Source organism: Agarivorans sp. 2_MG-2023, assembly GCF_030548085.1.
In the GTDB taxonomy this organism is placed as follows: Bacteria; Pseudomonadota; Gammaproteobacteria; order Enterobacterales; family Celerinatantimonadaceae; genus Agarivorans.
This window is the reverse complement of the sequence record NZ_JAUORQ010000007.1, coordinates 173015-230465: the sequence shown is the minus strand read 5'-3', so window position 1 is coordinate 230465 and position 57451 is coordinate 173015. Positions and strand designations below refer to the sequence as shown.

The 57451-nt window shown below is 45.3% G+C and carries 60 protein-coding genes and 1 pseudogene (2 of these 61 cut by a window edge); 40 read left to right on the top strand and 21 right to left on the bottom strand.

The window, feature by feature from the left end; genetic code table 11:
* The 5 genes from acnD to Q4549_RS12765 all read right to left on the bottom strand — a co-directional run.
* Positions 1-579, bottom strand: partial view of a Fe/S-dependent 2-methylisocitrate dehydratase AcnD gene (acnD, locus tag Q4549_RS12785; protein WP_303552326.1) — the 5' portion only. It extends 2031 nt beyond the left edge of the window; 579 of the gene's 2610 nt are visible here — the first part of the coding sequence; its start codon is at positions 577-579; the stop codon falls past the left edge of the window.
* 55 nt (positions 580-634) lie between these two features.
* The gene (gene prpC, locus Q4549_RS12780) at positions 635-1762 is read right to left on the bottom strand and encodes a 2-methylcitrate synthase (RefSeq protein ID WP_303552324.1); all 1128 of its coding nucleotides are present in this window, start codon (positions 1760-1762) and stop codon (positions 635-637) included.
* A gap of 131 nt (positions 1763-1893) precedes the next feature.
* Entirely contained in the window at positions 1894-2778 is an 885-nt protein-coding gene (prpB, locus tag Q4549_RS12775; RefSeq protein WP_303552323.1) for a methylisocitrate lyase, read from the bottom strand.
* On the bottom strand, positions 2775-3521 hold the full coding sequence (locus Q4549_RS12770; RefSeq protein WP_303552320.1) for a GntR family transcriptional regulator: 747 nt from the start codon (positions 3519-3521) through the stop codon (positions 2775-2777). The genes prpB and Q4549_RS12770 overlap by 4 nt, the downstream gene beginning before the upstream one ends.
* A 194-nt stretch (positions 3522-3715) precedes the next feature.
* Positions 3716-4150, bottom strand: coding sequence for a hypothetical protein (locus Q4549_RS12765; protein ID WP_303552318.1), 435 nt, complete (start codon positions 4148-4150; stop codon positions 3716-3718).
* 520 nt (positions 4151-4670) lie between these two features.
* Between Q4549_RS12765 and Q4549_RS12760 the strand changes: the two genes are divergently transcribed.
* The 16 genes from Q4549_RS12760 to Q4549_RS12685 all read left to right on the top strand — a co-directional run bounded on the left by Q4549_RS12760 (position 4671) and on the right by Q4549_RS12685 (position 18845).
* The gene (locus Q4549_RS12760) at positions 4671-4955 is read left to right on the top strand and encodes a hypothetical protein (protein WP_303516542.1); all 285 of its coding nucleotides are present in this window, start codon (positions 4671-4673) and stop codon (positions 4953-4955) included.
* Positions 4956-5185: 230 nt separating this feature from the next.
* Positions 5186-5938 carry a bifunctional demethylmenaquinone methyltransferase/2-methoxy-6-polyprenyl-1,4-benzoquinol methylase UbiE gene (ubiE, locus tag Q4549_RS12755; RefSeq protein ID WP_303552315.1) on the top strand — a complete coding sequence of 251 codons (753 nt, stop codon included), beginning with the start codon at positions 5186-5188 and terminating at the stop codon, positions 5936-5938.
* A 9-nt stretch (positions 5939-5947) separates the two neighbouring features.
* Entirely contained in the window at positions 5948-6547 is a 600-nt protein-coding gene (locus Q4549_RS12750) for an SCP2 domain-containing protein (protein ID WP_303516537.1), read from the top strand.
* Complete coding sequence (gene ubiB, locus Q4549_RS12745) at positions 6544-8172, top strand: ubiquinone biosynthesis regulatory protein kinase UbiB (protein ID WP_303552312.1); 1629 nt, start codon at positions 6544-6546, stop codon at positions 8170-8172. Before Q4549_RS12750 ends, ubiB begins: the two co-directional genes overlap by 4 nt.
* A 45-nt stretch (positions 8173-8217) precedes the next feature.
* The gene (gene tatE, locus Q4549_RS12740; RefSeq protein ID WP_303552310.1) at positions 8218-8454 is read left to right on the top strand and encodes a twin-arginine translocase subunit TatE; all 237 of its coding nucleotides are present in this window, start codon (positions 8218-8220) and stop codon (positions 8452-8454) included.
* A 2-nt stretch (positions 8455-8456) separates the two neighbouring features.
* Positions 8457-8870 (top strand): Sec-independent protein translocase protein TatB, encoded by a 414-nt coding sequence (gene tatB, locus Q4549_RS12735; RefSeq protein WP_303516533.1) that lies wholly within the window; start codon positions 8457-8459, stop codon positions 8868-8870.
* A 3-nt stretch (positions 8871-8873) separates the two neighbouring features.
* Positions 8874-9617 (top strand): twin-arginine translocase subunit TatC, encoded by a 744-nt coding sequence (gene tatC, locus Q4549_RS12730; protein ID WP_303552307.1) that lies wholly within the window; start codon positions 8874-8876, stop codon positions 9615-9617.
* Positions 9618-9622: 5 nt separating this feature from the next.
* On the top strand, positions 9623-10402 hold the full coding sequence (locus Q4549_RS12725) for a TatD family hydrolase (RefSeq protein WP_303552305.1): 780 nt from the start codon (positions 9623-9625) through the stop codon (positions 10400-10402).
* 178 nt (positions 10403-10580) lie between these two features.
* A complete protein-coding gene (locus tag Q4549_RS12720) occupies positions 10581-11498 on the top strand; it encodes a hypothetical protein (protein ID WP_303552302.1) in 918 nt (305 codons plus the stop codon).
* Complete coding sequence (locus tag Q4549_RS12715; protein WP_303552299.1) at positions 11495-13438, top strand: methyl-accepting chemotaxis protein; 1944 nt, start codon at positions 11495-11497, stop codon at positions 13436-13438. The genes Q4549_RS12720 and Q4549_RS12715 overlap by 4 nt, the downstream gene beginning before the upstream one ends.
* Positions 13439-13903: 465 nt before the next feature.
* Entirely contained in the window at positions 13904-16138 is a 2235-nt protein-coding gene (locus Q4549_RS12710) for an alkaline phosphatase (protein ID WP_303552296.1), read from the top strand.
* Between the two features lie 57 nt (positions 16139-16195).
* Positions 16196-16675: a DUF3299 domain-containing protein gene (locus tag Q4549_RS12705; protein ID WP_303552293.1), complete on the top strand. Its 480-nt coding sequence runs from the start codon at positions 16196-16198 to the stop codon at positions 16673-16675.
* Between the two features lie 98 nt (positions 16676-16773).
* Entirely contained in the window at positions 16774-17424 is a 651-nt protein-coding gene (locus tag Q4549_RS12700; RefSeq protein WP_303552291.1) for an FMN-binding negative transcriptional regulator, read from the top strand.
* On the top strand, positions 17421-18059 hold the full coding sequence (locus tag Q4549_RS12695; RefSeq protein ID WP_303552290.1) for a DUF1294 domain-containing protein: 639 nt from the start codon (positions 17421-17423) through the stop codon (positions 18057-18059). Before Q4549_RS12700 ends, Q4549_RS12695 begins: the two co-directional genes overlap by 4 nt.
* On the top strand, positions 18060-18524 hold the full coding sequence (locus Q4549_RS12690; protein WP_303552287.1) for a GNAT family N-acetyltransferase: 465 nt from the start codon (positions 18060-18062) through the stop codon (positions 18522-18524).
* 114 nt (positions 18525-18638) lie between these two features.
* Positions 18639-18845 (top strand): hypothetical protein, encoded by a 207-nt coding sequence (locus Q4549_RS12685; RefSeq protein ID WP_303552284.1) that lies wholly within the window; start codon positions 18639-18641, stop codon positions 18843-18845.
* Between the two features lie 41 nt (positions 18846-18886).
* Here Q4549_RS12685 and Q4549_RS12680 read toward each other — a convergent pair whose 3' ends face one another.
* Positions 18887-19309, bottom strand: a complete 423-nt coding sequence (locus tag Q4549_RS12680; protein WP_303514796.1) for an organic hydroperoxide resistance protein — start codon at positions 19307-19309, stop codon at positions 18887-18889.
* Between the two features lie 111 nt (positions 19310-19420).
* On the opposite strand from Q4549_RS12680, the gene Q4549_RS12675 reads away from it, so the two are divergent.
* The 3 genes from Q4549_RS12675 to Q4549_RS12665 all read left to right on the top strand — a co-directional run bounded on the left by Q4549_RS12675 (position 19421) and on the right by Q4549_RS12665 (position 22821).
* On the top strand, positions 19421-19876 hold the full coding sequence (locus Q4549_RS12675; protein WP_303552281.1) for a MarR family winged helix-turn-helix transcriptional regulator: 456 nt from the start codon (positions 19421-19423) through the stop codon (positions 19874-19876).
* A gap of 133 nt (positions 19877-20009) precedes the next feature.
* Positions 20010-21347 (top strand): MATE family efflux transporter, encoded by a 1338-nt coding sequence (locus Q4549_RS12670; protein ID WP_161985104.1) that lies wholly within the window; start codon positions 20010-20012, stop codon positions 21345-21347.
* 202 nt (positions 21348-21549) lie between these two features.
* Positions 21550-22821 (top strand): O-acetylhomoserine aminocarboxypropyltransferase/cysteine synthase family protein, encoded by a 1272-nt coding sequence (locus Q4549_RS12665; RefSeq protein WP_303552278.1) that lies wholly within the window; start codon positions 21550-21552, stop codon positions 22819-22821.
* 63 nt (positions 22822-22884) lie between these two features.
* Here the strand turns inward: Q4549_RS12665 and Q4549_RS12660 are convergent, their stop codons facing one another.
* The 5 genes from Q4549_RS12660 to Q4549_RS12640 form a co-directional block, all read right to left on the bottom strand.
* The gene (locus tag Q4549_RS12660) at positions 22885-23232 is read right to left on the bottom strand and encodes a hypothetical protein (RefSeq protein ID WP_303552275.1); all 348 of its coding nucleotides are present in this window, start codon (positions 23230-23232) and stop codon (positions 22885-22887) included.
* 471 nt (positions 23233-23703) lie between these two features.
* A complete protein-coding gene (locus Q4549_RS12655; protein WP_303552272.1) occupies positions 23704-25089 on the bottom strand; it encodes an ABC transporter ATP-binding protein in 1386 nt (461 codons plus the stop codon).
* A complete protein-coding gene (locus tag Q4549_RS12650; protein ID WP_303514783.1) occupies positions 25064-25873 on the bottom strand; it encodes an ABC transporter permease in 810 nt (269 codons plus the stop codon). Before Q4549_RS12650 ends, Q4549_RS12655 begins: the two co-directional genes overlap by 26 nt.
* On the bottom strand, positions 25870-26808 hold the full coding sequence (locus tag Q4549_RS12645; RefSeq protein WP_303552269.1) for an ABC transporter permease: 939 nt from the start codon (positions 26806-26808) through the stop codon (positions 25870-25872). Before Q4549_RS12645 ends, Q4549_RS12650 begins: the two co-directional genes overlap by 4 nt.
* A complete protein-coding gene (locus tag Q4549_RS12640) occupies positions 26808-28400 on the bottom strand; it encodes an ABC transporter substrate-binding protein (protein WP_303552267.1) in 1593 nt (530 codons plus the stop codon). The genes Q4549_RS12645 and Q4549_RS12640 overlap by 1 nt, the downstream gene beginning before the upstream one ends.
* Positions 28401-29166: 766 nt before the next feature.
* Between Q4549_RS12640 and Q4549_RS12635 the strand changes: the two genes are divergently transcribed.
* The 5 genes from Q4549_RS12635 to Q4549_RS12615 all read left to right on the top strand — a co-directional run bounded on the left by Q4549_RS12635 (position 29167) and on the right by Q4549_RS12615 (position 34481).
* Positions 29167-30834 carry a cellulase family glycosylhydrolase gene (locus Q4549_RS12635; RefSeq protein ID WP_303552263.1) on the top strand — a complete coding sequence of 556 codons (1668 nt, stop codon included), beginning with the start codon at positions 29167-29169 and terminating at the stop codon, positions 30832-30834.
* A 137-nt stretch (positions 30835-30971) separates the two neighbouring features.
* Positions 30972-31643, top strand: coding sequence for an ABC transporter substrate-binding protein (locus Q4549_RS12630; protein WP_303552260.1), 672 nt, complete (start codon positions 30972-30974; stop codon positions 31641-31643).
* Between the two features lie 212 nt (positions 31644-31855).
* Positions 31856-32419: a PepSY domain-containing protein gene (locus tag Q4549_RS12625; RefSeq protein ID WP_137672532.1), complete on the top strand. Its 564-nt coding sequence runs from the start codon at positions 31856-31858 to the stop codon at positions 32417-32419.
* Between the two features lie 63 nt (positions 32420-32482).
* Entirely contained in the window at positions 32483-33163 is a 681-nt protein-coding gene (locus tag Q4549_RS12620; protein WP_137672531.1) for a response regulator transcription factor, read from the top strand.
* Positions 33102-34481, top strand: a complete 1380-nt coding sequence (locus Q4549_RS12615) for a HAMP domain-containing sensor histidine kinase (RefSeq protein ID WP_303552258.1) — start codon at positions 33102-33104, stop codon at positions 34479-34481. Before Q4549_RS12620 ends, Q4549_RS12615 begins: the two co-directional genes overlap by 62 nt.
* A gap of 461 nt (positions 34482-34942) precedes the next feature.
* On the opposite strand, the gene Q4549_RS12610 is transcribed toward Q4549_RS12615, so the two are convergent.
* From Q4549_RS12610 to Q4549_RS12595, 4 genes are read right to left on the bottom strand one after another with little or no spacing between them, the layout of a single operon-like run.
* Entirely contained in the window at positions 34943-36130 is a 1188-nt protein-coding gene (locus tag Q4549_RS12610; RefSeq protein WP_303552256.1) for an ABC transporter permease, read from the bottom strand.
* On the bottom strand, positions 36127-37308 hold the full coding sequence (locus tag Q4549_RS12605) for an ABC transporter permease (RefSeq protein WP_303552253.1): 1182 nt from the start codon (positions 37306-37308) through the stop codon (positions 36127-36129). Before Q4549_RS12605 ends, Q4549_RS12610 begins: the two co-directional genes overlap by 4 nt.
* A 3-nt stretch (positions 37309-37311) precedes the next feature.
* A complete protein-coding gene (locus Q4549_RS12600; RefSeq protein ID WP_137672527.1) occupies positions 37312-38295 on the bottom strand; it encodes an HlyD family secretion protein in 984 nt (327 codons plus the stop codon).
* Between the two features lie 12 nt (positions 38296-38307).
* A complete protein-coding gene (locus Q4549_RS12595) occupies positions 38308-39711 on the bottom strand; it encodes a TolC family protein (RefSeq protein ID WP_303552250.1) in 1404 nt (467 codons plus the stop codon).
* A gap of 508 nt (positions 39712-40219) precedes the next feature.
* Here Q4549_RS12595 and Q4549_RS12590 point away from each other — a divergent pair.
* Positions 40220-40573, top strand: a pseudogene (locus Q4549_RS12590) (DUF805 domain-containing protein).
* A gap of 17 nt (positions 40574-40590) precedes the next feature.
* Here Q4549_RS12590 and Q4549_RS12585 read toward each other — a convergent pair.
* The 4 genes from Q4549_RS12585 to Q4549_RS12570 all read right to left on the bottom strand — a co-directional run bounded on the left by Q4549_RS12585 (position 40591) and on the right by Q4549_RS12570 (position 44637).
* Positions 40591-41094: a M48 family metallopeptidase gene (locus Q4549_RS12585; RefSeq protein WP_303552247.1), complete on the bottom strand. Its 504-nt coding sequence runs from the start codon at positions 41092-41094 to the stop codon at positions 40591-40593.
* A 76-nt stretch (positions 41095-41170) separates the two neighbouring features.
* Positions 41171-42106 carry a DMT family transporter gene (locus tag Q4549_RS12580; RefSeq protein ID WP_303552244.1) on the bottom strand — a complete coding sequence of 312 codons (936 nt, stop codon included), beginning with the start codon at positions 42104-42106 and terminating at the stop codon, positions 41171-41173.
* Positions 42107-42450: 344 nt separating this feature from the next.
* On the bottom strand, positions 42451-43722 hold the full coding sequence (yjeH, locus tag Q4549_RS12575; protein WP_303552241.1) for an L-methionine/branched-chain amino acid transporter: 1272 nt from the start codon (positions 43720-43722) through the stop codon (positions 42451-42453).
* A gap of 105 nt (positions 43723-43827) precedes the next feature.
* Positions 43828-44637: an ABC transporter substrate-binding protein gene (locus Q4549_RS12570; protein WP_303552238.1), complete on the bottom strand. Its 810-nt coding sequence runs from the start codon at positions 44635-44637 to the stop codon at positions 43828-43830.
* A 321-nt stretch (positions 44638-44958) separates the two neighbouring features.
* Here Q4549_RS12570 and nirB point away from each other — a divergent pair, with 321 nt between their 5' ends.
* The 10 genes from nirB (at position 44959) to folE (ending at position 52996) form a co-directional block, all read left to right on the top strand.
* Entirely contained in the window at positions 44959-47517 is a 2559-nt protein-coding gene (gene nirB, locus Q4549_RS12565) for a nitrite reductase large subunit NirB (RefSeq protein ID WP_303552235.1), read from the top strand.
* Between the two features lie 2 nt (positions 47518-47519).
* On the top strand, positions 47520-47843 hold the full coding sequence (gene nirD, locus Q4549_RS12560) for a nitrite reductase small subunit NirD (protein WP_368411618.1): 324 nt from the start codon (positions 47520-47522) through the stop codon (positions 47841-47843).
* Between the two features lie 35 nt (positions 47844-47878).
* On the top strand, positions 47879-48691 hold the full coding sequence (locus Q4549_RS12555; protein WP_137672519.1) for a formate/nitrite transporter family protein: 813 nt from the start codon (positions 47879-47881) through the stop codon (positions 48689-48691).
* A 198-nt stretch (positions 48692-48889) separates the two neighbouring features.
* Positions 48890-49663, top strand: coding sequence for a uroporphyrinogen-III C-methyltransferase (gene cobA / locus Q4549_RS12550; protein ID WP_303552232.1), 774 nt, complete (start codon positions 48890-48892; stop codon positions 49661-49663).
* A gap of 57 nt (positions 49664-49720) precedes the next feature.
* On the top strand, positions 49721-50146 hold the full coding sequence (locus tag Q4549_RS12545; protein ID WP_137672517.1) for an Lrp/AsnC family transcriptional regulator: 426 nt from the start codon (positions 49721-49723) through the stop codon (positions 50144-50146).
* An 8-nt stretch (positions 50147-50154) separates the two neighbouring features.
* Positions 50155-50361, top strand: a complete 207-nt coding sequence (locus Q4549_RS12540) for a DUF3565 domain-containing protein (RefSeq protein WP_303552229.1) — start codon at positions 50155-50157, stop codon at positions 50359-50361.
* A gap of 77 nt (positions 50362-50438) precedes the next feature.
* Positions 50439-50996: a DUF3833 domain-containing protein gene (locus Q4549_RS12535; protein ID WP_303552226.1), complete on the top strand. Its 558-nt coding sequence runs from the start codon at positions 50439-50441 to the stop codon at positions 50994-50996.
* A gap of 106 nt (positions 50997-51102) precedes the next feature.
* Positions 51103-51513: a dihydroneopterin triphosphate 2'-epimerase gene (folX, locus tag Q4549_RS12530; RefSeq protein WP_303514738.1), complete on the top strand. Its 411-nt coding sequence runs from the start codon at positions 51103-51105 to the stop codon at positions 51511-51513.
* Complete coding sequence (folM, locus tag Q4549_RS12525; RefSeq protein WP_303552223.1) at positions 51506-52249, top strand: dihydromonapterin reductase; 744 nt, start codon at positions 51506-51508, stop codon at positions 52247-52249. The genes folX and folM overlap by 8 nt, the downstream gene beginning before the upstream one ends.
* 66 nt (positions 52250-52315) lie before the next feature.
* Positions 52316-52996: a GTP cyclohydrolase I FolE gene (gene folE / locus Q4549_RS12520; RefSeq protein ID WP_303514735.1), complete on the top strand. Its 681-nt coding sequence runs from the start codon at positions 52316-52318 to the stop codon at positions 52994-52996.
* A 138-nt stretch (positions 52997-53134) separates the two neighbouring features.
* Here the strand turns inward: folE and Q4549_RS12515 are convergent, their stop codons facing one another.
* Positions 53135-54487: a DEAD/DEAH box helicase gene (locus Q4549_RS12515; RefSeq protein ID WP_303514732.1), complete on the bottom strand. Its 1353-nt coding sequence runs from the start codon at positions 54485-54487 to the stop codon at positions 53135-53137.
* Between the two features lie 240 nt (positions 54488-54727).
* Between Q4549_RS12515 and Q4549_RS12510 the strand changes: the two genes are divergently transcribed.
* From Q4549_RS12510 to Q4549_RS12490, 5 genes are all read left to right on the top strand, one after another.
* Positions 54728-55189, top strand: coding sequence for a RidA family protein (locus tag Q4549_RS12510; protein WP_303514730.1), 462 nt, complete (start codon positions 54728-54730; stop codon positions 55187-55189).
* Positions 55189-55518 (top strand): TfoX/Sxy family protein, encoded by a 330-nt coding sequence (locus Q4549_RS12505; protein ID WP_303552221.1) that lies wholly within the window; start codon positions 55189-55191, stop codon positions 55516-55518. The genes Q4549_RS12510 and Q4549_RS12505 overlap by 1 nt, the downstream gene beginning before the upstream one ends.
* A 13-nt stretch (positions 55519-55531) precedes the next feature.
* The gene (locus Q4549_RS12500; protein ID WP_303552218.1) at positions 55532-56074 is read left to right on the top strand and encodes a GNAT family N-acetyltransferase; all 543 of its coding nucleotides are present in this window, start codon (positions 55532-55534) and stop codon (positions 56072-56074) included.
* Positions 56075-56126: 52 nt separating this feature from the next.
* Positions 56127-56573 (top strand): YaiI/YqxD family protein, encoded by a 447-nt coding sequence (locus Q4549_RS12495; protein ID WP_303552216.1) that lies wholly within the window; start codon positions 56127-56129, stop codon positions 56571-56573.
* A 144-nt stretch (positions 56574-56717) separates the two neighbouring features.
* Positions 56718-57278: a pyridoxamine 5'-phosphate oxidase family protein gene (locus Q4549_RS12490; protein WP_303552213.1), complete on the top strand. Its 561-nt coding sequence runs from the start codon at positions 56718-56720 to the stop codon at positions 57276-57278.
* A 33-nt stretch (positions 57279-57311) separates the two neighbouring features.
* On the opposite strand, the gene Q4549_RS12485 is transcribed toward Q4549_RS12490, so the two are convergent.
* Positions 57312-57451 carry the final stretch of a MarR family winged helix-turn-helix transcriptional regulator gene (locus Q4549_RS12485; protein WP_137672506.1) on the bottom strand. Its footprint extends 352 nt past the window's final position, so only the last 140 of its 492 coding nucleotides appear in the window; its start codon lies beyond the right edge, outside the window; its stop codon occupies positions 57312-57314.

The following is a 57451-nucleotide window of genomic DNA, read 5'->3' as shown; positions in this document are numbered from 1 at the left end:
GGGAAAGGCTACACCATCGCGAGCTTGAATCACTGGCGACATTTTCTCTAAGTTGATTTGATGCATGATGCCGTTACCCGGTGGGATAACATCAACGTTCTCAAAGGCGGTTTTACACCAATTGATAAAGTGAAAGCGATCTTCGTTGCGGCGATCTTCAATGGCGCGGTTTTTCTCAAAGGCATCACTTTCAAAACCAGCGTGTTCAACCGCTAAAGAGTGGTCAACAATCAGCTGAGTTGGCACCACAGGGTTCACTTTGGCGGGGTCACCGCCTTTGTCGGCAATTGCGTCACGTAAACCGGCTAAATCTACCAAGGCGGTTTGGCCCAAAATGTCGTGGCATACCACACGGGCAGGGTACCAAGGAAAATCTAGGTCTCGCTTGCGCTGAATAATTTGGCTAAGCGCAGCGTTTAGCTGGTCGGCGGGGCAGCGGCGCACCAGGTTTTCAGCCAGCACTCGCGAGGTATAAGGCAAACCGGCATAAGCACCGGGTTGAATCGCTTCAACCGCGGCGCGAGTATCAAAGTAATCTAGGTTGCTGCCTGCTAGGGGTAAGCGGTAATTGGTATTCATAAACGTTTCCACAGCAAAAGGAGAAGGCAGTGGAGCATTCGCCCCACTGAAAAAGCTAGCCGCGTTGCTCAATAGGCAGGTAGCTGCGCGGTTCGCTGCCGGTATAGTCGGCGCTCGGTCGAATAATGCGGTTATTGGCGCGTTGCTCCATGATGTGAGCGGCCCAGCCACTCACCCGCGAACAAACAAAAATGGGGGTGAACAGTGGAGTAGGGATGTTCATGAAATGATAGGCGCTGGCATGGAAGAAGTCGGCGTTACAGAACAACTCTTTTTCGCGCCACATTACTGCTTCTACGCGCTCTGATACTGCGTAAAGGTGCTTATCACCATTGGCTTCACTGAGCTTTTTAGACCATGCCTTAATTAAGGCATTACGTGGGTCACTAGTGCGATAAATGGCGTGGCCAAAACCCATGATTTTGTCTTTACGCGCTAACATGCCCATTATTTCAGTTTCGGCTTGCTCGGGGCTGGTCCAGTCTTCAATCATCGCCATAGCGGCTTCGTTAGCCCCGCCGTGCAAGGGGCCACGCAATGCGCCAATCGCACCAGAAACAGCAGAATGAATATCCGACAAGGTGGACGCAATCACTCGACCGGTAAAGGTTGAGGCGTTAAATTCATGTTCGGCATATAAAATTAACGAACATTGCATGACTTGCTCGTGCAGTGGGTCGGCAGCTTTGCCATGTAATAGCTCTAAAAAGTGACCGGCAATAGACTTTGCCGAGCTTTGAGTGGAGATCCTTACGCCATCATGACTAAAGCGATACCAATAACAGATAATGCCAGGCAATGTGGCTAGTAGGCGATCGGTATGCTGTTGCTGCTCGGCAAAGCTGGCTTCGGTTTCTAGGTTGCCTAGCATCGAAACACCGGTGCGCATTACGTCCATCGGATGAGCATCAGCAGGGATCAGCTCTAATACTGATTTTAAAGCATCTGGCAATTCACGCTGATTGTGCAGCGTATCGTGATAGGCCGCCAGTTGCTCGCGATTTGGCAGCTCACCATTGCATAATAGGTAGGCCACTTCTTCAAAGGTGGCTTGGTCGGCGAGTTCGCTAATATCGTAGCCGCAGTAGGTAAGGCCTGAGCCACTTTGGCCTACAGTGCATAATTTGGTTTCGCCTGCGCTTTGGCCTCGTAAGCCTGCGCCTCCTAAAGCTTTCTGTACCATGATGTTCTCCTTCATTCCTTGGTGTTAACAAGCGTGGCATCTGCTGTGCCGCATTGTTTGGCTTGTTAAATGGTGGGCTTAGCGGCTAAATCTTTGTTTGGCTGGCTAAGTCCGTTCACGTAGTATTTTGATTAATCTTGTTTAAACAGCTGGTCGAGTTTTTGTTCGTAGTCGTGGTAGCCCAAGTAGTCGTAGAGCTCGGCGCGAGTTTGCATGCTATCTACCACATCTCGCTGGTGGCCGTTACTGCGTAAGCTGCGATAAACATTTACAGCGGCTTGATTCATGGCGCGAAAGGCTGATAGCGGATACAGCACCATGTCTACACCAACGCCCGCTAGCTCTTCGCCGCTAAACAATGGGGTTTGGCCAAACTCAGTAATGTTGGCCAAAATTGGCACTTTTACCGCGTCGGCGAATTGTTGGTATTGCTCAAGCGTGAGCATGGCTTCAGGGAAAATCATGTCGGCGCCGGCTTCAACATATTGGCAAGCGCGCTCGATAGCGCCGCCCATCCCTTCTATTTGCAGGGCATCGGTGCGAGCCATAACGACAAAATCTGGATCTACCCGAGCATCAACAGCGGCTTTAATGCGGTCTACCATTTCTTGGCTAGAGACAATGGCTTTGTTGGGGCGGTGACCACAACGTTTTTGTGCCACTTGGTCTTCCATATGCACGGCGGCGGCATCGGAGCGGATCATTTCTTTTACGGTGCGGGCAATGTTAAATGCGCCACCAAAACCCACATCTATATCTACCAATAAAGGTAAGTCGCAAGCTGCAGTAATCCGGCGAACATCTTCTAGTACATCGTTCATGGTGGTGATGCCCAAGTCAGGCAAACCATAAGACGCATTGGCGATGCCTCCGCCAGAAAGGTAAATAGCTTGGTGGCCTTCGCGTTGGGCCATCATGGCGCAGTAGGGATTAATAGTGCCTACTATCTGTAGCGGGTTCTGTTCGGCTACCGCTTGGCGAAAACGTGCTCCTGGTGAGAGTTTTGAGCTGTTCATTCGTTCACTCCTAGAATGTGAGTTGCTGAAGCTTGAGCTTCTAAGCTTTGGTCGGTCAGATTAGTTTGGTGTTGTTGTTCTATGGCTTTGCGGGCGCGCGCTATATGGCGACGCATTAACATTTCGGCCAGTTCGCCATCGCGATCAGCCAGTGCCTGCCAAATGGCCCAATGTTCTTTTAAGGCTCGCTCTGGGCGAGAAACTTGTTTAGCGGCTTGGTAGCGATACATGCGCAACAAGTGGTAAAGCTCGTCACACAGCAGGTTCACTAGGCGTTGGTTAGCGCTGCCCTTAATAATGAGGTAGTGAAAATCGAAGTCACCTTGCTGTTCAAAGTAGGCTTTGCCTTGGTGTTGTTGCAGGTAGCTTTGGTGGTGTTCTAGTAGCTTTTTTAATTCATCAAGCTGAATTGTCGACAATTGCTCGGCGGCTAAGCGACAAGCCATGCCCTCTAAGGCTTCACGCACTGAGTAAATGTCTAACAGTTGTTGTTGGTTAAGCTGAACTACGCGAGCGCCAACGTGAGGCACTCTTTCAACTAAGCCCATGCCTTGCAGTTTAAGTATTGCTTCACGAAGAGGGCCGCGACTCACACCGTAATTACGTGCTAACTCTGGCTCGGAGATCTTTTCCCCCTGAGCAATTTGGCCGCTCACTATGGCTTCAATTAAGGTATCACTGAGGTTCTGTGATAACAGGTTTTGATTTTCGCTGAGCAATTTAGCGGGACTACGTTGTGACATATCAAGGTTACATTCAGGTTGTTTGAATGTTGCACAGTGTAGATCGATTGTTGCGGGTCGATCAAATAATTGTCGACAATATGTGCTTATACTTTAGTTTAAGTAGCGGAATTCGTATTTAAATAAGGGGTTTTGTCGACAATGAATGAGTGGTTTTAGTTATTGTCGACAATGTAGTTATAGCTGGGGATGATTCAGGTTTGTTGTAATAGTGCAGAGATTGGCTTGGGTACGTTCACCTGCCAGTTTTCTAAGGTTGTTAGGCATTCTTCTACCGTGGCCACTTGAACAAATTTGCAATTGTGTTCAGTTACTTGAGCATGAGCTTGCTGTTTTAAATACTCCAAAATTCCAGAATCTGGAGCTAAGTAAATACAGTGGCACAACTGGTTTTGTAAACACCAACCAATTTGCTTTTGCATCACAGGGATACTTTCTGGGGTGAGAAACTGCCAATCGCGGATATCAAAAATGGCCGCCCAAGGCTGTTGTTCAAGCTGACCCACCGTGTGTTTTATATCTTTGCGATATTCATTGGTGGTGGTGACGTTCCAACTATCGTAAAGCTGAGCCAACAGGAAATCTTGGTGAAAGTGTAATTCATAATAACCATGGCTGGCTGGATGCATTCAAACCTCAGATCTACTCATTGAAACGGGGTGTCAGGTTCACTTAGTGTGTATTGCCTAAACTGTCGTTTATTAAACGCGTAATTGAGGCTAACTGCAAATACTAGTGTGTAAGCGTTTGAAGTGAATAAGTCATTAGTATATTTGCCTAAAATAATCAGATATTTAGTGCTAATACACTAGGGTTACCAAGGCTTACAAAAAAGCTTCAATTTAGTTACCTTGCTTGCTTGTTATTTGAGCAGGCTCACGTTATGTTACGTATTCAATCAATTACTGCTTAAGTCGAGGGAACCATGAAACATTGTTTATGTTCAGCATACCGTTTAACCCGACTTGTGCCCGCAGCCTCGTTTGCCATGCGAAATAATAAACATGGCAGCCGAACCAAAGGGCCAGCAGCAAACTAAGATTGAGACCCATTCAATTTTATCCGAGCTGCGAAGTGTCGCAGTAAGGAAATAGCTAGACCATTCTTTCTATACTGCATCACTTCGCTCTCTATCAAGGAGAACGAGACATGATGTCACTTAAAATTCGCTTATTAACTTTTACCGTAGAATTATTGCTGCGCTATCAACAGCATCTTGAAACCCAGCAATGGCTTAAGCAGCAGCGCCAACAAAGCTGGCGAGTAGAGGGTATTAGTGCTCACATTGCCAAAGATATTGGGGCTGATCCGGATGGTCGATTTAGAGTTAAATTGCAGAAAGTTGAGCCAGAAGGCACCAGTAAGAATGTTAAACGTCAGAGCAGCGATAAAGCATGGCGTATTCGACAGCAAACGGTGAAAATCAAAACGTGAACCAAGCGCCCTACGGGGCGCTTTTTTGTTGAATTTGACGGCGATGTTTATACATAAAACACCTGTGTTGTAATGAAGCTAAAAGTGCTCGGTTAGCTTGTTCAAACTAGCATTGATTTTTTGCAGGCTTCGCGCTTTCCGTAAAAATGTTGAGTGGATGTAGCGCAAGAGTTGGAGCATGAGCTCAGCTACAGTACACTAGCCGCAGACCGCATTAGTAGGAAACAAATATGAGCGTTGAGCAAGACACTACCCACTTTGGTTATAAAACAGTAAACCGCGAGGAAAAGGTTGGCTTAGTGGCCGATGTTTTTCATTCGGTAGCGGCTAAATATGACGTAATGAACGATCTTATGTCGGGTGGGGTTCATCGCTTGTGGAAACGATTCACCATTGATTGTAGTGGCGTTCGCCCTGGCCAAAAGGTGCTAGATTTAGCTGGCGGTACCGGTGATTTAACCGCTAAGTTTTCTCGTATTGTGGGAAATACTGGTGAAGTGGTACTGGCCGACATTAACGACTCAATGCTTAAAATGGGTCGCAGCAAACTGCGTGATAAAGGCATTGTAGGCAATGTGCGTTATGTTCAAGCCAATGCGGAAGCGCTGCCCTTTCCAGACAATACCTTCGATGTGATAACTATTAGTTTTGGCTTACGCAATGTAACCGATAAAGATGCGGCTTTGCGTTCTATGTATCGCGTGCTTAAGCCGGGTGGTCGTTTGTTGGTTTTAGAGTTTTCTAAGCCGGAAATTGAAGCGGTAAGCAAAGTGTACGATGCATACTCATTTCACCTATTGCCTAAAATGGGCCAACTGATCGCCAACGATGCTGAAAGCTATCAATATTTGGCTGAATCTATTCGTATGCACCCAGACCAAGAAACTTTAAAAGGCATGATGCAACAAGCCGATTTTGAAGGCGTTGAGTACTACAATCTAACTGGTGGTGTGGTCGCTCTGCATCGCGGTTACAAGTTTTAAGAGGCCGCTATGCCCTTTTCCTCATTAATCTCCGCTGGTGTAGAAGCGCTGAGTAATCAAGTATTAGCCCTAGATGACACCAGCCAAGCTCGCCGCAGCCAACTGGCTGGTAAAGTGTTAGCTATTAAAATCCAACCTCTGCCGTGTTTTTACTTTGTGATTAGCGAGCAACAGTTAGATGTGCTGAATCAGTTTGAAGGCCAAGCAGATTGCAGTTTGAATTTGTCTTTGTTCACCTTAGCTGAGCTTAAACAGGCGGATAAAATTCCTAGTTTAATTAAGCAAGACAAGTTGCAGCTAGAGGGCGATATTAAACTTGCTCAGCAGTTTGCCGATTTGTTCTTGCAGCTAGACCCAGATTTTGAAGAAAAGTTATCCCAACGAGTGGGTGATGTTGCGGCTTACCAAATAGTCTCTAAAGGCCGTATGGTCGCCGAAGCTTTAAAAAGTTTATTTAACAAAACTCCTGAAAAATTTACCGAATTGGCTAGCGAAGAGTGGAAGTTGCTAGTGGGGCAATTGGAATACCAAACGTGGCAGCAGCAAGTACAGACACTTGCCAAAGACCTAGACAGTTTGGCCGTGAGAATACAGGAATTGAGTGAATGACCCCCAAAGAGTTCGCTCGTTTTAGGCAAATCAATCGTACTTTATGTCGGTATGGTATCGACCAGTTATTACCCAAACGTTTTTGGCCGTGGCCGCTACGTTTTTTACGCAGCCTAGTATTTTGGTGGCGCAATCAGCATAAAAATAGCGCACCTGGTGCGCGTATTCGAATGGCGATGGAAGAACTCGGGCCGGTATTTATTAAATTTGGCCAAATGATGTCTACCCGCCGTGATTTGTTACCGCCAGACATTGCCGACGAACTCGCGTTACTGCAAGACCAAGTGTCGCCGTTTTCTGGTGAACTAGCGAAACAACAAATTGAGTTGGCCTTAGAACAGCCTATTGAAAACCTGTTTGATGATTTTGATATGCAGCCCTTGGCGTCTGCGTCTATCGCCCAGGTGCATACCGCTCGCTTAAAAGAAAATGGCCAAGAGGTGGTGCTTAAAGTTATTCGCCCTGGCATTGAGCGCACTATTTTGTCTGATATCGCGCTAATGCAGCGCGTAGCTGGGTTTTTTGCGCTGTTTTTCGCTGACGGTCGCCGTTTGCGTCCTAAAGAAGTGGTTGAAGAATATCGCAAAACTATTGTTGATGAATTAGACCTCGCTCGCGAAGCATCGAATGCAATTCAACTGCGCCGTAACTTTACTGAAGCAAAAGAGCTGTATGTTCCTGAAGTGTATAGTGAGCATTGTCGTAAAACCTTGTTGGTTATGGAGCGTATTTACGGTATTCCAGTGGCCAATATCGACGAGTTAGAAGCGCAAAATACCAACATGAAATTGTTGGCAGAGCGTGGCGTAGAAGTGTTTTTTACTCAGGTATTTCGCGACAGTTTCTTTCATGCAGATATGCACCCGGGTAATATTTTTGTCTCGCGTGAGCACCCAGAAGATCCGCAATACATAGGTATTGATTGCGGCATTGTAGGAACGCTAAACAAAGAAGACCAACGCTATTTAGCGGAAAACTTTTTGGCCTTTTTTAATCGTGACTACCACAAAGTGGCGCAACTGCATGTAGATAGCGGTTGGGTGCCTTCAGATACCAAGGTAGAAGAGTTTGAAGCAGCGATTCGCACGGTGTGCGAGCCAATATTTGCTAAGCCTTTATCAGAAATATCTTTTGGTCATGTATTGTTAAACCTGTTTAACACTGCGCGACGTTTTAACATGGAAGTGCAGCCGCAATTAGTATTGTTACAAAAAACCTTGCTGTATATAGAAGGTTTAGGACGACAGCTATACCCAGAGTTAGATTTGTGGGCCACAGCGAAACCATTTTTAGAGCGCTGGATGCGCAAACAAGTGGGGCCAGAAGCAGTGTTTACTGCGTTTAAGGAAAAGGCACCCTATTGGTTAGAAACGCTGCCGCATTTGCCAGAGTTGGTTTATGATAACCTGCAATTGGCCAAGCAACAGCAGCTTAAGTTTCAACAGTTTACTGCACAGTATTTGCAGCAACAAAAGCAACGTCAGCGTAGCTTAATTTTGGCTTTGGTGTCCGCTTCTAGCTTAATTTCGGCAGCGGTCATTTACTCAAGCCTACCCATGGTTGCTGCAGCCTTAGCGGTATGTAGTGGTTTAACTGGGTTAATTAGCTGGCGACAACTAAAATAGAACTATGGCCATTGTGGCCAAACAAGAATGTAAAAGGAAAAACAGATGGGTGGAATTAGTATTTGGCAACTGTTGATCGTAGCGGTCATTGTGGTGTTGTTATTTGGCACCAAAAAACTACGTAACATGGGTGGCGATTTAGGTTCAGCGGTGAAAGGTTTTAAAAATGCCATGAACGACGATGATGCCAAGTCTGCAGATAAATCTACGCCAGAACAGCTCGCTCAAAACAAAGAGCAAACTGAAGAAACCACTAAAAGCAAAGACCAGCAGCAAGGTTAAGCATGTTTGATATTGGCTTTTGGGAGTTAATTTTAATCTCGATTATGGGCTTGGTTATTCTTGGCCCAGAGCGTTTACCGGGTGCTATTCGCAGTGTATTGGCAGTGGTTAATAAAGTGAAGCAGTCGGTATCGTCTGTGACTACCGAGCTAAAGCAGGAGCTTGAGCTGGATGAGTTGCATCAAAACTTGAAAAAGGCCGAGCAACAAGGCTTAGAGTCACTGAATGGTGATTTGAGTGAGTCTTTTGAAACCTTAAAGGCACGCGCCGAGTCTGTCACTCGCCCATATCAAAAGACCACATCTGATAAGCCTGATGTTGAAAAGGCTGATCCGGCAAATACTCAGCATCAAGCCGACACGGTGGAAATGCCTGCAGATTCACAACCTGAAGCCAACCAAGAAGATAAAAAATAAGCTATGAGTGATGCCCCAGCGCAACCCCTAATTGAGCATTTAGTTGAGTTACGCAATCGCTTGCTGCGTGGCGTACTGGCCTGTTTAATTGTATTTCTTGGCCTGGTCTATTTTGCTAACGATATTTATTCGTTAGTGGCCGAACCCTTGTTAGCGGTGTTGCCCGATAACGCCAGTATGATTGCTACCGACGTAGCCGCGCCGTTTTTCACGCCTATCAAGCTCACTTTAGTGGCGTCGGCGTTTATAGCGATGCCTTATTTATTGGCGCAAGCTTGGGGCTTTATCGCGCCGGGTTTATATCAACACGAACGTAAGTTACTCATTCCTTTGGTATTTGGCTCTGGTTTATTGTTTTATGCCGGAGTGGCTTTCGCCTACTTTGTGGTATTCCCACTGGCTTTTGCATTTTTTACTGCGGTAGCGCCAGAAGGCGTAACCATTGCCACCGATATTTCTAATTACCTCGATTTTGTACTGAAGCTGTTTTTTGCCTTTGGTTTAGCCTTTGAAATCCCCATTGCCACTATGCTGCTGTGTTGGTCGGGTGCGACTACTCCTGAAAAGCTGCGTAGCAAGCGTCCTTATGTGATTGTAGGGGCCTTTGTGGTGGGTATGTTGTTAACCCCGCCAGATGTGATTTCTCAAACCTTATTAGCCTTGCCAATGTGGCTGCTATTTGAAGTCGGTTTATTCTTTGCGCGTTTTTATGTGCGCAAGAATGATGACGAAGAAGCGCAAGCCTAAGCCTCATGTTTGATATCGCGCTTAATCTTACCAGTTCGCAGTTTGACAAAGACCGCACCGAGGTGGTTGAGCGTGCCCAACAATCGGGCATTAATGGTATGTTATTGCTTGCTTCCGACATGCAAGAAAGCCAAGCAGTCAGTGAGTTGGCACTGCAATGGCCAAATCTGTGTTACGCCACTGCAGGAGTGCATCCGCACGATGCTAAATCGGTAAGTGTAGAACAGCTGGCTGAGTTAAAACCTTTATTGGTGCAATCGCAGGTGGTGGCTGTGGGGGAGTGTGGTCTCGACTTTAATCGTGATTTTTCACCCCGTCCTCAGCAAGAAGCGATATTTGAAGCCCAGCTCGCCTTAGCGGCAGAGTTACACATGCCGGTGGTAATGCATGAGCGAGACGCCCATCAGCGCTTTATCGATATTCTTACTCCTTGGCGCGATAAGCTGCCTGGTGCAGTGTTGCATTGCTTTACTAGCGACCAAGCGGCGCTTAAAGCCTGCTTAGATTTAGACATTTATATCGGCATCACCGGTTGGGTGTGCGACGAGCGCCGCGGCCAAGACTTACAGCAACGCGTCACCGAAATTCCCGATAATCGTTTACTGCTAGAAACCGACGCGCCTTACCTGCTGCCAAGAGATCTTACACCCAAACCTAAAAGCCGCCGTAACGAGCCTTGTTATTTAGGTCACATTTACCAGCGGGTAGCCGATTTACGCCAGCAAGATGTGTTTGAGCTACAACAACAAGTACAGCAAAACGCCAAACAATTATTCCAACTGTAATTCCCTTGTCACTTTTTTGATGTTTCCTTGAGTTTTGTCTTATTGTTCACACCTTGGGTGTAGTTCTTGCTTGGCTATATGCTTAAAAGGTTCCTATGCTTGAAAGATAAGTCTGGAAATAAACCCGAATAGGCTTCAAAACGGCTTTAAAAAGCCGCCTCAAGGACGAGATTATACTTTGATTAGATTAGTGTTATTTCTTCAACGATACGGTTTTGCCATTGGCTGTTTGCTGGTGTTTAGCCCTGTTAGCGTGGCGGCGATTGTAAACAACAACCACCTTTATCAGAAAACCCAAGTCATCACTCAACAGCTGGTGGCGATTCGTGAACAGCAAAAGCTTCCAGCACTTAGTACCGAACCGCAAATTTTTGCCGATAAGTTGGCTATCCATTTGGTATTTAAGAGCCAGCAGTTAAGTGAGTTTGCTGCCAAGCTGCAAAGCAAGCATGGCGTGCCTGTTAGTGCTAATAAAAACGTGGCTTATCGTGTCATTCGGCCACGTAGCGTTATGCCTTATCTGGAGTTGTTAGAGCAACAACTTGATGCTGTGGCGACTAAAATAGCAGCGACTAAGCCCGTAGACATAGAACGTCCCTTAGGGAAATCAGTGAATGATGTTTACCAACAATTGGTGATTATTGAGGCCTTATTTGTTGATTTAGTTGATCGAGAAGGGAACACCGCGTTAGCCAAGAACCTCGCGATCATTAAGGGCGATCTACAACAGATAAGCCAGTTAAAAGACTTACCACTGAACTTTGCATCGCTAGACAATTTTCAAAACCGCGAGTTAACAGACGCTAATATTGTGGCTTTTCAGTGTTTGTATTTATTAGAACGTTTATTCCGCCAACTGGCGATAGAACCCAGCAAGCCAGGGCGTTTACCTACCGGGGAATCCAGCCTCTATCAAGTGGTGGATAGCACCGTTAATTTACGTGCTGAGTTACATCGAGCTAAAACCATCTTACAAATTGAACAAGACAGCCCTGCAGAGCCAATGGCAGGCCTTAGCAATGCGAATTTGCTATACGCGCAGTTGGTGCAACTGCGTAGTGGTTTGTTACAGATGGTAGGAGCGCCAGCCTTATGATGGACAAATTGAGCCTAAGTCAGAAAATCGCCCTGATTCCTGTTGGTATTGTGGTGTTGCTCGGCATTATGCTGTGGAGCAGCATGTTAGCGCTAAAAAATGTTGAGCAACAAACCGTCGAATTTTCGCAAAAAGTTGAGCCACGAGCCCGCTTAGCGGGAGAGTTGTCGGTAAATGCTTTACAGCGTTTAGTGGTGCAATCACGCTTTAGTCAAAGCGAAGACCCTCAGTTATTACAGCGCTACCAACAGTTATCGCAACAGGCGGAGCAACTAGGAGGGAGCCCTCACCTTGCTGGTTTCGATAATGCCGAACAGATTACCAGTAACTCCCAGTTGCTAGACCAACATTTTGCCGCAGAATTGGTTCCTTTATTGGCAGAAGTGAGCCGTCTTGAAAATGCTGTGTTACGCCAGTTAGTACCACATGCGCTGGCCAATAGCGCTGATATTCATGCCACTTTAGATCCTCTTAACTCAGGCCGTTTACCGGGGTTAACCGTTAACTTAGCGAATCATATTCAAGCTGCTGCCATTGCATTAATGAGCCATTTAAACCGCCAAGATGATCGCAGTAAAGACCAATTCTATTTAGAGCTATTTGGTGCAGAAAATGCCTTGTTAGATTTACAAAAAGGGCTAAATCGAGAGCACCACAAAGCCTGGATTAAGCTGGTAGCAAAAGATGTTGCCGAGCTGGCTACCTCGGCCTCTCGGTTATTTGAGTTGCTGCAAGAGCGTCAATTGCTAATGGAAGACCTATTAAACCCTGCCGCTGAGCAAGTGGTGCAGGGGGCGAGTGACAGCCAGCAACATCAATGGCAAGTGCTCAGTAATTCTAGCCGAGCCATTAGCCAACAATTACAACAAACCGCCTGGACTAATATGGCCTTTGGTTTGTCTATTGTGGTGATATCGCTACTCATGGGCTGGATAATTACCCGTTTGATTCGCCAACCTATTGTGACCATGGTTGAAGCGATGCAAGCCATTGCTCAAGGAGATGGTGATTTAACTCAGCGGCTTAAAGTAAAAGGCAAGGATGAGTTAGCGCAGCTAGCCGAAGCCTTTAACCAGTTTATTGCATTACTGCAAACCACTGTAACCACTATTAATACTAACGTGGTGGAGCTTAATTTGGCAGCAGGGCAGCTAAATGATTTGGCTCAGCAATCTAAAGACCAAATGGGCCAACAGCAGCAAGTGGTTGGCGAAGTCAGCCACCATATTGGTCAGTTATCGCAAGGTTTTAGCGAAGTGGCTGATCATGTACGCAGTGCCGATACCTCTGCGATTGCTATTGATGAAGCCTCCGAACACGGCAATCAGCTGACTCAATCCGCCACCTCTGAAATAAAGCAGCTAGTGGGGCAGGTGGATAGCGCGTCTGAAGATATGCGAGAGCTGGCGCAAAATAGTAAAGATGCCAGTAAGATCTTAGAAGTGATTAATGGCATTGCAGAGCAAACTAATTTGCTGGCGTTAAATGCCGCCATTGAATCGGCTCGAGCGGGAGAGCATGGTCGCGGCTTTGCGGTAGTGGCTGATGAAGTAAGGAACTTAGCCAAGCAAACCCGTGGTTCTACCGATCAAATTGAGCAAATGATGGGAGAATTAGTCAAAGGTGCAGAAAAAACCGAAGGGCAAATGCGCCAAGGGCGCAGCCAAGCTAGCGCTAGTTTTGAACTGATGTCGGAAATGCAGCAATCAGTAGCAACGACTCACCAGTTAGTTAGCGATATTACTAACTTGTTGGATGATGTAACGGCTGCTTGTGATGCACAGTTAAATACCTCGGAAACAGTCGTCAACGAGATGCAAGATATTGAATCGGCTGCGCAACGCAGTTTAGAAGGTACCGAGCACACAGCTCAACAGGCTGAAAAGGTTGGTCAGCTAAGTGGTTTGATTCAAGCTAGTATTGCCAATTTTAAAGTATAGTCTTTAAGCGTTAAGCCAACTGTTCATCATTTTTATAGATGTTCTTGGTTTAGTGTTTATGTTTTTTCTTGATAATTATTTTAATTTAAACTCAGGCTCCCTCTCTATTTAAATATAATACAGCACTTGAAAGCGCTTTCATTCTTTTTGAATAAGGCTTTCATGAATTTATTATCTAAATAAACTCCCCATTTAAATAAATTATATAGAGTATGTACTTTGGGAATAATTGCATATTTCTAATGTAACAGATCTATCTGTTTACAATATTTAACATTAAGTTGTTGTTTTTTAGCTATTTAATTGTTTTTCGTTTTCTGCGAGTCTCTCCTTGTGTCGCTTCACACTTTAATATTTTAGTCATAATAAACGAGTAGTTTACCGTGCTATGTTTTTATCGTAATTAAATTCATAGATATATAAATAAGAATAAAACATAAAATAATTATTTATTAAGGAAGTAAAATGCAAGTTGGGAAAGTTATAAAAATTGTAGCCGGTCTCGCTATTACATCTGTTGTAGTAGGTTGTAATAGTGATACAGAATATGTGTATGTTGATCCGCCAATCGCAGACAGCATCGATTTAGGCCCATTTAAGTGTACCGATGAAGAGCTAGCAGAAGATGCAGCAAAAGACTGTCGCTTGTACATTAAAGGTTCTATGAACAGTTGGTCATCGCGCCCAGAAGCACAACTGCATTACCAGGGAGAAGGTGAATACATCGCTTTGTTTAGCATGCAGCCCGGCGAGTACTCATTCAAAATCTCTGATCCAAGCTGGAGTGCTGAGCGTGATTTAGCCATTGGTGAAGACGCTGATGCCGAAGTGGTGTTTGATATTCCGATGGAGCTGCAACGAAAGTATGACGACTTTGGTAACCAAAACATGGATATCACAGTTTCCAGCGATGAAGACCAAGTGTATCGCTTTACCTTAGATTCATCATCAGGGATCAACAACCCTAGTTTGTTGATTGAAAATATTACCGATACCGATGCCGATAAACTGTCTGAAGCTATGTATATAGTGGGCACATTTAACGATTGGACTGCATCAGATAACGCCGAGTTTACCTATAAAGGTGCCGGTAACTACGAAGCTGAAGTGACTTTTGCTGAGGCTGGTACTGTTAGCTTCAATGTTCATCAAGGCATGGATAAACCGAACGTATATGGCTCTTTAGATAATCAGCCTATTAGCTTAACTGAGGGAGCGTCGGCATTAACCACTTACCCTGGTGGTAAAATGTCTGCCCATGTTGAGGCCGGCAGCTACGTATTCTCGCTATCTATATTAGGGGATGGGCAGTTAGCTGTGCCGTTGTCTATCGCTAAAGTAAGGGCTGTGATTGGCCACGACACCATTACTGCCGTGAATGTTGCCACTAACATTACTTCCGACGGTAGTACTTTTGCCCAGAGTTATGCTTGGGATGCAGAAGGCGATATGAGTGTGAGTTTGAGCGATGATACAACGCAAGCTCAAGCTTCAGTTCGCCAAATGGCGACTGCTGATACCGAAGGTCGCTACACGGTAACGCTTACTACTAACAAAGATCTTAGCTCAGAAGCGAGCGCTAGCCACGATGTTGATGTGATCGAACTATTCAATGCCAATAACATTGTAATGATGATTGGTGATGGTATGGGCTATCCGCAACTGGATGTTACGCGTGCTTACCAAGGCGAAGCTTTATTCCTAGAATCGGGCAAGCATCGTGGCGATATTAAAACCGCTAGTGCTGATACCCTAGGCTACGAGAATCTTGCTGAGCTTGGCATGAATTACTATACCGATTCTGCAGCAGCGGCTACCGCAATGGCTACGGGTCGTAAAGTAGTTTCTGGCACCATTGCTCAGGCACGTCCAGGTGACGGTTCAAATTTAGAAACCATTTTGGAATACGCGCAAAGTTTGGGTAAATCAGTAGGTATTGTTGCTACGTCGCACTGTGTGCATGCTACACCTGCAGCCTTTGCTTCACACGGTCCAAACCGAAATGACTTTGTTACCTTGTCTAAAAGTATGTACGGCGATGTTCAACCTAACGTTACCCTGTGTGGCAGCAAGCAAGTCGACGGCGTTGATGTAATTAGTGCTGAAGCTACAGCGGCTGGCTATACCGTCGTCGATTCAAAAACGGCTCTTATTCCTGCGGTGGCTGCGTTACCAGCAACAGATCCGAATGCAGAGATTTTGTTTGCCGGCATTTTTGGTGAAGATGAAATTCCTTACGTATTACCGCTTGGCGATCAGAAAAGCTACGAAGAGCAAGACATTCCTCAGCTGAATGAAATGACCCAAATTGCGATTGAAATTTTATCTAAAAATCCGAACGGTTTTGTCTTAATGGTTGAAGGTTCGCAAATCGACTTTGCTGGTCACCTTAACGACGAAGAAAGAGTGATTCACGAGACCATCGCCTTTGATAAAACAGTACAAGAAGTAGCGAGCTGGGCTGAATTACGCAGTGACTCAATGGTAATTGTTACTGCCGACCATGAAACGGGTGGCTTAGCATTAGAAAAAACCAACGGTATTGGCCAAGTGCCAGAAGTCAGTTGGAAGTGGGGAAGCCACACTAATGTAGACGTTCCTATTGCATCTTGGGGTTTAAACTCACACGCTTTTGTTGGTCGCACTGTAGAAAATACCGCGATTTACAACGTAATGCGTGGCGCCTTAAACGCTGAGTAAATAAGCTATTACCTCTGAACTGTGCCTTGGCATAGTTCAGAGGATTTCAGGTGAACTATGTTACGAATATTATGTTTTGTTTTTGCTGGCTTAATTAGCCCATTAGTATTGGCGACTCCAAACCCTTGGTTATCGCTAGTGCCAGAGTTAGAAAGAGATCAGCCAAATCAAAATCCTATTAATCATCAAATACAGCTTGATGAGCGCGCGCCGCAAATAAAGTCTGGCGGTTTAGTGCAAGCCTTAAACGGCCAAGATATGCGTATGCCTGGTTTTGTCGTGCCATTAGAAAGCGATGGTGACAAAATTACTGAGTTCTTTTTAGTACCATTTTTTGGTGCATGTTTGCACTTACCCCCACCGCCTCCCAATCAAATCATCCACGTTCGCCATCCTGCTGGAATCGACATGGTTGAACCTTGGGAAGTGATTTGGATAAGTGGTGAAATGCAAGTAAAAGCCACCGATGTAGAAGGTATTGCCAGCGCTGGGTATGCAATGAGCCTAAATAAAGACATCGAGTTTTACGCGCCTTAACACGGGTTAAAAAGTGCCTGAACAATAAGTTAATCATCACTAGTGCTAGGTTCCCTAATTGTGAGAGTATTCAAGCAACTAACAGGGAGCGATAGCACGTGCATATACCCAAGCATTTTCAACAAGACGACTGGACAACTATTTCTCAGCTGATCACCTATAATCCACTTGCCACTATCACCACTCAAAGTGATGCCGGCCTAGTGGCCGATCATGTGCCCTTACTACTGGCTAAAAATGCTCAAAATGACTGGTGTTTACAAGGTCATATCGCGCGAGCTAATCCCTTAGCTAAGCGTTTGCAGTCATGCTTATCTGCATTGGTGGTGTTTCAGGGTGAAGATGCTTATGTATCGCCAAATTTTTATCCCTCTAAGCAGGCTAACCCAAAGGTAGTACCAACTTGGAATTATCAAGCTGTGCATATCAATGGCGTTATCGAGGCTAAAAATGATGCCGCTTGGACGCTGGATTTGCTACAGCGATTGACTCTAGAGAACGAGCAAAATCAAACTAAGCCTTGGCAAGTAAGTGACGCACCAGATAACTTTATTGCTCAGCTAAACAAGGCCATTATCGGCTTTGAAATAAGCATTGATAAGCTGCAAGCCCAATTTAAACTGAGTCAAAACCACAGTGTAGAAAACCAACTGGGTGTCGCTAAAGGCTTGGCTAAGATTAAGCCAAGCATGGCTAAGCAAATAAAAGAACATGCCGAGTTAGTAGCAAAGGGTGATGCAAGCGAATGACTAAAGCGAAGTTAGTCTCATGGAATGACGCCAAAGGTTTTGGTTTTTTAAAACTCAGTGATAAAAACGCTGAGAAAAACTTGTTTGTACACGCCAGCAGTTTTGATGATCGAAGCATTATCCCCGAGCGCTTAATCGGCCATTGGTTTACTTATCGCTTATCAGCCGATAAACAAGGTAGGCCCTGCGCCAAGCAACTTAAATTGGTGGGCGCAAAACCGGCATTTGTTAATAAGACCAACAAGGCTGGACTTGGCGCGAGTATAAAAGTCGCGGTATTTGCTGGTTTACTAACGGCCTTAGTGATGTTGGCAAACTTGCCATTGGCAATTGCGTTGGCCTATTTAGTGATGAGCTTAGTCTGTTTTGCTTTGTATGCTCTAGATAAAAGCGCTGCTCAAGCGGGTCGTTGGCGAGTGCAAGAAGCCAAGCTACATGTATTTGCCTTACTCGGTGGTTGGCCGGGCGCGATGCTGGCTCAGCAGTACTTACGACACAAGACCCAGAAACAGCAATTTCGCTGGGTGTATTACGCTACCGTTTTGCTTAATTGTGCGGCATTAGCATATTTGCTTACCCCGTCGGCCGCGCCAATGCGCCAAACGATAAGTGAGTTTGTGTCGAGTTTTGTTTAAATGAATATCACCATCGAGCCTTATTCCACCAAGTTTGCTAAACAAGTCGCCGATGTATTTACTCAAGCGGTGCATGCCATTGGTGATGAGCACTATAGCGCCGAACAAAAACAAGCATGGGCAGCAACACCCGTAGATTACTCATATTGGCAGCAACGCTTAAAAGCCGAACGCTGCTTTGTGGCCTTGCAAGCTGAAACTGTAGTGGGCTTTATTGAGCTAGAGGGCTGCAATATTGATTGCTGCTATGTTTCGCCAAAATACCAAACTAAGGGTATTGCGCTACAAATGCTTCAGTATATTGAAGCGATTGCTCGCCAACAGCAAAGGGAATACTTGTTTGTTGATGCGTCTAAAGTGGCTAGGGGGTTCTTTGTTAAACAAGGCTTTAGCGTGATTAAAATCAACAAGGTACAGCGAGCAGGGCAAACTTTGCTTAACTTTAGTATGCAAAAATCCCTGTAGCCATTCCCACTTACTGTAAAGTTAGCGAGATAGTGCTGACAATTATCATAATGAAAGATCCTCGTACTTGTTTTTAAATAGTTCATGCTAATGGCAACGATGCGAGGGGGAAGCATGAAAATTATTATGGGTATTTTGCTGGTAACGTTGAGCGGCTGTAGTCAGCAGCAGGCTTATAATGCCATGCAAGGAAACCAACGACAGCAGTGTGACAAACACACTAATCATCAAGATTATTTAAGCTGTATGGATAAAGCTGATGTGAGCTTTGAAGAGTACCAGCGTCAGCGCGATGAACTGCTGAGCGATGACGCAAAATAAAAAACCAAGCCTAGGCTTGGTTTTTGGTATTTCAAGGGAGTTTAAAGCGCTTCGCCGTTCACACTAAGCAGTACGTCTATATTACCGCGAGTAGCGTTTGAGTATGGGCAAACCTGATGAGCAACCTTAACCAACTCTACTGCCGATGCTTGCTCTAGTTCTAGCTCTACTGCCAGCGCGACTGTTAGTGCAAAACCGCCATTGTCATTTGGGCCAATGCCTACAGTAGCAGTGGTTGGGGCAGATTTAATCGCCACTTTACCTTCTTTGGCGACGTGTAAAATAGCATTAGAGAAACACGCGGCATAACCTGCTGCAAATAGTTGCTCTGGGTTAGTGGCTTCGCCGCTGCCGCCCATTTCTTTTGGGTAGCTAAGTGCTAGGTCTAATTTTTTATCGTCGGTGCTTACTTGGCCATTACGACCGGCTAGTGCTGTAGCTGAAGTAGTGTATAAGGTTGTCATATCGTGTCCCTTCAATTTAAGTTGCGCGCAATTTAATTGTTTGCAACTTTAGTTGAGGGTGAGATGAAATGCAAGTATATTGTGCACAATTTATTTTATGAAGGTTTTACCATGATCAAGTTAAGTGAGCAATCTGACCAGGTGGTGAACCTCAGCTTAGACAAGCAACTATGTTTTTCTTTATACAGCGCGTCAAATGCCATGGGCCGTGTCTATCGCCCGTTGTTAGATAAACTCGATCTTACCTACTTGCAGTATATTGTGATGATGGTGCTGTGGGAGCACGACAGTGTCAGTGTGAAAAGCTTGGGGGAAAAAGTGCATTTAGACTCTGGTACCTTGACTCCTTTGCTAAAAAGACTAGAAGCAAAAGGTTTGGTGATTCGCGCAAGAAGTGAACATGATGAGCGAGTAAGAGTGATTAGCTTAAGTGAGCAAGGTGTGAGCTTACAACAACAGGCTGAGAGCGTTCCTCAAGCCATGTTGTGCCAAGCCGATATGCCGTTAGAAGAACTGCAGGCATTAAAACAAGGCTGCGATCGCTTGTTTGCCAAGTTGATGAAATAACTGTCATTAGTCGCCCATTTTGCTTGCGAGTGACAACAAGTTTTATAAAAGGTCTGTAATAACTCGAAATAAGTAATCGGTATAACGATTAGGCTGGTTACACTAATGCCTTACTCAACCATGGACAATGCTCATGCCTCAAGGCGCGGTAAAAGAACTCAAATTATTTAATTTGGCGTGGCCGATTTTGGTTGAGCAGTTAACCAGTGGCTTTGTGGTAATGGTTGATATTTACTTCCTGAGTTTACTAGGGGAAGACGCCGCCGCGACTGCTGGTTTGCTAATGCCCTATCTATGGATTGGCTTCTTTGTTTTGCCGATGCTTTCTACCGGCGGCACTGCGGCAGCATCGCAGTATTATGGGGCTAAGCAGTTCGACAAAGTGATACCGGTATTTATGACCAACGTTTTGTTGCTGGGTTTGGCTGGTATCGCCTTTAGTATTTTTACCTATCTCAACTATAACAATATTGGCGTGTGGCTGAACTTCCCTGCGGCAATGCAGCTGTATGCTGAAGATTACTTGGCCATAATGGCGTTTACTTTTGGTTTCTTTGGTTTGCGCTGTGCTTATGGCTCTATTTTGGCCGCAAAAGCCATGACCAATTGGAATATGTTGGCGTCACTACTGACGAACGTGGTGAATGTTTTTCTAAATGCTACTTTCTTTTTTGGCTGGTTTGGTATCGAACCCATGGGTTTAAAAGGCATCGCCCTAGGCACAGTGTTGTCTTACCTGTTTGCCTGCTTAGTGGTGATGGTGATTGTGCATGTTAAGGCGCAAGTGAGCTTTGAATTTAACCGCGCAATTATTCCGCGAATGCGCGCCGTTTTTAAACCCTTGATGAAAATCTCTATTCCCTCTGCCGCAGAGCCTGCCAACTATACTCTGCAGCAAATTGTCGTCGCAGGTATTTTGGCCACTCTTGGGGTATTGGCGGTGTCGTCTTATACCTTTGTGCTGCGCTTTTTGTTTATTTCAATGGCAGTGAGTTGGTCGTTAGCAGCGGCAGGGCAAATTATGATGGCGCATCAAATGGGCGCACGAAAACTGCAACAAGTGGATGCTACATACAATCGTTGTGTAAGCTTGGCGATATTATTCGCCTTTGTGAACATGTGTGTATTTGCCTGGTTTTACCAACCTCTTATTGGTCTTTTTAGTGATGATCCTCAAGTGGCTTTTTATGCCAAATGGTTACTGATTATTTGTATTGTTATGGAGCCATTTAGAGCGATTAATATTGTGGCTGGCATGGGCCTAAAAGCGGTCGGCGATGGGCGCTTTGCGGCGACCGTAGGGGTTGCTTTTATTTGGGGTATTGTGCCGATTATTTACCTGTGTTCTATATCTTGGCAGTTGGGCATTATTGGCGCATGGGCATGTTTTGCCTTAGATGAAGTGGTACGCGGGCTGATCAATCACTGGCGGTGGAAAACTTACCGCTGGCATAACATGGGCATTGTTTAGTGGTGATTACACGCCAAGCTTAGCGATTGTTCACATTCTAGATTGCTTCGCTATTCTATTTGCTGCAAATTAGGCTAATACTTATCAACACTTTAGCGTGATCCTCGGGTTTATTGCGGTTCGCTGTAATAAATGGAATTGCCGTTGGCTTAGTTTGGCGGCAGACAGGGTTGTTTTATTCCTTTAAGTAGCGAGAACAGCAATGAAATTAGAGTCTTTAGCACTTCACCATGGCTATGAATCAGAAGCCACCACCAAAGCTGCGGCAGTGCCGATTTACCAAACCACGTCTTATACCTTTGACGATACTCAGCACGGCGCAGATCTCTTCGATTTGAAGGTACCTGGCAATATTTATACGCGAATTATGAACCCTACCACCGATGTGCTGGAGCAAAGAGTTGCAGCAATGGAAGGTGGTATTGCCGGCTTAGCCTTGGCCTCTGGCATGGCAGCAATTACGTATGCCATTCAATGTATCTGTGAAGTAGGTACGAATATCGTTAGCACCAGCCAAGTGTACGGCGGCACCTATAACCTATTTGCTCATACCTTCCCTAAACAGGGCATTGATGTTCGCATGGTGTCGGCTGATGATTATGCGGGTTTTGAAGCCGCGATTGATGACAATACTCGCGCCATTTTCTGTGAATCTATCGGTAATCCGGCAGGTAATGTTGTCGACTTGATTAAACTAGCGGAAATTGCCAAAAAGCATGGCGTTCCACTTATGGTAGACAACACTGTTGCTACGCCATTTTTGTGTCGACCTATCGAGCTAGGTGCCGATATTGTTATCCACTCGCTGACTAAATACATTGGTGGCCACGGCACTTCAATTGGCGGCATTATTGTGGACTCAGGTAAGTTTGATTGGGTTGCCAATAAAGAGCGCTTTAAGATTTTGAATGAGCCAGATCCGTCTTACCATGGAGTGGTGTACACCGAAGCGCTTGGCCCTGCCGCATATATTGGGCGTTGTCGGGTGGTACCGCTGCGTAATACGGGAGCGGCTATTTCCCCTATGAATGCTTTTCAAATTCTCCAAGGTTTAGAAACACTGGGTTTACGCATGGAGCGCCATTGTGAAAATGCCGAAAGCTTAGCGGCGTACTTAAAGCAACATCCAAAAGTGGAATGGGTAAACTACGCTGCTCTGCCTACTAGCCCTTATAATGAGGTTTGCCAAAAAATCGCTGGTGGTAAAGCCTCTGGCATTTTGAGCTTTGGTATTAAAGGCGGTAAAGAAGCCGGCGGTAGATTTATTGATGCTCTACAAATGATTTTACGTTTGGTGAACATAGGCGACGCCAAGTCATTAGCTTGCCACCCAGCTTCAACGACTCACCGTCAACTAAATGAAGAAGAGCTGGCGAAAGCAGGTGTTAGCTCAGATTTAGTGCGCATTTCGGTAGGTATCGAAAACATCGGCGATATCATTAACGATGTAAGCCAAGCCTTAGAAAAAGCCTAGTATTTACACTTTCGATTAAAAAAGCCGACTAATAAGTCGGCTTTTTAGTTATTTGGTTTTTTACTATTTATCGATTCTAAAGTCGTACACTTTACAGTTCGACCAAGACTCAACCCTAGCTGACACAGGTTTGTCGTTCATGTAAGACGACAAAAATAGGGTGATAAGATTCTGGTCTGCTTTATCTATGTAGCAGAAGCCACCGTTTGCATGACCTGAAATATCGGGACCGCAAGTCTCACAGCTATTGATCACATTACCGTTACTATCATTATGCTGAATTTTAAAATTAAGGTATTCATTACGGTAATGAATATTAGTAATCTCGCCTTCTTGTATGGCTTCAGAGGCCTCTACAAAAGGTGTAGCAAATACGCATAGGGTTAACGCTTTAAGTATTAACGATTTCATTTTCATCCTTGATGTGAGTTTAAAGGTACGCAAACTAACAATTTTTTTATTGTTGTCTGAATCGTCAATAATGCCTACGGAAGCACAATCAGCTTTGCTTCACCATTGAGCTTGCTTATTGTCTTATAGGATATTTATTCTTATTGAAAAAATACTTTAAAAATCAGTAAATTCAGTTGTTTGTAGTGTTTTTGTTTGAACCAATATTCATTTCTTTTTTGTATGGTCTGCCGCAATAAAGCGTTGGTTTAGTATGATTCTTCCGCAAGTTTAATTTGTAGCTCTTCCAGTGGTTTTTCTGACTAATTATTCCTGATATTTCATTGTATATAATTGAGCTGAATGCCTTGTAGCCGCAGGTTTTATATGAGGATAGGAACGGGTAGATAAACATAATTGGAGGTCAATACTTAGTACTGACCTCCAATTGTTCGCAATAAAAAAAAGCGCCTTAGAGGCTTCTATTGCGGTTTACTTCAATTGCACCACCGTATCGCAGCGCTTCTCTATCATGTGCGGGTCATGACTCACCAGAAGCAAGGCACAACCCTGTTCTTTAGCGAGGTCTACCAGCAAGTCTGTGACTTCTTTTGCGATGATAGGGTCGAGCCGTGATGTTGGCTCATCGGCAAACAAAAATATCGGGTCGAGTAGCAGAGCCCGTAATATAGCAAAGCGCTGTAATTCACCTCCAGAGACTTCGGTACTTCTTCGCGCAAGTAACTCAGGAGCTAACTTTAGCTTGATCATCAAAGGCGCTATTCGCGCTCTATCAATCTGATGCAAATTAATAACATCTTCTAACAATACGCCAAGGCTTACGCTTGAAGTAAAGGCCGCTGGTGGATCTTGAAATAGCTTTAGCCATTGATAGGGTTTGGTATTTGATACTTGCTTACTTACCTTGCCACTAATCGGTGGTAGCAAATTTAACAGGGTGTCACCCAGCGTACTTTTACCACTGCCACTGTCGCCTACAACGCCTACTACTTCGCCAGCGTGAATGGTAAAGTCAATGCCTGCAGACAGCGCCTGGCCGTTTCGACCAATCGCCAGGCTTGTCGCACTTAGCACCGGCTTTTTATCTATCAAGCCCTTAGTACGTTGAACCCAATGTCGAGGATCGGCACCGATAAGTGATTGTGTGTAAGAATGCTCGGGTTGATTCAGCACTTGTTCTGCACTGCCTTGCTCAACTACAACACCTTCTTTCATCACTATGATGTCGCCACCAATTTGCCTTGCCACCTCAATATCATGAGTAATGGTGAGCAAGCCGCCACCTTGAGCACTTTGCAACAGCAATTGAACAATGTCATCTCGGCGGCTTACGTCCAAACCTTTAGTTGGCTCATCAGCTAAAATCAGCTTAGCACCACCTGCAGTTGCGGCTGTTACCGCTAAGCGTTGCGCCATGCCTCCAGATAATTGGCCCGGTCTTTTTAAAGCACTGGATTTTAGATCGACTTTTTCTAAATCTTCCATCGCTTGGTTAAACGCCCGCTCATGACTTAAACCATGTAAACACTCATAGACCTCTAACACTTGTTGGTAAGCTGGCATTAAAGGGTCTAGCGCGCGCCATGGCTCTTGCGGCAACATAATCACCTCTTTACCCCATAAGCTAACTAAAGAGCCGCGATCGTGTAATTTACCAAATACTTCCACTTGACCCTGTTGGCTTAACTCGTTGGGGAGTAGGCCAATAATCGCCTGTGCCAACAAACTCTTGCCTGATCCCGTTTGGCCAAGAATAGTTAAAGATTTATCTTGGTAAAGACTCAGTGAAAGCGGCTGAAGGAGCTCAAGCTCTTTTGCATTGATCGATAGATCAGTGAGTTGAATTAAGAGATTCACGACTCGCTCCTGCTAACAAATGAAAACCAAGTACTAGCAATGCCACCACAATAAGCGGCTGCATTAATACCCAAGGCGCTTCAACATAAAATGGGAATAGCTCAACACTCATCAAACCTAACTCGGCCAATGGTGGTTGAATACCTACAGCAACAAAGCCTAACGAAGCCATCATTAAGATGGCATTGGCACCACCAAAGGCTGCCATGGTGAATACTGAGGAAGAGATGGCTGGCCATATATGGCGCTTAAATTGATACCATTTCCCAAAGCCCATCATTACTGATACTTGGCGCTCAGGGCTGTCCATCAAGGTGCGGGTAATCGCGCGAGTAACGCGGTAATATTCCACCCACTGTACCAACGAAATTGCAAAATACAGCACCACAAATGACCCTGGAGCAATCGCCGATAGCAATAACACCAATACCAAGCCAGGTAAGGCCAACAGTATGTTTACCAGTACATCTAAGCTTTGTTCTACGCGGCCGCCAGCCCATGCGGAGCATACGCCTAAGGTAACGCCAAGAATCGATGAGGTGAGTACGCAGAACACTCCTAAACTAAATGACAATACAATGGCGCTGGCTAGCCTTGTCATCATGTCGCGACCAAAATGGTCTGTGCCAAACCAGTGGTCGCTGTTAGGCGTTATAAGGCGAATAGAGAGGTTTTGCTCATCGATGGTATAGGGCGAGAAGCCACCCACCAACAAAGCAAAAGCAAATAACCCCAGTAAAAGCGTTAGCCCTAATTTTTGGTTCAAGCTTAATGACTTAATCATTGTTCTTGCTCCCCTCTAGGGTCAATCCAATAACACAGTAGATCGATAATGCCATTCAGCACCACAAACAGAACCCCCATGGTTAAAGCACAGCCTTGAATAACTGGAATATCACGAGCGAAGATTGCATGGGCTAAACCATGTCCTACACCAGGCCAAGAGAACAGTGACTCAATCATCACAATACCTTCGATAACACTGACCAGTTGAATCCCAATAAAGGCAACGATGGGCACCGCCATATTGCGCATGCCGTGGCGAAAGAAGGTTTGTCGCTCACTTAAACCTTTAACCCGAGAGAACTGGTAAAAGGGCGAGCGTAATACTCTTCGAACACTGCCATGCACCACCCGGTTAGACACCGCAGCTAAGCTAATGGCAAGGGTAATGCCTGGAAGCACCAAGTGTTGCCAAGTGCCAAAACCCGCCACCGGAAACAGTGGCCATTCCAAGGCAAAAAGCAGGATTAAAATTAAGCCAAGAACAAAAACAGGCATGGCTCGGGTGCAAGTGGAAAACCACACCATTATTGAATTTACCAGCCCTCCCTTTTTGGCTGACCAAGTACCAAGGGGCAGTGCAATACAAATTGATAATGCAATACCAAAGCCCGCTAACAGCAGCGAGTGACCGAGCTGATGTAGCACGGTTTCACTCACCGGCAAACCGCTCACCAGAGAGTTCCCCAAGTTAAACTGTAATAACTCTAACAACCAATTCACATAACTTGAGAGCCATCCTTGGTCTAAGTTGAGTTCTTGTCGGACTAATTCAGCGGCAGCCGAATCGACATTGTCTTGACCGTAGCGGCTTGCCGCAATGCGGTAAGCCATATCGCCCGGTAGGCTGCGCATTAACACAAAGGTTAGTGTGCCTACTCCCCACGCCACCAACACTAATTGGTAAAGGCGCTTCCGAAGAAGCTCCCATATCATTATTTAATCTCCATCTGGTTAATGAAGTAATCGCGCTCAAACGGGTCGAACTGGAAGTTTTTAACGCGCTTATTAACCGATGTGTGTTGGCTATAACTGGATATTGGCAATACCGGATACTCGTTATAAATTGTGGCGGCAACCTGTTGGCTGAGTTCTAAAGAACGCTCAGGATCTTGCGAGCTCACCAATTCTGTAATGGCACTATCCACCTCCGCATTGTTCCAATTCATGGTTCCCCAATCACCGCCACCATGGGCGAAATCAGTACTCATAATAGGAAGAGGGTCACCATTAAAACCAAAGTTACGGGCGATTAATGCCATTTCTAACGAGCCGTCTTTATGGCCTGCAGGAATCATACTTGAGTTAGTAATATCCACCTTAAGCTCTACCCCCAATTTAGCCCACTGGGCCTGAATTGCGGTAGCAACGGTGGTTAGCTCGGGGCGATCAGCGTAAGTAATCATGGTTAATTTAAATGGGTTGCCATCACGCTCAAGCATGCCAGAGTCACCCTGTTGCCAACCTAGGTCAGCCAAAATGTTGCGGGCTTGGTTTAAGTCATAGCTATTGCTTTCGATATCTTCAACAAACCACTGTGACATTGAACTGGGCATCAATTGCGAGGTTTCCGAGCCTTCAGACCCAAGCACGTTAGTCGCAATGGCTGCGCGGTTTAGTCCCATACTTAAGGCTTTACGTACTTGTATGTCATCCAAGAATGGATGCGCAGCATTCAATTTAATGAACATGGTACGCGGCACTAAGTGACTATAGAGCTGCACTTCATTTGAGCCATCCAATTGCCCCAGCATTGATGGTTCCAGGGTGAATACGATATCTGCCTCACCTGATTTAGCCTGGAGAATCCGGCTTTCAGCCCTATGTCCGGTCAAATAGGTCGCAAACTCAATGCTTGGTTTTTGTCCCCAGTAGTTGTCAAATTTCTTCACTGTTAGCTTATGTGGCGGTGCAAAGCTACTCATTTGGTAAGGCCCTGAGCCAAAGAGTGTCTCAACTGCACCATCTTGTTTGTAAGACGCGGGAGATAAAATTGCATTGGAATAGTTGGTTAGTAGTGAAGCAAACGCAGCATAAGGCTTAGCTAACTCAATGCTAATTTGTTCACTGTTTAGCGCTTTTATACTTACCACTTCGGCCTTATTTAAGGTGCCGTGTTTACTCTGTGCAAACTCTAGGCTTTGAACTACTGAGTCAGCATCCATGGGCAGACCATCATGAAAAGTTACACCTTTACGCAGGCTCAACTGCCATGTCAGGCCGTCTTCACTACTGCGCCATTCGGTCGCTAAACCAGCGGTGATAAGCCCTTTGCTATTTACATTTAGCAAGGTTTCAATCACTTGCATCCGCGTCAAAATGTAGCCTTGCTTAGACGGATCTAAGCTGGATATTTCCCAAGGTCCACTGATGGAGAGAGTATTGGCTTTAGATGGAACAATTTGGTCTGATGATTTTTGGGTAGCGGTAAATGCGATAACTGCACCCACTGCGATAACCGTGGCAACTAAGATGCCACGTTTAAGCTTCTTCTTTTTGTTGATAGAAGCGTACGATAATTCGGTCATAACAAGTCCTAACGATGTTAATTAGCGTTATAAAAATGGGATAAAAAAATTGTATTTGAAGCTTAAGCAACGCTAGGAGGTGACCGAGTACGAGGAAGTTCTTTTGAGATGAATGCTATAGCTTGTGGTTCAAACGTCTGATAACAATGGGCTTTATCTGAGCGACATTCCAGTGTTGCCGCTGCGTTCACGGCATTGTTAATTGCTTCATACATTTCACATTGATGATGCTCGTGAGCCTCATGTTCCATTTCCATTGAATGCATAAGCGACACGGTACTCAGCCCTAAAGGGAGTATGAGCATGGCCAGCAATAGCAGCTTATTTAATTGAAGAGAATGGAAATAGCGCAAAACATGAGCAATGTTAAAATAAAACAGTGTGATAATGTAACAATTAAAATTGAATCACACCACACAATAGAGATGCTTTCCCATTTTAAATCTTACTGAGGTTAGTGATTCTATATAGGCTTAGGAAGTGATTGTTAAACCTGAAGAATGTATTGTGCGGCTGGTTTTATCATTTGCTAACGAAAACACTCAGTGGGTAACGCCTTGCAATCCCTTAGCTTGGGGCTTAATGGTGATATAGCCTCAATCTGCATATATTCCCTCGTTATTACTGTGTTCACAGCTTTGCAAAAAAACGGTTTTTAATTACGAAATATCGCCAAGATTTTGTTCAGTGAACTGGCTTGGGTTTTTATCGTAGCGGGCTAGGTATATTTGATCACAGACTTAAACTTTCACACTAAGGACTCGTAATGCGTTGTTTTCACGGAGTGTTTATTCTCTCCTTACTGATTAGCCTTTGGGCGTGTAGTTCTAGTTCTGTTACTCAACAACAAGCGCTGCAAAATGTGAGCGTTTACCGCCCACTGGCCGACTACGATTCGCAATTACGCTTACAGGTTGAGGGACGCTTTATCGTTAACGGTAAAGGTGAAAAAGTGCGTTTAAAGGGCGTCGCTTTTGGCAACGAGGTATGGGCAAATACCCGTATTCCTAACAAACATCATAACGAACAAGACTTTGAACGCGTTAAGGCGATGGGTTTTAACAGCATTCGCTTTTACCTAAACTACCAAACCTTTGAAAGTGACTCTGCACCTTATCAATATCATCAAGCGGGTTGGGATTGGTTGGATCAAAACCTAGAGTGGGCTGAAAAACACGGCATCTATTTAGTGTTAAATATGCATGTACCGCAGGGTGGCTTTCAGTCTTTAGGTGGCGGTGATGCCTTATGGGAGCAAGCTGAAAACCAACAACGGCTGGTGAGTTTGTGGCAGGCCATTGCCAAACGCTATCGAGGCCATCCTAATATTGCTGGTCTCGATTTACTGAATGAACCCATTACTAGCCGCAGTAAACAACAATGGGTGGATTTGGCCACTACAGCGCTTGCGGCGATTCGCCAAGTAAATCCCGAGCATATTGTGTTTGTAGAACGCTTATTAGCGGTGCAAGGCAAATGGCAGATCGATCAGCAACAAAACTTCTTTAAGCTAGACGACCCCAATATTGTTTATCAGTATCACTTTTACGAGCCGATTGATTACACCCATCAGCAAGCCTCTTGGTTGAGCCAATTTCAAGCACCGGCGCAATATCCCGATCCTGAGCGCGTTAAAGTTATCGGTTCGCCGCACTGGTACGACGCCTATTTCAATAACCCTAGATTGAGTGAGCACAATGCAGATTGGCAGTATTTGCAGGGGCACAAGTTTGCCCTTACAGACCCCAAAGTAGAGTTAATGTATCCGGCTTTAGTCTCTGCTAATAACGCAGGAGATACTTGGTTTAAGCAGGTAACCATTACTGAATACACCGCTGATGGCGAGCAAATATTGCGGCACATTGAGGTGGATTTAAGCCAACATTCAAACTGGTACTTTTGGGCAGCCAACAACAAGGGCGTTTCGAGGTCGCGCATTCTAGAAGGCGAAGATGCCATTCAGATTAGCAATACCAGTGGTGATGCTAACAGCGGTAGTTCCCAGCAATTTATTGTGCCAACCCTAGGCCATTATTATCAAATCTCCGCCTGGGCCAAAACCAGTAATGCAGGGAGCGCGGCTCATGTGCAAGCGCGCTTAGACTTCCAAACCGGTGTTAACGCTATTTTACCTTGGGATAAAGCCCTGATAGCCGAAATAATACGACCTATCGAGCAATGGGGAATGGATCAACAAGTGCCTTTATATTTAGGTGAGTTTGGCTGTATCGCTGCGTGTTTTAAAGACCAAGCGGGCGGCTTACAGTGGGTGAGTGATGTATTAGACGTAGCTGACAGTTATCAAACCCATTTTAATTTGCATACCTATCATGAAGATCCTTTTGGTTTATATTTTGGCTTTGGCAGTCTTCCGCAAGCCGATAAATCGAATCAGCCATTAATTCAAATGCTTACCGAAAGGTTAAATGATTAAAGCGTAGATATTGAAGCTTAAGTGAGACCTGCAAACCTTCAAATGAGTTAATTTGAAGGTTTGAAACATCGCAACATCAACTACACTAAAAAGTATATTGTCAGTTATTGCTCTCCTTTAGGGACTAAGGAAATAGCATGAAAATGATTGTACTGGTAATGCTGATGTTAATAAGCGTTAAGCTTCATGCGGGGCCAAGCCTTCGTATTTCAACAGTAGAAACCATAGCGGCTCTTCCCAACGTGAGCGAGTTAGTGAGCAACGCTTACGCCGAACTGGGTTATCAGGTAGAGATAATTCCTATGCCAGCTAAGCGTTCTTTGTATCAAGCTAAGAACAATTTTGGCATTGATGCCGAGTTAGCTCGAACCGAGTATGTCGCCAGTTATTTACCTCATCACTTAATGATTCCCGTGCCATTGGCTTACATTAATATTGCGGCGTTTGTGAAACGCGAAGACATAGATATTTCACAATGGGAAGATTTGCAGGGTTATCAGGTCGCTGGGGTTCGTGGTCATCTGTTTTTAGAAGTTAAACTAGAAAATCACGCCAGCACAGTCTTCTTTAGTGATGCCCATCAGGCTCTCACCATGTTAGGCCGAGGGCGGGTTGACGTAGTTATTCTGCCGCAATCGATTGGCGAGTATGTGGTAAAAAAATATTGGCACAAACAAATAGAAATGCTGTCACCCGGCTTAGATGCTATTCCGGTTTATCATTATTTACACGATAAACATCAAGACATTGCCGATAGTTTAGCCGCTGTGCTACGTAAGCTAACAGCCGAACAGTTGGTTAAAAACTAATTGGCAACCTAGCACAAGTGTTTGCTTCCATTGATTATTTATCTTCTCATCAGCTTGTGGTTGAATAAGTGCATTAGGCGCTTACTCATCATTGTTCTAATATTTTTCGCTTGTGTTAATTAAGATGAACAAAATGTAATGTTGCAGCCACCTTGTGGTAAGGCGCGGTTTTATAAACTGCTTAGCGTCAATTAAGCAAATAGGATTACCGAATGAAACTGCCAATTAAATTCTCGAAAAAATTATGTGTTGCTGCTGCCGTAGCGTTAACCTCAACCGCAGCGATTGCCGACGATGATGCCTTATCCGCGCTAGCGCTTAAAAAAGCGGGCTTTAGCTTAGAGCAAGCCATTGAAAAGGTTAACACCACTTACCCAGGCCATATCACCGAGCTTGAGCTGGACGACTATAAAGGCCAAGCGGTTTACGAAGTGGACGTGATTAACTTAGCGCAAGAACAACAACACAAACTTAAGCTAAGCCTGAGTGATGGCGAAATGCTTAAAAATGAAAGCAGTAAACTGACCATATTAGGTGTGAGTAAAATAGACGATGATGAGCGTTTGGCCTTGGAGCAAGTAGCGGAGTCAGAACTTTCACTGCAGCAAACCATTGCCATGTTAAATGATAAATACCAAGCACAAGTATTGGAATTTGAACTAGAAAACGAAAAAGGCATTACCTTTTACAAGTTCAAATTATTAGGTCAACAGGGTAAACAACGCGTGATAGTAGATGTTGTTACTGGCGAGACCATTCCAGTGCTTAAGCACTAAGTTCTTGATGCTACGGTTGGCCAAGTGCCAACCTTATCTTTATCTAGCTATAGGCCAAATCGAGTGCGAATATTAGTTATAGAAGATGACTTAACGACTCAGCAGTTTTTGCAGCGAGCCTTAACTGAGCAAGGCTATCAGGTAGATGTGGCGAGTGATGGCCAAGATGGGCTGTTTCTCGCTTTAGAGCACAACTACCAGCTACTGGTACTAGACAGAATGCTACCTAAGCTTGATGGTTTAACGGTGTTGTCTACGCTACGCAATGCTAACAAAACCTTGCCAGTGCTGATCTTGAGTGCTTTAGACAGTGTAGATGAACGGGTCAAAGGTTTACGAGAAGGTGGAGACGACTACTTAGTTAAACCCTTTGCTTTGGCTGAGTTACTAGTAAGAATAGAAATTCTCTTACAGCGGCAGCGTGGCCAAGCAGAGCCGCAATCTAACAAATTGCAGGTGGCCGATCTCAGCATGGATTTATTGGCTAGACAGGTTTGGCGTGGCCAGCAAGAGATTGTACTGCAACCTAAAGAATTTAAGCTGTTGCGTTATTTAATGGAACACGCTGGCCAAGTGGTTACCCGCACCTTATTGTTTGAGGCAGTATGGGATTACGATTTTGATCCACAAACCAATGTTATTGATGTGCATGTTGCGCGCTTAAGAAAAAAGGTAGAACTTGATGGCCATAACCCACTACTTGAAACCGTACGTGGCGTGGGTTACCGGATGGTGGCGAAATAACCACCAGGCGAGCTCAGTTTGGCGCTTAACTCGGCTCTATACGGGGCTGCTCATGCTGGTGGTTGGCATATTGCTGTGGGTACTTTACCAACTCAGCGTTGGTCAGCTCGGCCGCAGCCAAACTCTGCAGCTCAATCAATTGCAACAACAGCAACAAGTATTGGCCGAAGAACTTAGCCAAGCTGATTTTATTCGTCAGTTTGAGCAACAAGCCGAACAATCGCGCCAGTTTATTATGGTCTACAACGATAACCACACCACCTATGGTCGCTTAGCTGCTATTCCTAAACGAGTGACTGCCTGCCCGCAAATAGCGCGCTTTCCTGTTTATAATTACAATGAAATCCGGCTATTTTCTGGTTGTGTACAAAGCCTCGACAATGGCCGCTTGCTGGTGGCTACCGATGACGAAGCCCTGTTTGATTTACGTGAGCAATTTATTCAAGCCAGCATTGCGGCCTTGGCACTTGCCCTAGCTTTGGGGCTGATTACCGGTTGGTTCTTTTCTGCTCAAGTATTGCGCCGAGTGAATAGCATTAACGAGATTGCGCTTAAGGTTGAAGCGGGCGAATTGAGTGCGCGAGTGCCATTAAGCAAACGCAATGACGAGTTTGATCACATGGCAACTCATATCAACAAAATGTTGCTGCAAGTCGAACACTCCTTTGATGCCATTACGGGAGTTACTGATGCCATTGCTCACGATCTACGTACTCCTTTAGGGCGGTTAAGATTACGTTTGGAACAAGCGCTATTAGATGCTGAAAAGCAGCGTGTCACTAGCGAGCAACTTAGCAGCATGTTAGCCGAATTAGACGGTATATTAGCTACTTTTACTGCCATGTTAGAGCTCACTCGCTTGGAACAACAGCAGCAAAAAGCTAATTTTAAGCCGTTAGACTTAGCCAATATTGCAGAAGACGCCATTGAGCTGATTCAACCACTAGCTCAACAGCGCAATCAAGTGCTTAATGTAGAGATTAAGCAAGCGTGTAAGTTGCAAGGTGATGCGACCTTGCTATTTCGTGCTATTTACAACTTGCTAGAAAATGCCAGTAAATATGCTGGAGAGCAAAGCCAAATTACACTAACAGTTAACGCTATGGGTTTTTCGCTTAGCGACAATGGCCCCGGCATTCCTGAGTCTGAAACCGATAAAGTATTTCAGCGTTTATACCGTTTAGAAAGCAGCAGAAACAGCCCCGGTTATGGCTTAGGTTTACCCTTAGTGCGGGCGATTATTCGTTTACACGACGGAGAGGTGAAGCTGCAAAGTAATCAGCCAGGTTTAACTGTGCTGGTGAATTTTGGTGAGTAATTAAAATTAAAGGCCTAAAAAAAGCCAGTACTCTAAAGAGACTGGCTTTTTACTTTAGACTGAGAGCAATCTAAGAATGTACCTTTCTCTTGTTAAGCTTATTCGCTTTTCTAGCAAAAAGGTTTACGTAATAAGTAAAATAAAACTGTTCCATAGTATTCCCACCATCCAATGTTAGTCACTGATGCGTTAGGCTGACAGCCTAATCGCACGCACAGCCGGCAAAATGCCAAACTGCAAGGTGCGAGCTAATTGCTCTACCAGTAAACGATAAACTTTGGCCACAATTGTTTACAGAGTGAGCAAATGGATCTGTGACGAACGTTGATGATTTGTTGCTTTTGTGTTTGTTCTTTGTGATCTGCCCGCGTATTGCTAGGTTCTATTTACGCTAGAAGTATAAGCTCTTGAATTGTCTTATTTTCAGCTCAGTTCAAATACCGACTTATTCCATGCCGTTTTCACTCTGAGAGTGAAGAAGGCAATGCTGATTTGGCAGCATCTACCTTAGGGGTTGACGTCGATTGCCAATAAACCATCGCGACAGCCAAAGCAAAGTAACAGCCTGCCAATGACCATAGGTGAATGAAGTGATGTTGAATCTCGCTAAAGCTTGCTCCCATCTGATTCATTTTTAGCATGCCCAATACCATCGGTTTGGCCGGAATTAAATCCGCTATAATATTGATAGGCATGGGAATGGAGCTCAAAGGCCAAATAAAGCCGCAGGCAAACACAATGGGAAGCGAAGTCATTAAGCCAACGATAGTGGCGTAATCTCGTTTAGGCAGCAAGCTGGCGATGCACATGGCTAATCCGCTAGCGGCTAGCAAAAATGGCAGCAATAGTTTGTAAATATCAGCCACATTCGCCCAGTGATGTACGCCGTAATAATCCAATACTACACCAATGTAAAAGCTGCTCATTAGCCAGTAAATCGCCACAAACAATATGCTGCGAACTACAACTATTTTCCACGCCGGAAAAAAGCGAACTAAATTGGGTTTTATTGCTGGCTTGGTCGGGCTGGCGTGTAAGCCTATGGCGATCAACAAGGTTTGATGCAGTATTACAATAAATACCGCAGGAATAACGTAATCCAAGTAACCCTGATGAGCATTAAAGGCTGCGTTGGTGCTGAGCTGTACGGGTGAATGCAGTTGGCTAGCAAGAGAGATAGGCACGCCATCGACCACCATTTTGGCGACTTTAACCTGAGCAGCCAAGGTGGCCGACGTTTCCGCCAAGCCTTGCACAATAGTGCCATACACTAAGAAGTAAGAGGCATCACCGGCATAAGAGAGAGTGGGTGAGCGACCCATTAGAACATCGCGATAGAAGTTCTCTGGGATCACTAGCAAGCCTCCTACTTTGCGTTCAACCAATAGCTGTTGAGCCTGCTCAATACTGGCGACTTGGCTGGTGACTTCTAGCAGAGGGCTGGCGTTTACCATACGGATGAGCTGGCGGCTTAATTGGCTACCATCGGCATTAATAACGGTGATCGGTTGCTGCAGGGAAGTTTGTTTTATATAGGGCTGCGGATACAAAAACGCATAGAGCAGCAAGCCTCCAAATACTGTTAACAACAAGGCTCGATTGGCCAAAATTCGACGCAGTTCTAAACGCAGTAATACCCACCAACTCATGACCGTAGCTCCTGAGCGCCTGGTTGCGTAAAGCGAATTCGAATCAGCCAAGCGGCACTAATAAACAAGACGCTAAATAGCAACAAAGCCTGTAAAGAAGGTAAAGATTGCAGGGCACTTGCACCATAGTTGGCTTGCGATACTTGGGTTTCAATGTAATGGGTAATGGGGATAAGTTGTCGCCAAAACTGGGCAAACCAAGGCATGTCGCTAACCGGAAAAGTCACTCCCATAAACGCGAAGCTTGGTGCCGTAAGCGCGCCAGCAAAACTCAATGCTCGGGCAACATCTTGAAACAACAGCATAAAGATTAACGCTATTGCTTGAGAAGCGATCACACATAGCAGTAGCGCGAGCAATAATACACTCCATGAACCGCGCATTGGCCAATCAAAACCGTGGAACATTAAGGTGCATAACAAGACCCCTTGCAACCACAGTAGGCTGCCAAAAAACAGTAACTTTACGGTGATTTTTTGCCAAGCTTGTTTGGCTAACCAGGCTTTGTAGCTATGGTCACGCAGTTCCGCCCCTAAGACTAAAATCATTACTGCCATGATCAAAATTTGCCAAAAGGCAGGCAGTGCAGCCGACACAATAAACTGGGCATAATTGCTATTACCATTATACAAAGCACTAATTTGGTTACGTATGGGTAAGGCTGAGCCTAGCGCTTGTAGTATTTGAGTATTGCCGTGGCTGAGTGCCCGCGCCACTTCAACTTTGGCACTAAACGTACCGTGGCTTTGGCGCAACGCAGAGTTAATTTGTTTACCCAGTACCATAAATTGGCTGTTGTAATACGCCGCTACTGTTGGGGCATGGGCAAGCTTGGTATGTTTCTCTAAATCTCTGGGAATAATGACTAAAGCAGATACTTCGCCAGTTCGTAGCAATGAACGCGCTTCTGGTTCGCCGCTTACACTGACGACTTTTAAGGTGGGGCTAGCATCGTAATGACGAATTAAGCTACGCGATAGCTGGCTGTGGTCGTGATCCACCACTGCAATATCTAAATCGCGGGTTAACCCTGAGGAAAATACCCACCACACACCAACAAAAGCCAGCAAAGGCAGCCAAGTTAGCATGGCCATTAACCAACGGTTATCGCGCAGCAATGCCCATTGCTGGGCAACTAACTGCCTTAGGCTAAGGCTTGAATCATCGGTATGTGGCATGGCTTATTGCTCAAGCGCCACAATGGCACTCATGCCTACCCGCAACTGCTCAATTTGCTGTAACGGTCTTGCTTCAATCTCAAAGGTACGCAAATCAAAACCAGTACGGCTGTCGGTGGCTCGCCACGTGGCAAAGTCTCCCATTACCGCTACGTGAGACACTTCAAATTTAAATTCTTGATTGTCTAACGCGGGTAACTTCGCTACAAATTGCTCGCCAGTTTGAAACTGGCTGAGTTGGTCTTCTCGCACATGCAGTACTAACCAAGCGTCTTGCATATCTATAATCGATACCACTGGGAACCCGGTAGGAGCCAGCTCACCGGTCTGCAATAGCAACTGGCTCACTTCGCCGGAATGCCAGCTTTTTACCAAGGTATCGCTAGAAAAGGCTTCTACCTCGGCAACCACTCCGGCGGCTGCGCGGGCTTGCTCTAACGCTGCGCGTTTGGTTTCGTCACGGGCGCCTTCTTTCGCCAATTGGTACATTTGTGAGGCGGCGTTCTCGGTATAACGAGAGGCTTGCCATTGGGTATAGGCTTCATCACGCTTTTGCTCAGACACTACGCCGTCTTCAAATAGGTTATCTACTCGCTGGTAGGTTTTTTCTGCCAATTTAGAGGCTGCTAGTGCCTTTTGCCATTGATCTTTAGCAGCTGATATTTCTTGGCTGCGTGCGCCGTTTTCAGCTTGCTCTGCGATGGCTGACGCGGCTTCTTGTCCGGCTTTTGCTTGTTCCAATTTGGCGTCTAATTCTGGACTAGTAATAGAAAATATCAGCTGACCCGGTTCAACTTGGTCGCCTTTCCTTACCAATACTTGATCAATACGGCCGGCCACTTTAGAGGATATGTTGTATTGCTGCGCCTCGATTTGGCCCTGTAAAATTTGCGGCTTAGGTTGGTAGGCTTGCCAAAATGAGTACGCCACCCAAGCAATAATGGCCAAAAGCGGAACAATGGGTAAAACAGCTGAAAGCTTGCGCATAATAAGTAAACCCTAGTTAAATCGGTAATATTGTGAAAACTGCGCCATTTCACCACTGAGTGCAGTGAGCTTTGCTAAGGCGATAACATGGTGATAAGCAGCCGACTGGCGCTGCGTTTTTACGCTGGCTTGGTACATCTCGGCGTCGACTACATCTAGCGAAGTAGCCAAACCTTGGCTAAAGGCTTTTAAGCGGATCCGTAAGTTTTCTTTCGACAGTGCCAAAGTAGATTCCAAGCCTTGATATTCCTCTAAAGCTTGCTCCGCTTCGCGGTAGGTTTTTTCCACTAACAAGCCTAAATCACGTTCGGCTTGAGCCCGAATATAGCCAATTTGCACTAAGGTACTGTTGGCTGCGAGCACTTTGCCCGAGCGTCCAGAGTTATCAATAATCGGTACCGATACACCAACACCCACCATCCAATCGGGCGCGTATTTAGCGGCTAGGCTATCACCTTTATAAATATCGTAGTTACCAAACATATAAACCTCTGGCATATAACTGCCTTTGGCAATGGTGACCATTTTCTTGGCTTGTTCTGATTTACTGTCGAGAATGGCCAAACCAGGATAACTATTCAGCGTATGACTCATAAAGCTTTCTAGTTCGGGGATCTGCTCTTCGGTGAATAAGCTTGTGCTGGGTTGCACTGCATGTTGGCTATGCACTAACTCATTTAAGGCCAGTTGGGCTATTTCGTAGTTGCGTAGCGCTTTTTTGGTATCGACTTTCGCTTTATCAAATGAAGCGTCGGCTTGCAGCCGCTCCACATAAGCAATTTGCCCTTGCTGCTCTAGTTTTAATGCGTTTCGCTGGTGCTTCTTTAAGCCGTCTTCAACATCTTTGTAGGTTTCTGCTACTTGGGCGGCCAACACTACACCAAAGTACACTTTGGCTAAGTCTTCAAACTTAGCTTGTTGTTGCATGGCCAGCACTTTGCCTGCTTCAATATTCTGCTCGCGAGCAATATCAATAGCGGCGCCACGGCGACCACCAGTATATAAAGGCCAAATGGCGCGAATAGAGCTAGTAGTTATATCTTGTTCAGTGAAGTTGGTTACCGTGGGTAAGTTTAATAAAGGCGCTAGAATTTGCCCTAATGCTGGGTCAAGCCCGCTTAAATCTAAAGACGCGAGTGGTTCTAAGTCTTTTAGATCAAGAGAGACCGGTTTTTCTAAACGGGTATAGTTACCGGTTAAGTCCACCTTGGGAAAATACAAATCTTTGGCGGCATCACGCATTGCCTCGGAACGAGCCACGCTGGCTTTATTCGCGGCGAGGCTTTCGTTTTTCTCTAGCACTTCTAGCCATGCTTGTTCAAAGCTCATTGCGAAACAAGTACTGTTCACTAGCGCACAGAATAATCCGACTAAACCTACCGAAAAGAGTTTAGGGCTCTTAAATCGAGTAATCACTAAGTATCATCCTTAACAATATAGAGTAATTACTCTATTGGGTTCGCTGTTGCGATTCAAGTTATTTAGCTAAGCATTTTCTGTTAAAGCATAGCAGGTAACTTAAAACCACGAGTAACTCATAAATGTTGGCTTAAGTAATTGAAATATTGACGATAGCATCGAGTTTTTCGGCATCGCTAGGTGCCTGCCATAACTAACTAGGGAAGCGTTCACCAAATTAATGTAAAACGTAGTGATTAGGCCTGTTATTTATTTCGGCTAAGCGAATATATTCAATCATTTATAGCCGTTATAAATGTATAAAGAGATGATGCCATAAGCATTGAATTTGCCGCTATCAAATAGGTACTAGGTGGCCTGATTGCTTTCGCTGCTACTTACCTCTGCCTTTATTAATTGATCACTGATTTGCATCATAGTTTTTTTTAACAATGGGTTAGCGTGTTTTTTAGCTGGTGTTAGTCATACCAGTTTGAATTTATCTGACTCATTGAAAAGGATTATGATGGAATACTTTATTAGCGCGTTGAGAAATATGCCGAATTTTCAGGGCGAGCTCGCAGAAAAGAATATTGGATGTTTAGCCATGATTTACATGGTAATTAGCATCATCTTAAGTGTTATTGATGCTGCTATTGGCATGCAGTTATTGTCACTTATCTTTTCACTAGGAATGTTGATTCCTTGCATCAGCATTGCCGCAAGACGTTTACATGACACGGGGCGTAGTGATTGGTGGCAGCTAATTGCTTTTATACCGATTATCGGCCTTATTGTGTTGATTGTGTTCTTGGCCTCAGATAGCCACGACGACAATAACTACGGCGCAAACCCCAAGGGTAATGGCGTATTCGCCTAATTGGCGATCTGGTTGGGTTAGTAAATTGGCCCAACCAATTCTAACTGGGTTAAATACACCCGCGTATCAAATTCTAATTGATGATAATCAGGCAGCATATGCTGACAGAGTTGGTAAAACGCTTTGTCATGCTCTTTTTCTTTTAGATGCGCCAACTCATGTACCACAATCATCTTCAAAAACGGTTCTGGCACCTTTTGAAACAGGCTGCTAACTCGGATCTCATTTTTACTTTTTAGTTTGTTGCCTTGAACACGTGAAACATAACTATGTAAACCCAAGGCGTGTTTCACGACATGAATTTTCTTGTCGTAAATAACTTTGCTTAATGGGGCTGATTTTCGCATATAGCGGTTTTTTAGTTCAGTGGCATATTCCCTTAGCGCCTGGTCGTTATGAATGTTGTGGATGGTGGGGTATTTGGCTAACAAAAAGTCGCCCAGTTTTTGCTGCTCAATCAAGTTTTGTATTTGCGAATGTAGCGTGTCGGGGTAGCCGCCGAGATATTTAAGCGTGTTCATGAGTCATTAAAAGTCGATGTTTAGCCTAGTGTAACTGGCTGAACATCGACCTAGCAAGCTACCGCGCTGTTAGCGGTTATTTTCTATTGAGCAAGGCTACCGCAGCCACCACTAGGGCAATACCTATTAGCTGAAAGATGTTTACCTGCTCGTCTAAAATCCACACTGCCATGAGTAGCGTAAATACCGGCCCAGCGCTGCCGGAAATAGAGGTACGCTGCGCGCCAATACGGTGAATTGCCTCGCTAAATAAAAAGGACGGTATTACCGTAGAGAATATCGCCATATTTAGTGCGTACCAATATACTTGAGATGGATAAGCACTTAGGGAAACACTGCTACTTTGCAGGAAATAATGGACAAAAATTGCCAAACTTGCCGCTATCATTGCAATACACGTAAATGCTTGGCTGCCTATTTTACTGACAATGGCTTTACTAAATACCAGATATACGGCAAAGCTAAACGCACTCGCCACCACTAAACTAGTGCCTAGAGCCACGTTGTTGCTTAACTGAGTTGCGCTTGCTTCATGCCACATCATTAATGCCACACCCACCCAGCTTAGCGGTAGTGCGATAACAAATATAGCTTGTGGTTTTTGCCGATAGACCAACCAAGCCACCAAAATAGTGAAGCTAGGATAAGCGTACAATACCACCCGTTCCAAAGGGGCTGATATGTACTGCAAACCGCTTAAATCCAAAAAGCTGGCAAGGTAATAACCCGCAATACCTACTATAGATGCTCTTAGGGTAAAACCGGCAATCGGTTTATTGGTAAAGCGCCCCTGTTTCCACCAAAAACCTGCTAGCGCCAAGTAAATGGGTAAGCTAAACGCCATACGCAAAGTCATTAAGCTCACGGGATCGATATCGTGTTGATAGGCAAGCTTGATCCAAATCGCTTTGAGGGAGAACAGCGCAGTAGCAACCAGCGCGAGTACTAGGCCAATAGTGTTGGCAGAAAAGCGACTGGCGATTTGACGGTATATCGGTTTGTGATTATTCATGTCCTTACGAGCCTTATTATGGGTAAAAAAGTAGGCTACGAAGGGCAAAGGGGCTGGCTGCGCTTCGCAGCCAGTGAAAATGTATAACTAATCTTCACCACTGCTTGTAGTAAGCAGCAGCCACAATTTAACCGCAGTAGTGTTCACATTTAATGCGAGCAAACTGCTGAACTTGGCGGTGATGAAAACTTGGGTCATGTCATTTCCTAAGTGATGAACTTTTAGCCTACGGCAATAGCGAAAAGGCTGCAAGTGAAGCTTAAAGTTTAAAAAGCACCACGACAAAGTGGTGCTCGATACATTTTGGATAGTGATTGCTTATGAAGCAACGGCGCCTAAAGCTATCAACCCTCGGGTAGCTTAGACACTTTCCATTGTTTCTTTATTTGCATAAACAAAGGCTGAATTAACAAAAATATTATTGATAGCAGCAATACGTAGATACTTTGTTGGCCCAACGCAAGCAGCAGCAAACAGCATAAGGCGGCGCCAGTGATAGCCAGTATTCTGAATACGCCCTTAAGCAATACAGCACCAGCGATCATGCTTAATAGGTATACCACAATGAAATTGCCATTGGCGTAGCGAATCAACTCATCTAACGGCAGTTTAAATAACCACGCTACAACGCAGCTAATAACACAGGCGCTAACAATAGTAATTAGTGCACGGGTGGGGACTTTGTTTGTCGATAAATGTGCCAGTTGCTTGGGTAAGTGACCTTCGTCAGCCATGCTCCAAAGCAGCCGTGCAAAACCTTGAATATAAATGTTCATGCTAGCAAAGCAGGCTAAGTAGCCAACTATGGCGGCTAGCCACTTTGCATGAGGGCCAAACAGCAAAGCGACTACATGCGGCAGTGATTGAGTATTAGCATGCTGAGTTCCGTAAGCACCAAACTTTAGAACCACTACCGAGGCTGCCCAATACACAGCGCCTGCTACAAACACGCCAAGCAATAAAGCGATGGGGAAGTCACGCTCAGGGCGGCGAAATTCTTCCCCCATATGAGCGAAAGCTTCAATGCCAACAAAACACCAAAACATCACCGCCAGCGCAGGCACAATATTGGGGCTGCCTAGGTCACTGGGCAATTGATAGTCGCTGCTCACTATATCGGCTTGCCACCATAATGCCGCCACCAACGTAACAATGGCCAATGCGATAATGGCTTGCACATTGCCCGACAGTTTAGCGCCGCCTAAACCCAGCAATAGCATACATAGCAAGGTAAAGAGTTGAATACCCAGAGACATGATTGGGCTTAGTTCGAATACCGCCTGCCAAAACCCCGTGGCCATCACTAGCGCGGCCGGTAAACCTACTGGCAGTACCGACAGAAACAAAAAGGCAGTGAGTTTTTCGGCGCGCGGCCCCAAGGCTTTTCCCACAAAGTGAGCGGCACCACCCGCGTGTGGATAGCGCTTGCCTAAGGCGGCAAAGGTAAAGGCGATAGGCAGTACCAAAGCGATGAGAATGGCCCAGGCTAATAGTGAACTGCGCTCAGCAATGCTGGCGGCAATGGCGGGTACCACAAATATGCCCGTGCCGAGAAGAGAAGTGGCAAGCAAGGCAACGCCTTGGCTAATGCCTAATTGTTGATGTAAACGACTCATAGGTAACAACTGCTAGAGGGTGGAAAACTCAATCATAGTCCTAAATGGTTTCCTTGAAAGCTGTGAACTTAGCGGAAATTCACGTGAATTAGTCGCCTATTGCCGTTAATTTAACGGTGACAATAAACGCGGGGTAAATTGGTCGACTAATTCGGAATATCTCCCACTAGATTTTAGCGTTCGTAATCCTTGATTAAACTGTTTCAGATATCGTTGATTGTCTGGATATTGCTTAGATAACATCAAACGAAACTTACGTTGTTCGAGCAAGGTTTCTGAATAGCTAATTTGCTGAGCATCGCTGTTACTGAGCTGATAGTTGATATAATGCAGCGCGACATGTTTGGTGAGAGCAACCGCATCTATCCGTTTGTGTAGCAGTCGTTCGAATAGACGCTGATAATCGCCTACTTTTTCTAACACTATAAGCTGGTTTTTGGCGGCTTTCTCAAGCGAGGGATAGACAGAAAACATGGTTCCACCAATAGTGACTCCTTTTAAATCTTCTATTTTTTGCCAGTGAATCGGCCTAGATTTTAAGAAGAATAAAACCTCTTTGTCACTAACAATGGGATCGCTAAACCAAAAGTGTTGCTCGCGTTGCGGGGTTTTGACCCATGCAAGGCTGCCGTGCCATTTAGCATTCGCGGCACCAAATCCGCGGCGAGCGTACTCATAAGAGCGCTTCCAAGGATAATAGCCATAGTAAGTATTGATGTTATTAAGGGCAAAAACCTCGCTGACAATTTGCGCAGCAATACCTCCTTTGCTTAATTTAGCTGATAAATAAGGAGGCCACTCGCCACTGGTCAAATTGATATTTTCTACGGCAATGACCGAGTGAGAAACTAGCCAAGCAATACCTGCAAGTAGTCTAAATTTTCTGCGATAACATTTACTTAACTTATTTATCATTACCTACTCTGTTTGTTAACGCCCACCTGATTTAACTGTAGTTGAGTGTGTAAACTCAGTGCTCAATATTCACACCAACTACCTATTTTGAGTAGGTATGTGAAAAATAATTTCATCTGTTTACAAAATCACGTTAGGCGAAATACGTGTTTTTTAGTGTGTTTTTATTACTCAAGTGTAAGAATATTTCAGAATTTGCAGTATAAATGACCAATATACCTCTTTAGGGTAGTTTAAAGTTGTTATTGATCTACATCATTCTTTTATTTTTGTTACATCCTATTATCCGCGCATTAATCTTATTTTGTCCCTAGGAATTCTATGAGCAAGTTGAAGCTAGTTGTAATTGGCAATGGCATGGTGGGTCACCGTTATTTGGAAGATTTGGTTGATAAAGCTGATCTGAGCCAATTAGACGTAACCGTTTTCTGTGAAGAGCCGCGAGTAGCTTACGACCGCGTTCATTTGTCTTCATACTTTTCTCATCACACCGCTGAAGAATTATCTTTAGTGAAGCATGGCTTTTACGAGAAACACGGTATTGAGGTGTTGTTAGGCGAGCGCGCTATCAACATTAACCGTGAGCAAAAAGTGGTTTATTCAAGCACTGGCCGTGAAATTAACTACGACAAGCTAGTAATGGCGACGGGCTCTTACCCTTGGGTACCGCCTATTAAGGGCAGCGAAAATAAAGACTGTTTTGTTTACCGCACCATTGAAGATTTAAAAGCCATTGAAGCTAGCGCTAAAAAGAGCAAAAGCGGCGCAGTAGTCGGCGGCGGTTTATTAGGGCTAGAAGCTGCGGGTGCACTTAAAGCACTAGGTGTAGAAACCCACGTGATTGAATTTGCTCCAGTGCTGATGGCCGAGCAATTAGACCAGCAAGGCGGTTTATTGCTGCGCAACAAAATTGAGCGCATGGGTGTGCAAGTGCATACCAGCAAAAACACCTTAGAAATCCAAGCGCAAGGCGAGCAAGCTCGCAACACCATGCAGTTTGCCGATGACAGCAAATTAGAAGTGGATTTCATTGTATTTTCTACCGGTATTCGCCCACAAGATAAGTTGGCGCGCCAATCTGAATTAAGCATTGCGCCTCGTGGCGGTATTGCAATTAATGACCAGTGTTTAACGTCAGACGAACACATTTACGCGATTGGCGAATGTGCGTCTTGGAATGAGAGCTTCTTTGGCTTAGTCGCACCTGGTTACAAAATGGCGCAAGTGGCCGTTGAACATTTATTGGGCAACGACAACGCCTTTGAAGGCGCCGACATGAGTGCCAAGCTTAAGTTACTCGGTGTAAAGGTAGGCAGCATTGGCGATGCCAACGGCCGCACACCAAATTGTAAGAGCTTTGTGTACCAAAACGATGAAGAGGGCGTATACAAACGCTTAATCGTATCTGAAGACGGTAAAAAATTATTGGGTGCCGTATTGGTGGGGGATACCGCTGACTACGGTAACTTGTTGCAGCTTAAGCTTAACGACATTGATTTACCTGAGCACCCAGACACGCTTATTTTACCTGCTCATGCTGGAGGCGAAAAGCCGGCAATGGGCGCAGACTCTTTGCCTGACTCAGCGGTGATTTGCTCTTGTTTTGATGTTACTAAGGGTAAGATCGCTGCAGCAGTGGCTGACGGTCAAACCACTATGGCCGAAATTAAAGCCTCTACCAATGCAGGTACTGGTTGTGGCGGTTGTTTGCCACTGATTGGCCAAGTGCTTAATGCAGAGCTGGCTAAAGCGGGCGTAGAAGTAAACAACCACTTATGTGAGCACTTCGAATACTCACGCCAAGAGTTGTTCCACCTGATTCGCATCGAAGGCCTGAAAAGCTTCGACCAAGTGCTCACTAAGCACGGCAAAGGTTATGGTTGTGAAGTATGTAAGCCTGCAGTTGGCTCAATTATGGCTTCTTGCTGGGGCGATCATGTATTAGCACCGCAATTGGTGAGCTTGCAAGACACCAACGACAACTTCCTTGGCAACATGCAAAAAGACGGCACTTACTCGGTGATTCCGCGCATGCCGGGCGGCGAAGTAACGCCGAAAGCCCTTGGCGTATTGGCCGAAGTGGCCGAAGAATACAAGCTTTACACCAAGGTTACTGGCGCGCAGCGTATTGGTTTATTTGGCGCGCAAAAAGACGACCTTCCTACTATTTGGCGCAAGCTAATCGAAGCAGGTTACGAAACCGGCCAAGCCTACGGCAAAGCGCTGCGCATGGCTAAAACCTGTGTGGGTAGCACCTGGTGTCGCTTTGGTGTGCAAGATAGTGTTGGCCTAGGTGTCATGTTAGAAAATCGCTACAAAGGCATTCGTACCCCACACAAAATGAAGTTTGGTGTATCGGGCTGTACCCGTGAGTGCGCCGAAGCACAAGGTAAAGACTTAGGCATTATTGCTACCGACGCGGGTTGGAACATGTATGTAGGCGGTAATGGTGGCATGAAACCTCGCCACGGCGACTTATTAGCGGCCGATCTAGATCAAGCCACGCTACTTAAATATGTCGACCGTTTCATGATGTTTTACATCCGTACTGCCGACAAACTACAACGTACTTCAGTGTGGTTAGAAAACCTAGAAGGCGGCGTAGATTACCTGCGTGAAGTGATCGTTAACGACAAATTGGGTATTAACCAACAGCTCGAAGCCGACGTGACGAAGTTAATTGAAAACTTTAGTTGTGAATGGACCGATACCATTAACGACGAGGTACAGCTAAAACGCTTTGCTCACTTTATTAACAGTGACCAACGTGACAACAACGTGGTGTTTGTGGACGAGCGTGAACAGCATCGCCCTGCGACGTTCTCAGAAAAAAATCCCGGCGCTAAAGGCGACATTCTACACGTTGAGTTGGAGGCATAATCATGAGCTTTGAAACAGTTTGTAAATTAAACGACATCACCCCAGGCACCGGTATTTGCGCATTAGTGAACGGGGCTCAAGTAGCTTTGTTCCGCCCACGTGATGACGAGCAAGTATTTGCGATTAATAACATGGACCCTTTTGCTCAATCTAACGTGTTATCACGCGGATTGATTGTTGAGCATCAAGGTCAACTTTGGGTTGCTAGCCCACTTAAAAAACAACGCTTCAATTTAACCAGCGGTGAATGCCTAGAAAACCCAACAGTATCTGTTGCTAGCTATCCAGTAAAAGTTAGCGCCGGCAAGGTAGCCGTAAGCGCCTAAAGAATTTCGATTTAACTTTAACATTAAGGACTAATATGTCTTACGTAAAACCCGCTGAATTCGTTCAAACCATGATCGATGCCGGTGAAAGCAAAGTGTTTATGTCGACCCGCGATACCATTGTTCGCGGCATTATGGCTGGTGCTATTTTAGCGATTGCGGTAGCAGTAGCGATTACCGCAGCCGTGCAAACTGGTATTCCGCTAGTGGGTGCATTGGTATTCCCAGTGGGTTTTTGTATTTTAAACCTGATGGGTTTTGATTTAATGACCGGTGTATTTGCACTTGCACCATTGCCGTTGTTAGAAAAACGTCCTGGTGTTACTAAAGCGGGTGTATTACGTAACTGGGGCTTAGTAGGCTTAGGTAACTTAATTGGTTCTGTGGCAGTGGCGTTTTTGGTAGCCTTAACCTTTACCATGAACTTTAGTGTTGAACCGGGTGCTGTAGGCCAAGCGTTTATCAAAGCTTCTACCGCGCGTACTTTAGGTTTTGCTGAGCACGGCTTAAACGGCTGGATTACCGTATTTGTTAAAGGCATTTTGTGTAACTGGATGGTGTGTTTAGGCGTGGTTGGTGCCATGACTTCTAAAACCGTTGGTGGCAAAGTATTGGCCATGTGGTTCCCCATCTTCATCTTCTTCGGTTTGGTATTTGAACACGCCGTCGTAAACATGTACTTATTTCCATTAGGCATGATGTTAGGCGCCGAATTTACTATTGCTGACTGGTTAGGCTGGAACCTTATCCCGGTTATTTTAGGTAACATTGTGGGCGGTTTATTGGTAACAGGTATGAGCATTTATGTGACTCATGGTAAAACCTTGCCACAACGCAATGCCGCTTAATCACTAAGCAGCGCATTTTGCTGAAAAGATAGAAGCCCCTAGCCTTTGTGCTTAGGGGCTTTTTTGTTTCTAAAGAATATTAGCTTACCCACACCAAGGCCAAGGCTAATATAGGCAGCAAGCCACAGAGCTGGTACTCTACGCCATCGGCGTTAGCCCGCTAAACTGTTAGTAATAGATTTTAAAAGGATGCAGCAAATGTCTTTATCTCCCTCAGCCCCAAATGGCGACTTGGGTTTTGTTTCATTGGTGGGAGCTGGTCCGGGTGATCCAGACTTATTAACGGTAAAAGCGGTTAAGCGGATCCGCACCGCAGACGTGATTGTGTATGACCGCTTGGTATCGCAAGAGATCCTCGATTTAGCTTCGCCAACGGCTGAGATGGTGTACGTAGGTAAGCAGCTTGACCACCATTTTGTACCGCAACCCGATATCAATCAAATACTGGTAGACCAAGCCAAGCTAGGTAAACATGTGGTGCGCCTAAAAGGCGGAGACCCGTTTATTTTTGGCCGTGGTGGTGAAGAGTTACAATCGTTAGCTGCAGAAAATCTGCCTTTTGAAGTGGTGCCTGGCATTACTGCTGCGGTAGGGTGTACGGCGTATGCTGGCATTCCGCTAACCCATCGCGACCATGCGCAGAGTGTGCAATTTATTACCGGTCATTTAAAACAACATGGTGAAGATATTGATTGGCCGTCGTTGGCCCATTCAAACCACACCTTGGTGTTTTACATGGGCTTGAAACAGTGCCCGCAAATTCAAGCCAATTTGGTGAGCAATGGTTTAGACGACGCCACTCCTTGCGCCATTATCGAGCGCGGCGCAACCCCACAACAACGGGTGCTTACCGGCAAATTGGCAGAGCTAGCGATACTGGCCGAGCAAGCCATCAGTCCATCGCTAATTGTGGTAGGCAGCGTTACCGAGTTGCATCAAGAGCTTGCTTGGTTCACGCCCGAGCCATATTAGCCACACCAGCCAACATGTCTGGTTAAGCCAAAATGGGTAGATATAGGGAAGTAATGCTTGGATAAGTTTGATCAAAAAATTGTCGCTATGTTGGTCGACAATGCACGAACACCGGTGAGTCAAATTGCCAGAGAGGTCAATCTGTCTCGCTCGGCCACCGCAGAGCGAATAAGCAATCTAGAGAAGCAAGGTGTAATAAGCGGCTACCACGCCCGTTTAGGTCATGCCCAGCAAGCCGCGCCTATCGCTGCGCATTTAGAGCTACGATATAAAGAACATAATTGTGAAGCTTATGCCGAGATTATGCGCGGTATTCCCGAAGTAAAACGCTGCCAAGCTATTTCAGGAGACGTAGACATGCTGCTGTATATTGAAGTGGCAAGCATGGCGCGGCTTGAAGAAATCCGTTTGCAATTAGAACAAATGGAGAAAATGGTAATGGTGCGCACTCACATGGTATTACGTGACATGTTTAGCCGCTAAGGACAGTGATGAAGCAAGTGATCGTAGGTTTTGAACTAGACGATGAGCGGCATTGGGTGGCTCGACTTGCTTGTGGGCATTATCAGCATGTACGGCATCAACCGCCTTGGCAAAACCGCCCATGGGTAATGGACTATAAAGGCCGCTCATCAATGATTGGCCAAACGCTTATCTGCGTTAAGTGCACAGAACTGGCTCCTCGCGACTGGAACTAACAATTATTTCAAGTTGATAGATCTTTTTCCCTACTCCCCTCGTTTTATTTGTATTGTTCCTGTTTGGCGAAAACCCTATGCAAATTGCATCTAGCGTTTATCAACGCTATCTCTTGTTACTTGGATTGCTAGCTGGGCTGGCAGGCTGCTCCAGCGCTGATGTTGCAAGTTATGCGGCCAATCAACCAAAACTAGTCATCGAAGACTTCTTTAGCGGAAAGCTTACTGCTCACGGCATTGTGAAAAACCGCTCAGGGGAATTGATTCGTTACTTTAACGTGGAGATTGATGCCAGTTGGGACGAACAAGGCGTAGGCACCCTAGACGAGCATTTTGTTTTTGACGACGGTGAAAAGCAACAGCGTATTTGGACCTTAGTTCGCCAAACTGATGGTAGCTTTTTAGCCAGTGCAAATGATGTAAGCCAAGCGGCAACCATGCGTTTGGCCGGTAATGCCTTGTTTATGGATTACGTACTCACGCTAGATTACAAGGGAAACCCGATGGACGTGGTGGTAGAAGACAAAATGTATCTAGTAAACCCGGCCACTATTGTTAACCAATCGGTAATGAAAAAATTTGGTTTTAAAGTAGGCTCCGTTAGTTTGGTGATTCAAAAGCAGGTGCTTGGCTAAAACTGCCGAGTGCACAAAAGCTAACTTAAAAGAGCAACTAACTTGTTAATGCCTACTTAAATGCGCTAGGTATGTAGTAAGCAACATGAATTAAAGAGAGAGTTAAATGAGTAAGGTATCTAATCTTGCACCACTGACCAGCAGTTTTAGTTTAGGCCCAGCGTTAATTACTATTACTAATTTACGTTTACGCACCTACATAGGTTTTAACCAAGAAGAGTTAAGTAAGCAGCAAGATGTAGTGATTAATGCCGAGATTCGCTACCAAGCCACCAAAGCGTGTGAAGCCGACAGCGAAGATTTGGCGCTTAATTATAAAGTGATTACCAAAGCGATGATTGCCCATGTAGAACAAGGTCATTTTCGCTTGTTAGAGAAACTCTGCGCCGACTTACTCTCGCTAGCTATGGAAGAACCACGAGTGATTAGCGCCAGCATTACCGTAGACAAACCTCACGCCTTGCGGTTTGCCGATTCAGTATCGGTAACCTTATCAGGCTCGCGTGATAGTGAATAAGCCATTGAATGCGAAAACTGGTTCATCGGCCCCGGTGCTTATTACCGGTGGCACTCAGCGTTTAGGCTTGGCCATTGCTGAAAATCTGTTGGAGCAGGGTTACTCGGTGATAGTCACCTATCGTCGCGACAAGCCGGCAGTGCAGGCCCTACGAGATAAAGGGGCCGATTGTATTCAGGCTGATTTTGCTGATGACGCTGGAATTAGCGCGTTTATTGCCTACGTACTGCAGCATTACCAAGCATTACGTGCAGTGATTCACAATGCCTCACAGTGGCTTAAAAATGGCGCTTTGGATAATGAGCATGAGCTGATGCGAATAATGTGGAGCGTGCATGTTAGCGCCCCTTATCAACTTAATTTGGCTTTTGAAGAGTTACTGAAAAACCAAACCCCTAATCAGCTGGCCGATATCATTCATATGACTGATTACGTTGCAGAAAAAGGCAGTAGTAAACACATTGCTTACGCGGCCAGTAAAGCTGGCTTGGCTAGTTTAACGCATTCTTTTGCGGCACGGCTTGCACCAAGGGTAAAAGTGAATAGTATTGCGCCTTCGCTGTTGATGTTTAACCAAGGCGACAAGCCGGAATACAAAACTAAAGCGCTCGCTAAATCGCTAATGGCTGTTGAGCCAGGTGCGGTTGAAGCGGTACAAGCGGTTAACTATATAATGGGCAGCCAATACCTCACTGGACGCACTATCGGCTTAGACGGCGGGCGCCATCTGGTCTAGGGTTAGTAGTGTTGTTACGTAAACCGCAGTGGGTGAGAAAAGAAAGACAATCTAAAGGAAGTGATTATGAAAGTAGCGTTAGCTGAAAAACAATTTAGAAAAGACGCTTGCTTGTCACCAGAGGCAATTCAAGTACGCCAAGCATTAATTGATAAAGGTATTGAAACCCCTTTGCTGGAAAATCAATTAACCAACGAGCAAAAGTACTTAAAAATTAAGGCCTCTTTGACTGACGTAGTGGCAACCTTAGGCTTGGATTTAAAAGATGATAGCCTAGCTGAAACTCCGCATCGTATTGCCAAGATGTTTGTTGATGAAGTGTTCTCTGGTTTGGATTATTCGCGTTTTCCAAAAATCAGCATCATTGAAAATAAAATGGCGGTAGAAGAGATGGTGAAGATCTCGGATATTGCTTTCACCAGTACTTGTGAACACCATTTTGTCACCATTGATGGTTTAGCCAAAGTGGCTTATATCCCTAAAGACAACATAATCGGGTTATCTAAAATTAACCGCATTGTGCGCTTTTTTGCCCAGCGGCCTCAGGTGCAAGAGCGGCTAACTCAGCAAGTACTGGTTGCTTTGCAAAGCCTGCTAGGCACCGATGATGTGGCCATCACTATGGATGCGACCCACTTTTGTGTAAAAGCGCGCGGGGTAATGGATGCCAGTTCAAGCACCCAAACGTCGGCTTACGGTGGGTTGTTTAAGACGAGTAAATCGGTTCGTAGAGAATTTTTAGGTTAAGCATCGATAAAAATACGACAAGTGAACGAGATGTAAAAGGCTGGCTCACTGAGCTGTAGAGCCTGATAGCCGTCAAGTGCCTTAGTATTACTGGTCAGAATTTCAAAAAAAAGCCCGACATGTCGTCGGGCTTTTTATTTATCTGTTACCAGAATTAGCCGGTTTAGGCTTAGCAAACCTAGAACTGGTTTTTGCCGTACCGCCGCCAGCGTGGCGGCGATTTTTGCCAACCGGCTTATTGCCTCGAGAGTTCTCACTCGAACGCTGACCGTCGCGATGGTCATTGCGGTGTTGCTTTGGCTTCTTCGGCTTTTTAGGTTTAATGGGCTTACCGCTTAAGGTGGTAGGTGGTAAGGCGGTTGATGGCTCAAACCCTTCCATTACTTTGCGCTCTAACAGTTTACCCGTTAAATGCTCTACGCCACTCAAATCAGCAATTTCATCGGCACACACTAAAGATATCGCTTGGCCTGTTGAGCCAGCGCGACCAGTACGCCCAATACGGTGTACGTAATCTTCGGCTACGTTGGGCAGGTCAAAGTTCACAACTTGTGGCAGTTGATCAATATCTAAACCGCGAGCGGCAATGTCGGTAGCTACTAATACTCTTACGTCACCACTTTTAAAGTCTGCCAATGCGCGAGTTCGTGCGCCTTGGCTTTTATTTCCATGAATGGCCGCCGCGGTAATTTGGCTATGGTCTAAATGCTTAGCCAAGCGATTAGCACCATGTTTGGTGCGGCTAAATACCAGTACTTGTTGCCATTTATTGTCGTGAATCAAGCGAGTTAGCAAGGCCGATTTCTTCGATTTGTCTACCGGTACAATCCACTGCTCTACAGTTGGTGCTGCAGCGTTAGGCGGCGTAACTGATACCTCTACAGGATTACTCACAAGGCTCTTGGCTAGGGTGCGAATTTCGTTAGAGAAGGTGGCTGAGAACATTAAGGTTTGGCGTTTTTTAGGTAATAGAGCCAAAATCTTTTTAATGTCGTGAATAAAACCCATGTCTAACATGCGGTCTGCTTCATCAAAAACAATCACTTCAAGTTGCTGAAAACGAAACGCGTTTTGATTGTACAAATCTAATAAACGACCGGGTGTTGCTACCAATACATCGGCACCGCGACGCAGCTTTTGCATTTGCGGATTAATTTTTACCCCGCCAAATACTACGGTTGAACTTAATGGCAGGTTTTTACCGTAAGTGCTAACACTTTCGCCCACTTGTGCTGCTAGCTCGCGGGTTGGGGTTAATACCAAGGCGCGAACTTGGTTGTTACGTACTTTAGGGCCTTTGCTCAGCAGTTCAAGCAGGGGCAGGGTAAAGCCCGCTGTTTTACCGGTGCCAGTTTGTGCGGCAGCCATAATGTCTTTACCTTCAAGAATCACAGGAATAGCTTTGGCTTGAATTGGCGAAGGTGTGTCGTAACCTTGAGCGGCTACCGCTTCTAAAAGGGGTTTAGATAAACCCAGGGAGTCAAAGCTCATAGAATATTCTCTTGTGGTAATTAGGTATGCATGGCCGCACTTGTGGCGGGCGTGCAGCTTACAGTAAGTTGCTAGTGAGTACCATGCTTGGGCTAGGCTTCTGGCTTAATCTTGGCATTTAATTCGCGAGTTTTTTTAGTTAATTAATGCCAGTGGCCTAGATTACGTCGAATAAACGGTAATCATGCTAGTCTGAAAGACACTATTACTTGCTCTTGTACCAGCATATAAGGAACCAATATGAGTATAGCCGAGCGATTGGTTGAGCTAGGAATTACTTTGCCCACACCTACAGGCCCTGCAGCAAGCTACAGTAATTGCGTGCAAACCGGTAACTTGCTTTATGTATCGGGCAAGGGGCCGGTTGCTGGATTAGCAAACATTCCAAAAGGAAAGCTAGGCCGCGAATTTACCTGTCAGCAAGGGGCTGATTTTGCTCGTGTAGCGGGTTTAGACATTTTGGCCGCAGTACAGCAGCACCTAGGTTCCTTAGACAAGGTGAGTAGAGTGGTGAAGCTACAGGGTTTTCTAAATGCTACTGAGCAATTTGAGCAACACCCCGAAGTGCTCGATGGTTGTTCAGCGTTAATGGTAGAAGTATTTGGTGAGCGAGGTCTGCATGCGCGCTCGGTATTTGCTGCGGTATCACTTAGAGCGAACTTACCGCTGGTGATTGATTCGATATTTGAGGTGGCAGAGTAATGGCTTTTGACACAGACTTAGCCCACAAGATTCGACTGCAGCTAAATGACAAGGTGGAGATTAGCGAACGAAAGATGTTTGGCGGTTTGTGTTTTATGGTAGCAGGGCACATGGCCTGTGGTATTAACGGCGATAGGTTGATGGCACGAGTTGGGCCGAACCAATATCTTAGCTGCTTAAAGCTTGAACATGCCTCAGAGATGACTTTTACCGGTAAACCGATGAAGGGCATGATTTATGTGTCTGCTGAAGGTTTACTCACTGCAGAGCAGCGCGAAAAGTGGTTAGATTACTGCCTTAATTTTGTGCATAGCCTCGCGCCCAAATAGAAGGAAAATGGCAGTGATATCGATTGAAGCTAAGCACGATCGTACTTTTATTTTGCGTTTAATAGAGCGGGGTGACGCTGAAGCTTTAGGTGCTTTTTTCCAAGGTTTAAGCCCCGCAACCACTTGCCGCTTTGGGCCGCATCCATTAACTCAGCAGCAAGCTAAACACTTATGTGAAGCCATTAGCACTGATAGCGCAGAACGCTGGGTGATTATGGATAAAGACCTGGTTGCGGGTTACTTTATTGTTGAGCGTCACATATCGTCAGAGGAAGCTGAGCGTTACAGTCGCCAAGGCGTAAGCTTACAGGCTGAATTAGACGTAATTTTTGCGCCGTGTATAGCCGATGCATATCAAAATGCAGGTTTAGCTTCTGCAGCCATTAAACCTTTGATGCAACATGTTAAGCAGCAAGGTGCGCGAAGCTTAGTGTTAATGGGCGGGACTCAAGAAAGCAACCATCGCGCGCGGCATTTTTATAAGGCTTGTGGTTTTGAAGAATACGGTGGCTTTCATACCGAGATTTATAATATCGACATGCGAGCGATCTTGTAATCAATCATTAATTTGGCATAGTAGCCGCACGATTGTTGAAGAGTAATTATAAATGAAGATTTGGGTAGATGCCGACGCCTGTCCGGTGGTGATTAAAGAGATACTATTTCGTGCTGCCGAGCGCACCCAAATTCCGCTTATCTTGGTGGCGAATCAATACATGAAGACGCCGCCTTCAAAAGTTATTTCTAGCTTACAGGTGAGTGCTGGTTTTGATGTAGCCGATAACGAAATTGTGGCACGAGTGAGCGAAGGTGATTTAGTGATTACTTCAGACATTCCATTGGCCGATGAGGTGATTACTAAACAAGGCCAAGCACTTAGCCCCCGTGGTGAGCTTTATACGAAAAGTAATATTAAATCGCGACTTAACATGCGTGATTTTATGGACACCATGCGCTCCAGCGGCGTGCATACTGGCGGGCCAGCTGCGCTTAGCCAAGCCGACCGAAAAGCCTTTGCTAGCCATTTAGATTCTATTCTCGCCAAACATAAATAAGGCTATAAGCGCTGGACGTTATCCCGTCGTTTTAGCTTGTTTATCAAGGTGCTTAGTGGGTTAAAGCGCTGATAGATCACTGAACTGTCATCACTTGTTGATAAACTAAAGCACTTGCGTTTAGGCTTTCTAGGATGACAACTAATGGGTAAACAGTTTAGTGCGATGATCCCCCCTCACGTCGAATTCATCGAACAACAACAGATGTTTTTTGTGGCAACAGCTGCGCCAAGCGGAAAAGTGAACCTGTCGCCAAAAGGTATGGACTCGTTTCGAGTGCTGAATAAACACCAAGTGGTGTGGCTAAACTATACCGGCAGTGGCAATGAAACGGCCGCTCACGTGAGCCAAGATCCACGCATGACGATTATGTTTTGTGCCTTTGAAGGCAAACCCGTTATCTTGCGTTTATACGGACAAGCGACAGCGATTCATCGCAGAGATGAATTGTGGCAAAGCTATAGTCAATTATTCTCTAACCTAAATGGCGCACGGCAACTCTATTTATTAGATATTGATATGGTGCAGAGTTCGTGCGGAATGTCGGTGCCATTTTATGATTATGTGGCACCACGAGAAGAGCTAAGTCAGTGGGCAGATAAGCAAGGTGAGAAAGGTATTGAGCAATATTGGGCGAAGAAAAACCAGCAAAGCTTAGATGGGGTTGATACCCATATCCTAGCCTTATCAAAAATAACTGACTAAATCCTGAATTAGTTTGAGTTGAAAGTAATTTTTTTAGCGTTGTAGATCTTTTACCGGCGCTTCAATGTCTAATAATGGGGCTGCATCAATCGCTTCTGCATCCATCATTGAAGCAATATGTTGCATAGATGAGAGTATTTGGGTCTTCTCCCAATCTTCTAGGCTCTCAAAGC

Bases quoted from the DNA above. Each gene is read 5' to 3' on its own strand.
- prpC (WP_303552324.1), bottom strand. From the start codon at position 1,762: ATGGTACAGAAAGCTTTAGGAGGCGCAGGCTTACGAGGCCAAAGCGCA.
- prpB (WP_303552323.1), bottom strand. From the start codon at position 2,778: ATGAACAGCTCAAAACTCTCACCAGGAGCACGTTTTCGCCAAGCGGTA.
- Q4549_RS12770 (WP_303552320.1), bottom strand. From the start codon at position 3,521: ATGTCACAACGTAGTCCCGCTAAATTGCTCAGCGAAAATCAAAACCTG.
- Q4549_RS12765 (WP_303552318.1), bottom strand. From the start codon at position 4,150: ATGCATCCAGCCAGCCATGGTTATTATGAATTACACTTTCACCAAGAT.
- Q4549_RS12760 (WP_303516542.1), top strand. From the start codon at position 4,671: ATGATGTCACTTAAAATTCGCTTATTAACTTTTACCGTAGAATTATTG.
- ubiE (WP_303552315.1), top strand. From the start codon at position 5,186: ATGAGCGTTGAGCAAGACACTACCCACTTTGGTTATAAAACAGTAAAC.
- Q4549_RS12750 (WP_303516537.1), top strand. From the start codon at position 5,948: ATGCCCTTTTCCTCATTAATCTCCGCTGGTGTAGAAGCGCTGAGTAAT.
- ubiB (WP_303552312.1), top strand. From the start codon at position 6,544: ATGACCCCCAAAGAGTTCGCTCGTTTTAGGCAAATCAATCGTACTTTA.
- tatE (WP_303552310.1), top strand. From the start codon at position 8,218: ATGGGTGGAATTAGTATTTGGCAACTGTTGATCGTAGCGGTCATTGTG.
- tatB (WP_303516533.1), top strand. From the start codon at position 8,457: ATGTTTGATATTGGCTTTTGGGAGTTAATTTTAATCTCGATTATGGGC.
- tatC (WP_303552307.1), top strand. From the start codon at position 8,874: ATGAGTGATGCCCCAGCGCAACCCCTAATTGAGCATTTAGTTGAGTTA.
- Q4549_RS12725 (WP_303552305.1), top strand. From the start codon at position 9,623: ATGTTTGATATCGCGCTTAATCTTACCAGTTCGCAGTTTGACAAAGAC.
- Q4549_RS12715 (WP_303552299.1), top strand. From the start codon at position 11,495: ATGATGGACAAATTGAGCCTAAGTCAGAAAATCGCCCTGATTCCTGTT.
- Q4549_RS12710 (WP_303552296.1), top strand. From the start codon at position 13,904: ATGCAAGTTGGGAAAGTTATAAAAATTGTAGCCGGTCTCGCTATTACA.
- Q4549_RS12705 (WP_303552293.1), top strand. From the start codon at position 16,196: ATGTTACGAATATTATGTTTTGTTTTTGCTGGCTTAATTAGCCCATTA.
- Q4549_RS12695 (WP_303552290.1), top strand. From the start codon at position 17,421: ATGACTAAAGCGAAGTTAGTCTCATGGAATGACGCCAAAGGTTTTGGT.
- Q4549_RS12690 (WP_303552287.1), top strand. From the start codon at position 18,060: ATGAATATCACCATCGAGCCTTATTCCACCAAGTTTGCTAAACAAGTC.
- Q4549_RS12685 (WP_303552284.1), top strand. From the start codon at position 18,639: ATGAAAATTATTATGGGTATTTTGCTGGTAACGTTGAGCGGCTGTAGT.
- Q4549_RS12680 (WP_303514796.1), bottom strand. From the start codon at position 19,309: ATGACAACCTTATACACTACTTCAGCTACAGCACTAGCCGGTCGTAAT.
- Q4549_RS12675 (WP_303552281.1), top strand. From the start codon at position 19,421: ATGATCAAGTTAAGTGAGCAATCTGACCAGGTGGTGAACCTCAGCTTA.
- Q4549_RS12670 (WP_161985104.1), top strand. From the start codon at position 20,010: ATGCCTCAAGGCGCGGTAAAAGAACTCAAATTATTTAATTTGGCGTGG.
- Q4549_RS12665 (WP_303552278.1), top strand. From the start codon at position 21,550: ATGAAATTAGAGTCTTTAGCACTTCACCATGGCTATGAATCAGAAGCC.
- Q4549_RS12660 (WP_303552275.1), bottom strand. From the start codon at position 23,232: ATGAAATCGTTAATACTTAAAGCGTTAACCCTATGCGTATTTGCTACA.
- Q4549_RS12650 (WP_303514783.1), bottom strand. From the start codon at position 25,873: ATGATTAAGTCATTAAGCTTGAACCAAAAATTAGGGCTAACGCTTTTA.
- Q4549_RS12645 (WP_303552269.1), bottom strand. From the start codon at position 26,808: ATGATATGGGAGCTTCTTCGGAAGCGCCTTTACCAATTAGTGTTGGTG.
- Q4549_RS12640 (WP_303552267.1), bottom strand. From the start codon at position 28,400: ATGACCGAATTATCGTACGCTTCTATCAACAAAAAGAAGAAGCTTAAA.
- Q4549_RS12635 (WP_303552263.1), top strand. From the start codon at position 29,167: ATGCGTTGTTTTCACGGAGTGTTTATTCTCTCCTTACTGATTAGCCTT.
- Q4549_RS12630 (WP_303552260.1), top strand. From the start codon at position 30,972: ATGAAAATGATTGTACTGGTAATGCTGATGTTAATAAGCGTTAAGCTT.
- Q4549_RS12625 (WP_137672532.1), top strand. From the start codon at position 31,856: ATGAAACTGCCAATTAAATTCTCGAAAAAATTATGTGTTGCTGCTGCC.
- Q4549_RS12615 (WP_303552258.1), top strand. From the start codon at position 33,102: ATGGCCATAACCCACTACTTGAAACCGTACGTGGCGTGGGTTACCGGA.
- Q4549_RS12610 (WP_303552256.1), bottom strand. From the start codon at position 36,130: ATGAGTTGGTGGGTATTACTGCGTTTAGAACTGCGTCGAATTTTGGCC.
- Q4549_RS12605 (WP_303552253.1), bottom strand. From the start codon at position 37,308: ATGCCACATACCGATGATTCAAGCCTTAGCCTAAGGCAGTTAGTTGCC.
- Q4549_RS12600 (WP_137672527.1), bottom strand. From the start codon at position 38,295: ATGCGCAAGCTTTCAGCTGTTTTACCCATTGTTCCGCTTTTGGCCATT.
- Q4549_RS12585 (WP_303552247.1), bottom strand. From the start codon at position 41,094: ATGAACACGCTTAAATATCTCGGCGGCTACCCCGACACGCTACATTCG.
- Q4549_RS12580 (WP_303552244.1), bottom strand. From the start codon at position 42,106: ATGAATAATCACAAACCGATATACCGTCAAATCGCCAGTCGCTTTTCT.
- yjeH (WP_303552241.1), bottom strand. From the start codon at position 43,722: ATGAGTCGTTTACATCAACAATTAGGCATTAGCCAAGGCGTTGCCTTG.
- Q4549_RS12570 (WP_303552238.1), bottom strand. From the start codon at position 44,637: ATGATAAATAAGTTAAGTAAATGTTATCGCAGAAAATTTAGACTACTT.
- nirB (WP_303552235.1), top strand. From the start codon at position 44,959: ATGAGCAAGTTGAAGCTAGTTGTAATTGGCAATGGCATGGTGGGTCAC.
- nirD (WP_368411618.1), top strand. From the start codon at position 47,520: ATGAGCTTTGAAACAGTTTGTAAATTAAACGACATCACCCCAGGCACC.
- Q4549_RS12555 (WP_137672519.1), top strand. From the start codon at position 47,879: ATGTCTTACGTAAAACCCGCTGAATTCGTTCAAACCATGATCGATGCC.
- cobA (WP_303552232.1), top strand. From the start codon at position 48,890: ATGTCTTTATCTCCCTCAGCCCCAAATGGCGACTTGGGTTTTGTTTCA.
- Q4549_RS12540 (WP_303552229.1), top strand. From the start codon at position 50,155: ATGAAGCAAGTGATCGTAGGTTTTGAACTAGACGATGAGCGGCATTGG.
- Q4549_RS12535 (WP_303552226.1), top strand. From the start codon at position 50,439: ATGCAAATTGCATCTAGCGTTTATCAACGCTATCTCTTGTTACTTGGA.
- folX (WP_303514738.1), top strand. From the start codon at position 51,103: ATGAGTAAGGTATCTAATCTTGCACCACTGACCAGCAGTTTTAGTTTA.
- folE (WP_303514735.1), top strand. From the start codon at position 52,316: ATGAAAGTAGCGTTAGCTGAAAAACAATTTAGAAAAGACGCTTGCTTG.
- Q4549_RS12515 (WP_303514732.1), bottom strand. From the start codon at position 54,487: ATGAGCTTTGACTCCCTGGGTTTATCTAAACCCCTTTTAGAAGCGGTA.
- Q4549_RS12510 (WP_303514730.1), top strand. From the start codon at position 54,728: ATGAGTATAGCCGAGCGATTGGTTGAGCTAGGAATTACTTTGCCCACA.
- Q4549_RS12505 (WP_303552221.1), top strand. From the start codon at position 55,189: ATGGCTTTTGACACAGACTTAGCCCACAAGATTCGACTGCAGCTAAAT.
- Q4549_RS12495 (WP_303552216.1), top strand. From the start codon at position 56,127: ATGAAGATTTGGGTAGATGCCGACGCCTGTCCGGTGGTGATTAAAGAG.
- Q4549_RS12490 (WP_303552213.1), top strand. From the start codon at position 56,718: ATGGGTAAACAGTTTAGTGCGATGATCCCCCCTCACGTCGAATTCATC.